The sequence below is a fragment of the Pseudomonas sp. 10S4 genome (genome assembly GCF_034344865.1).
Lineage (GTDB): Bacteria > Pseudomonadota > Gammaproteobacteria > Pseudomonadales > Pseudomonadaceae > Aquipseudomonas.
The window spans coordinates 3,905,312-3,962,056 of record NZ_CP133774.1; the positions used below are offsets into that span (position 1 = coordinate 3,905,312).

General features: G+C 57.9%; 50 protein-coding genes, 1 tRNA gene and 8 pseudogenes (2 of these 59 only partly in view). 32 read left to right on the top strand and 27 right to left on the bottom strand.

Annotated elements, in window-relative coordinates; translation table 11 throughout:
- A protein-coding gene (gene puuE, locus RHM58_RS18260) for an allantoinase PuuE (protein ID WP_163909161.1) crosses the window boundary here: on the bottom strand, window positions 1-358 show its 5' portion. Its footprint begins 569 nt before the window's first position; only the first 358 of its 927 coding nucleotides appear in the window; its start codon is at window positions 356-358; the stop codon falls past the left edge of the window.
- A gap of 407 nt (window positions 359-765) precedes the next feature.
- Between puuE and uraH the strand changes: the two genes are divergently transcribed.
- A complete protein-coding gene (uraH, locus tag RHM58_RS18265) occupies window positions 766-1,119 on the top strand; it encodes a hydroxyisourate hydrolase (RefSeq protein WP_010456673.1) in 354 nt (117 codons plus the stop codon).
- Window positions 1,120-1,302: 183 nt separating this feature from the next.
- Here the strand turns inward: uraH and RHM58_RS18270 are convergent, their stop codons facing one another.
- From RHM58_RS18270 to RHM58_RS18280, 3 genes are all read right to left on the bottom strand, one after another.
- Complete coding sequence (locus tag RHM58_RS18270; protein WP_322267832.1) at window positions 1,303-1,929, bottom strand: LysE family translocator; 627 nt, start codon at window positions 1,927-1,929, stop codon at window positions 1,303-1,305.
- A 64-nt stretch (window positions 1,930-1,993) separates the two neighbouring features.
- Window positions 1,994-3,343, bottom strand: coding sequence for an NCS2 family permease (locus RHM58_RS18275; RefSeq protein WP_201201981.1), 1,350 nt, complete (start codon window positions 3,341-3,343; stop codon window positions 1,994-1,996).
- Window positions 3,344-3,711: 368 nt separating this feature from the next.
- Entirely contained in the window at window positions 3,712-4,167 is a 456-nt protein-coding gene (locus tag RHM58_RS18280) for a MarR family winged helix-turn-helix transcriptional regulator (protein WP_322267833.1), read from the bottom strand.
- 82 nt (window positions 4,168-4,249) lie between these two features.
- On the opposite strand from RHM58_RS18280, the gene RHM58_RS18285 reads away from it, so the two are divergent.
- The gene (locus RHM58_RS18285; RefSeq protein ID WP_322267834.1) at window positions 4,250-5,416 is read left to right on the top strand and encodes a PLP-dependent aminotransferase family protein; all 1,167 of its coding nucleotides are present in this window, start codon (window positions 4,250-4,252) and stop codon (window positions 5,414-5,416) included.
- Between the two features lie 119 nt (window positions 5,417-5,535).
- Here RHM58_RS18285 and RHM58_RS18290 read toward each other — a convergent pair whose 3' ends face one another.
- From RHM58_RS18290 to RHM58_RS18310, 5 genes are all read right to left on the bottom strand, one after another.
- Complete coding sequence (locus RHM58_RS18290) at window positions 5,536-5,907, bottom strand: glutathione S-transferase N-terminal domain-containing protein (protein ID WP_322267835.1); 372 nt, start codon at window positions 5,905-5,907, stop codon at window positions 5,536-5,538.
- A gap of 101 nt (window positions 5,908-6,008) precedes the next feature.
- Entirely contained in the window at window positions 6,009-6,554 is a 546-nt protein-coding gene (gene folE / locus RHM58_RS18295; protein ID WP_003204506.1) for a GTP cyclohydrolase I FolE, read from the bottom strand.
- A gap of 77 nt (window positions 6,555-6,631) precedes the next feature.
- Window positions 6,632-7,189 carry a Smr/MutS family protein gene (locus RHM58_RS18300; protein WP_201194699.1) on the bottom strand — a complete coding sequence of 186 codons (558 nt, stop codon included), beginning with the start codon at window positions 7,187-7,189 and terminating at the stop codon, window positions 6,632-6,634.
- Between the two features lie 85 nt (window positions 7,190-7,274).
- Entirely contained in the window at window positions 7,275-7,595 is a 321-nt protein-coding gene (locus RHM58_RS18305; protein ID WP_201201994.1) for a hypothetical protein, read from the bottom strand.
- Window positions 7,596-7,726: 131 nt separating this feature from the next.
- Window positions 7,727-8,317: a cysteine hydrolase family protein gene (locus tag RHM58_RS18310; protein WP_201194695.1), complete on the bottom strand. Its 591-nt coding sequence runs from the start codon at window positions 8,315-8,317 to the stop codon at window positions 7,727-7,729.
- A 253-nt stretch (window positions 8,318-8,570) separates the two neighbouring features.
- Between RHM58_RS18310 and prmB the strand changes: the two genes are divergently transcribed.
- Entirely contained in the window at window positions 8,571-9,479 is a 909-nt protein-coding gene (gene prmB / locus RHM58_RS18315) for a 50S ribosomal protein L3 N(5)-glutamine methyltransferase (RefSeq protein ID WP_201201995.1), read from the top strand.
- A 100-nt stretch (window positions 9,480-9,579) separates the two neighbouring features.
- Here the strand turns inward: prmB and RHM58_RS18320 are convergent, their stop codons facing one another.
- Together RHM58_RS18320 and RHM58_RS18325 are read right to left on the bottom strand one after the other, a co-directional pair.
- On the bottom strand, window positions 9,580-10,371 hold the full coding sequence (locus tag RHM58_RS18320; RefSeq protein WP_322267836.1) for a hypothetical protein: 792 nt from the start codon (window positions 10,369-10,371) through the stop codon (window positions 9,580-9,582).
- Window positions 10,372-10,521: 150 nt separating this feature from the next.
- Window positions 10,522-11,520, bottom strand: coding sequence for an alpha/beta hydrolase (locus RHM58_RS18325; protein ID WP_201201999.1), 999 nt, complete (start codon window positions 11,518-11,520; stop codon window positions 10,522-10,524).
- A gap of 84 nt (window positions 11,521-11,604) precedes the next feature.
- Between RHM58_RS18325 and aroC the strand changes: the two genes are divergently transcribed.
- The 5 genes and pseudogenes from aroC (at window position 11,605) to mtnC (ending at window position 15,826) form a co-directional block, all read left to right on the top strand.
- Window positions 11,605-12,696, top strand: coding sequence for a chorismate synthase (gene aroC / locus RHM58_RS18330; protein WP_201202001.1), 1,092 nt, complete (start codon window positions 11,605-11,607; stop codon window positions 12,694-12,696).
- Between the two features lie 34 nt (window positions 12,697-12,730).
- Window positions 12,731-13,876 (top strand): MFS transporter, encoded by a 1,146-nt coding sequence (locus RHM58_RS18335; RefSeq protein ID WP_201202002.1) that lies wholly within the window; start codon window positions 12,731-12,733, stop codon window positions 13,874-13,876.
- Window positions 13,873-14,499 carry a methylthioribulose 1-phosphate dehydratase gene (locus RHM58_RS18340; RefSeq protein WP_054048583.1) on the top strand — a complete coding sequence of 209 codons (627 nt, stop codon included), beginning with the start codon at window positions 13,873-13,875 and terminating at the stop codon, window positions 14,497-14,499. The genes RHM58_RS18335 and RHM58_RS18340 overlap by 4 nt, the downstream gene beginning before the upstream one ends.
- A 92-nt stretch (window positions 14,500-14,591) precedes the next feature.
- Window positions 14,592-15,138: pseudogene (locus RHM58_RS18345) on the top strand (1,2-dihydroxy-3-keto-5-methylthiopentene dioxygenase).
- A gap of 4 nt (window positions 15,139-15,142) precedes the next feature.
- On the top strand, window positions 15,143-15,826 hold the full coding sequence (gene mtnC, locus RHM58_RS18350; RefSeq protein ID WP_322267837.1) for an acireductone synthase: 684 nt from the start codon (window positions 15,143-15,145) through the stop codon (window positions 15,824-15,826).
- Window positions 15,827-16,019: 193 nt separating this feature from the next.
- On the opposite strand, the gene RHM58_RS18355 is transcribed toward mtnC, so the two are convergent.
- Complete coding sequence (locus tag RHM58_RS18355) at window positions 16,020-16,298, bottom strand: DUF3509 domain-containing protein (protein ID WP_054048577.1); 279 nt, start codon at window positions 16,296-16,298, stop codon at window positions 16,020-16,022.
- Between the two features lie 343 nt (window positions 16,299-16,641).
- On the opposite strand from RHM58_RS18355, the gene RHM58_RS18360 reads away from it, so the two are divergent.
- From RHM58_RS18360 to RHM58_RS18405, 10 genes and pseudogenes are all read left to right on the top strand, one after another.
- Window positions 16,642-18,468: a long-chain-acyl-CoA synthetase gene (locus RHM58_RS18360; RefSeq protein ID WP_322267838.1), complete on the top strand. Its 1,827-nt coding sequence runs from the start codon at window positions 16,642-16,644 to the stop codon at window positions 18,466-18,468.
- A gap of 96 nt (window positions 18,469-18,564) precedes the next feature.
- Window positions 18,565-19,083: an ankyrin repeat domain-containing protein gene (locus tag RHM58_RS18365; RefSeq protein ID WP_201202010.1), complete on the top strand. Its 519-nt coding sequence runs from the start codon at window positions 18,565-18,567 to the stop codon at window positions 19,081-19,083.
- A 277-nt stretch (window positions 19,084-19,360) separates the two neighbouring features.
- Window positions 19,361-19,891, top strand: a complete 531-nt coding sequence (locus RHM58_RS18370; protein WP_322267839.1) for a hypothetical protein — start codon at window positions 19,361-19,363, stop codon at window positions 19,889-19,891.
- A gap of 71 nt (window positions 19,892-19,962) precedes the next feature.
- Window positions 19,963-20,154, top strand: coding sequence for a PLDc N-terminal domain-containing protein (locus tag RHM58_RS18375; protein ID WP_201196203.1), 192 nt, complete (start codon window positions 19,963-19,965; stop codon window positions 20,152-20,154).
- A gap of 273 nt (window positions 20,155-20,427) precedes the next feature.
- Complete coding sequence (gene speE, locus RHM58_RS18380) at window positions 20,428-21,303, top strand: polyamine aminopropyltransferase (RefSeq protein ID WP_201196204.1); 876 nt, start codon at window positions 20,428-20,430, stop codon at window positions 21,301-21,303.
- Window positions 21,304-21,521: 218 nt separating this feature from the next.
- On the top strand, window positions 21,522-21,755 hold the full coding sequence (locus RHM58_RS18385; RefSeq protein ID WP_201202016.1) for a hypothetical protein: 234 nt from the start codon (window positions 21,522-21,524) through the stop codon (window positions 21,753-21,755).
- Window positions 21,756-21,968: 213 nt separating this feature from the next.
- Window positions 21,969-22,310: a ribonuclease E inhibitor RraB gene (locus RHM58_RS18390; RefSeq protein WP_201255941.1), complete on the top strand. Its 342-nt coding sequence runs from the start codon at window positions 21,969-21,971 to the stop codon at window positions 22,308-22,310.
- 479 nt (window positions 22,311-22,789) lie between these two features.
- Window positions 22,790-24,199, top strand: a complete 1,410-nt coding sequence (locus RHM58_RS18395) for a circularly permuted type 2 ATP-grasp protein (protein ID WP_322267840.1) — start codon at window positions 22,790-22,792, stop codon at window positions 24,197-24,199.
- Between the two features lie 45 nt (window positions 24,200-24,244).
- Window positions 24,245-25,161, top strand: a pseudogene (locus RHM58_RS18400) (alpha-E domain-containing protein).
- Window positions 25,158-25,967 carry a transglutaminase family protein gene (locus RHM58_RS18405; protein WP_201255940.1) on the top strand — a complete coding sequence of 270 codons (810 nt, stop codon included), beginning with the start codon at window positions 25,158-25,160 and terminating at the stop codon, window positions 25,965-25,967. Before RHM58_RS18400 ends, RHM58_RS18405 begins: the two are co-directional and overlap by 4 nt.
- A gap of 170 nt (window positions 25,968-26,137) precedes the next feature.
- On the opposite strand, the gene RHM58_RS18410 is transcribed toward RHM58_RS18405, so the two are convergent.
- Window positions 26,138-26,950: a c-type cytochrome gene (locus RHM58_RS18410; RefSeq protein WP_322267841.1), complete on the bottom strand. Its 813-nt coding sequence runs from the start codon at window positions 26,948-26,950 to the stop codon at window positions 26,138-26,140.
- Window positions 26,951-27,648: 698 nt separating this feature from the next.
- Here RHM58_RS18410 and RHM58_RS18415 point away from each other — a divergent pair.
- The 3 genes and pseudogenes from RHM58_RS18415 (at window position 27,649) to RHM58_RS18425 (ending at window position 31,841) form a co-directional block, all read left to right on the top strand.
- Window positions 27,649-28,853 (top strand): annotated as a pseudogene (locus RHM58_RS18415) (acetyl-CoA C-acetyltransferase).
- A 25-nt stretch (window positions 28,854-28,878) separates the two neighbouring features.
- Window positions 28,879-31,023, top strand: a pseudogene (locus RHM58_RS18420) (3-hydroxyacyl-CoA dehydrogenase NAD-binding domain-containing protein).
- Between the two features lie 95 nt (window positions 31,024-31,118).
- Window positions 31,119-31,841: an amidotransferase gene (locus RHM58_RS18425; RefSeq protein WP_201202033.1), complete on the top strand. Its 723-nt coding sequence runs from the start codon at window positions 31,119-31,121 to the stop codon at window positions 31,839-31,841.
- 96 nt (window positions 31,842-31,937) lie between these two features.
- Here the strand turns inward: RHM58_RS18425 and RHM58_RS18430 are convergent, their stop codons facing one another.
- From RHM58_RS18430 to RHM58_RS18440, 3 genes and pseudogenes are all read right to left on the bottom strand, one after another.
- Window positions 31,938-32,909, bottom strand: coding sequence for a magnesium and cobalt transport protein CorA (locus RHM58_RS18430; RefSeq protein ID WP_201255938.1), 972 nt, complete (start codon window positions 32,907-32,909; stop codon window positions 31,938-31,940).
- A 146-nt stretch (window positions 32,910-33,055) separates the two neighbouring features.
- A complete protein-coding gene (locus RHM58_RS18435; protein WP_322267842.1) occupies window positions 33,056-33,778 on the bottom strand; it encodes a 1-acylglycerol-3-phosphate O-acyltransferase in 723 nt (240 codons plus the stop codon).
- Window positions 33,779-33,991: 213 nt separating this feature from the next.
- Window positions 33,992-34,680: pseudogene (locus RHM58_RS18440) on the bottom strand (crotonase/enoyl-CoA hydratase family protein).
- Window positions 34,681-34,988: 308 nt separating this feature from the next.
- Between RHM58_RS18440 and RHM58_RS18445 the strand changes: the two are divergent.
- Window positions 34,989-35,078 (top strand) — tRNA-Ser (locus tag RHM58_RS18445).
- A gap of 346 nt (window positions 35,079-35,424) precedes the next feature.
- Here RHM58_RS18445 and RHM58_RS18450 read toward each other — a convergent pair.
- Both RHM58_RS18450 and RHM58_RS18455 read right to left on the bottom strand, forming a co-directional pair.
- Window positions 35,425-35,724, bottom strand: a complete 300-nt coding sequence (locus RHM58_RS18450) for a hypothetical protein (RefSeq protein ID WP_322267843.1) — start codon at window positions 35,722-35,724, stop codon at window positions 35,425-35,427.
- Between the two features lie 537 nt (window positions 35,725-36,261).
- The gene (locus RHM58_RS18455; protein ID WP_201255936.1) at window positions 36,262-36,531 is read right to left on the bottom strand and encodes a short-chain dehydrogenase; all 270 of its coding nucleotides are present in this window, start codon (window positions 36,529-36,531) and stop codon (window positions 36,262-36,264) included.
- 262 nt (window positions 36,532-36,793) lie between these two features.
- Here RHM58_RS18455 and RHM58_RS18460 point away from each other — a divergent pair.
- Together RHM58_RS18460 and RHM58_RS18465 are read left to right on the top strand one after the other, a co-directional pair.
- Window positions 36,794-38,101: pseudogene (locus RHM58_RS18460) on the top strand (serine hydrolase domain-containing protein).
- A 25-nt stretch (window positions 38,102-38,126) separates the two neighbouring features.
- A pseudogene (locus RHM58_RS18465) lies at window positions 38,127-38,457 on the top strand (YbjQ family protein).
- 29 nt (window positions 38,458-38,486) lie between these two features.
- Here RHM58_RS18465 and RHM58_RS18470 read toward each other — a convergent pair.
- Window positions 38,487-39,194 (bottom strand): hypothetical protein, encoded by a 708-nt coding sequence (locus RHM58_RS18470; RefSeq protein ID WP_322267844.1) that lies wholly within the window; start codon window positions 39,192-39,194, stop codon window positions 38,487-38,489.
- A gap of 257 nt (window positions 39,195-39,451) precedes the next feature.
- Between RHM58_RS18470 and RHM58_RS18475 the strand changes: the two genes are divergently transcribed.
- The 5 genes from RHM58_RS18475 to RHM58_RS18495 all read left to right on the top strand — a co-directional run bounded on the left by RHM58_RS18475 (window position 39,452) and on the right by RHM58_RS18495 (window position 41,539).
- Entirely contained in the window at window positions 39,452-39,640 is a 189-nt protein-coding gene (locus tag RHM58_RS18475) for a hypothetical protein (protein ID WP_242486290.1), read from the top strand.
- 324 nt (window positions 39,641-39,964) lie between these two features.
- Complete coding sequence (locus RHM58_RS18480; protein WP_201196239.1) at window positions 39,965-40,336, top strand: bacteriocin; 372 nt, start codon at window positions 39,965-39,967, stop codon at window positions 40,334-40,336.
- 154 nt (window positions 40,337-40,490) lie between these two features.
- The gene (locus RHM58_RS18485; protein WP_201255934.1) at window positions 40,491-40,934 is read left to right on the top strand and encodes a hypothetical protein; all 444 of its coding nucleotides are present in this window, start codon (window positions 40,491-40,493) and stop codon (window positions 40,932-40,934) included.
- 127 nt (window positions 40,935-41,061) lie between these two features.
- Window positions 41,062-41,217 (top strand): hypothetical protein, encoded by a 156-nt coding sequence (locus tag RHM58_RS18490; RefSeq protein ID WP_201255933.1) that lies wholly within the window; start codon window positions 41,062-41,064, stop codon window positions 41,215-41,217.
- 97 nt (window positions 41,218-41,314) lie between these two features.
- Window positions 41,315-41,539, top strand: coding sequence for a hypothetical protein (locus RHM58_RS18495; RefSeq protein WP_322267845.1), 225 nt, complete (start codon window positions 41,315-41,317; stop codon window positions 41,537-41,539).
- Between the two features lie 604 nt (window positions 41,540-42,143).
- Here RHM58_RS18495 and RHM58_RS18500 read toward each other — a convergent pair.
- From RHM58_RS18500 to RHM58_RS18510, 3 genes and pseudogenes are all read right to left on the bottom strand, one after another.
- On the bottom strand, window positions 42,144-42,569 hold the full coding sequence (locus tag RHM58_RS18500; RefSeq protein ID WP_322267846.1) for a DUF6896 domain-containing protein: 426 nt from the start codon (window positions 42,567-42,569) through the stop codon (window positions 42,144-42,146).
- Window positions 42,570-43,270: 701 nt separating this feature from the next.
- Window positions 43,271-43,699, bottom strand: a complete 429-nt coding sequence (locus RHM58_RS18505; protein WP_201255928.1) for a hypothetical protein — start codon at window positions 43,697-43,699, stop codon at window positions 43,271-43,273.
- Window positions 43,700-43,701: 2 nt separating this feature from the next.
- Window positions 43,702-48,571 (bottom strand): annotated as a pseudogene (locus RHM58_RS18510) (RHS repeat-associated core domain-containing protein).
- A 249-nt stretch (window positions 48,572-48,820) separates the two neighbouring features.
- Between RHM58_RS18510 and RHM58_RS18515 the strand changes: the two are divergent.
- Window positions 48,821-49,516 (top strand): HAD-IA family hydrolase, encoded by a 696-nt coding sequence (locus tag RHM58_RS18515; protein WP_201255926.1) that lies wholly within the window; start codon window positions 48,821-48,823, stop codon window positions 49,514-49,516.
- 71 nt (window positions 49,517-49,587) lie between these two features.
- On the opposite strand, the gene RHM58_RS18520 is transcribed toward RHM58_RS18515, so the two are convergent.
- Window positions 49,588-50,334 carry a 3-oxoacyl-ACP reductase family protein gene (locus RHM58_RS18520; protein WP_322267847.1) on the bottom strand — a complete coding sequence of 249 codons (747 nt, stop codon included), beginning with the start codon at window positions 50,332-50,334 and terminating at the stop codon, window positions 49,588-49,590.
- A 124-nt stretch (window positions 50,335-50,458) separates the two neighbouring features.
- On the opposite strand from RHM58_RS18520, the gene RHM58_RS18525 reads away from it, so the two are divergent.
- Entirely contained in the window at window positions 50,459-51,382 is a 924-nt protein-coding gene (locus RHM58_RS18525; RefSeq protein WP_201202053.1) for a LysR family transcriptional regulator, read from the top strand.
- A gap of 117 nt (window positions 51,383-51,499) precedes the next feature.
- Here the strand turns inward: RHM58_RS18525 and RHM58_RS18530 are convergent, their stop codons facing one another.
- The 3 genes from RHM58_RS18530 to RHM58_RS18540 form a co-directional block, all read right to left on the bottom strand.
- A complete protein-coding gene (locus RHM58_RS18530) occupies window positions 51,500-52,228 on the bottom strand; it encodes an aspartate/glutamate racemase family protein (RefSeq protein ID WP_201202055.1) in 729 nt (242 codons plus the stop codon).
- A 57-nt stretch (window positions 52,229-52,285) separates the two neighbouring features.
- On the bottom strand, window positions 52,286-53,827 hold the full coding sequence (locus RHM58_RS18535) for an NCS1 family nucleobase:cation symporter-1 (protein WP_201255925.1): 1,542 nt from the start codon (window positions 53,825-53,827) through the stop codon (window positions 52,286-52,288).
- A gap of 577 nt (window positions 53,828-54,404) precedes the next feature.
- The gene (locus tag RHM58_RS18540; protein WP_008027340.1) at window positions 54,405-55,145 is read right to left on the bottom strand and encodes a phosphoadenylyl-sulfate reductase; all 741 of its coding nucleotides are present in this window, start codon (window positions 55,143-55,145) and stop codon (window positions 54,405-54,407) included.
- Between the two features lie 172 nt (window positions 55,146-55,317).
- Here RHM58_RS18540 and thrH point away from each other — a divergent pair, with 172 nt between their 5' ends.
- Entirely contained in the window at window positions 55,318-55,935 is a 618-nt protein-coding gene (gene thrH / locus RHM58_RS18545) for a bifunctional phosphoserine phosphatase/homoserine phosphotransferase ThrH (protein ID WP_201202060.1), read from the top strand.
- Between the two features lie 109 nt (window positions 55,936-56,044).
- Here thrH and pabB read toward each other — a convergent pair whose 3' ends face one another.
- A protein-coding gene (pabB, locus tag RHM58_RS18550; protein WP_322267848.1) for an aminodeoxychorismate synthase component I crosses the window boundary here: on the bottom strand, window positions 56,045-56,745 show its 3' portion. Its footprint extends 637 nt past the window's final position; the window shows 701 of its 1,338 coding nt (coding positions 638-1,338); its start codon lies beyond the right edge, outside the window; the stop codon is at window positions 56,045-56,047.

Here is a 56,745-nt window from a genome sequence, read left to right on the forward strand (position 1 = left end):
CGGCATCGACCATCGCGCGGATCACGTCCGGGTGACGCTGGGCGGCCATCGCTACGGCGAAGATGGTCAGCGGAATGTCGAATTCCTTGAACAGCTTCAGCACCCGCCAGACACCCGCGCGGCTGCCATACTCGTAAAGGGATTCCATGCTCATGTTGCGCGCGCCTTGCAGCGGCTGCGCCGAGACCATTTCCGAGAGGAAGGCTTCGGACTCTTTGTCGCCGTGCAGGATATTGCGCTCGCCACCTTCCTCGTAATTGAGTACGAAGGACAAGGCGATGCGGGCATTGCCCGGCCAGTGTGGGTGCGGAGGGTTACTGCCGTAACCGACCAGGTCGCGTGGGTAGTCAGCGCTCACTGCAGTCTTCCTTCTTATTCGTGGTAGCAATTTGTGTGGCAGCCTGGCGTGGCGTCACAGCGATGGGCTGATTGTATACAACTTTATATTCACTTTGTAAGCCTGATTTTTTGCATTTTTCATTAACTGTCATGAATGGATGCTACTGCAAGAAACCTGCCTGACTGGTCAGCTAATGAATAGGAGGTTCGCTGACTGCATGGTTCGCGGGTAAATCCGCTGCAAATTCGCGGATGGCGGGGGAGGGCGTAAAAATGTCGTTTTTATTGTGTACAATTTTTTTGAAAAGTGTCTTAATCAGTCGCTCGCCGCAGCTTTTCGTGCTCCGAAACGGTGCGGTCTCCTTTTCAACTGACTTCGGGAGGCGCGAGGTCTGACTGCTCTACGCAGCCAGGCGCGCAGAATCAATGGGACGTTTGACTACACACGTTTTGGACGCTGCACACGGTTGCCCGGGCAGCTCGATCAAGGTCGAGTTGTACCGCGTTGAAGGCTCGCAGCTGGAATTGGTCGCCAGCGCGATTACCAACAGCGACGGCCGTGTCGATGCACCGCTGCTGCAAGGCGATGACTACCGTTCCGGGGTCTATCAGGTTCAGTTTCATGCGGGCGATTACTACCGCGCCCGTGGCGTTCAGCTGCCGGAACCCGCGTTCCTGGACGTAGTCGTGCTGCGGTTCGGCATCTCTGCTGAACAGGATCACTACCACGTGCCACTGCTGATTTCGCCCTACAGCTATTCGACCTACAGAGGAAGCTAGACTCCCCCAAGAATCTGCGCAAAAAGCTTCTTTGGTCTTTCGCCCGCTCACACTGCGGGCTTTTTTTGCCTTCAGGAAAGTGGTGTTGCTAAGGACGCCTTCGCGAGCAAGCTCGCTCCCACACTGATCTGTGTCGTTCACAAATCCCCTGTGGGAGCGAGCTTGCTCGCGATGCTTTTGCTCTTAGCGGCTCAACAACGACGCGGCGCCCGCGCCACCGAACAACGCGGCACTAATCCGGTTAAACCAACTCTGGCCCTTGCCACTGCGCAGATACCGCGCCGCGCCATGGGCACCCAGCCCATACGCCAACTTGCACAGCAGATCCAACACCGTCCAGGTTGCAATCATCACCAGCAATTGCGGCAGGAACGGCTGTTCAGCGCTCAAGAACTGCGGCAGGAAAGCGGCGAAAAACAGGATGTCTTTTGGATTACTTGCGCCCAACACAAACGCGCGTCCGAACAGTGCGCGAAAGCGTGGCACAGGTGCGGCCTGGGGCACTTCGGCGCCGTGGGACGGTTGACGCGATTGTTGCCAGCTCTTCCAGGCGAGGTAAAACAGGTACAGCGCGCCAACGATCTTCAGCGCGCTGAACAGCTGTTCCGACGCCAGCAGCAGGGCGCCCAGACCCAGCGCCGACGCACTGAGCAGACAAATCGAGGCAATCACCCCGCCGAGAAACGCCGGGTACGAACGGCGCAACCCGTAGTTCAGGCTGTTGCTGATCATCAGCAAAGACAATGGCCCCGGGATCAGGATTACCACCAGCGCGGCGCCGCTGAACAGCAGCCAGGTTTCCAGACTCATCACTTTCCTCCTAATGTGCAAAAGCCCCACCCGACGGGGTGAGGCTGTTTGAAACTATGACGGCTTACAAGAAAATGAACTTGGCGATGAAGATCGCGCAGAGCACCCACAAGCTGGCGGAAATTTCCTTGTACTTACCGGTACCAGCCTTCAGCACCACGTAAGTGATAAAGCCCAGTGCGATGCCGTCGGCGACCGAGAAGGTCAGCGGCATCATGATCGCGGTAACGATGGCCGGGATGCTGTCGGTCGCTTCATCCCAGTTGATGTGAGCCATACCGCTCATCATCAGCATCGCCACATAAATCAGCGCACCCGCCGTTGCATAAGCCGGAATCATGCCAGCCAGCGGTGCGAAGAACATCGCGGCAATAAATAGCACACCTACGGTCACTGCGGTAAGACCAGTCCGACCACCAGCGGCTACACCCGCGGCACTTTCTACATAGCTTGTTACTGGAGGGACGCCGACCATCGCCCCGAATACGCTGGAGGCGCTGTCAGCTTTCATGGCGCGAGAGAGGTTTTCGATCCGGCCATCAGCGTTGACCAGGCCGGCGCGCTGGGCGACGCCCATCAAGGTACCGGCGGTGTCGAACATGTGCACGAAGAGGAACGCCAGCACCACGCTGATCATGCTGACGTTGAACACGCCGGCGATGTTCATGGCCATCCAGGTCGGTGCCAGGCTCGGCGGGGCGGACATGATTCCGCCGTAATGCACCAGGCCCAGGCCCCAACCGGCGAGGGTCACGGTGATGATGCTGATGAGGATCGCGCCGAAGACTTTGTGGTAGCTGAGCACGGCAATCATCAGGAAGCAGATGGCCGCCAGCAGCGGGCCAGGCTCGCGCAGGGAGCCGAGTTTGATCAGGGTGGCCGGGCTGGCGACGATGATGCCGGCGGTTTTCAGGCCGATGATCCCTAGAAACAGTCCGACCCCGGCGCCCATGGCGTAGCGCAGGCTGACCGGAATGCTGTTGAGCAGCCATTCGCGAATCTTGGAAAACGTCAGAATCATGAACAACACACCGGAGACAAACACCGCGCCGAGGGCGGTTTCCCAGTTGTAGCCCATGGTGCCGACCACGGTGTAGGTGAAGAATGCGTTCAGGCCCATGCCCGGTGCCAGGCCGACCGGCCAGTTGGCGTACAGGCCCATCAACAGGCAACCCAGTGCCGCAGCGATGCAGGTGGCAACGAACGCCGCGCCGTGGTTGATGCCAGCGTCAGCCATGATGTTCGGGTTGACGAAGATGATGTAGGCCATCGTGATGAAGGTTGTCAGACCGGCAATCAGCTCGGTCTTCACCGTGGTGCCATGCAAGCTGAGTTTGAAGATGCGCTCCAGCCAGCCATTACGTAACGGCGGCGAGAGATCCAGCGACGAAGCTTCGGATTTGCGGCTTTCCACAGCGAGTACTCCTCAAGAGTTTTATTTTTATTTCCAGGGCCGGACCCATGAGGGTGGCAGCGGCCCTTTGAGGCACTTGCGAATTTGTTGACCGCTTGGTCAGGAACTCGCACGAAGTGGATTATGCTTTTGTATACAAATAAAGCAAATAATGTTTTCGGTTTTGTCGGCGAAATTATTGGAAGGCGGGATATATGGAAATGAAATGTGATGTCCAGTGAGCTTTTGTGGCGAGGGAGCTTGCTCCCGCTGGGGCGCGCAGCGGCCCCGAAATCAGGCGCCTGGAGCTTTCAGGCTTAACGCAATCATCATTGCCTACGACTGCTGCGCAGCCGAACGGGACGTTTCGACAAGCTCCCTCGCCACAGTCAGGCGTCTGACCGGTCAACCCGGGTCACTTCTCCCAACGCCAGATTCACCGCCAACCACCCATTCACCGCCGTCTCCCCAGCCTCGGCAAATACCCGCTCCAGCAACGTCACCTGCTCACGCCGCAGCGATTGCTCAAACCGCGCGCCATCGTCAGTCAATTCGAGCAGCCGTTTTCGCTTGTCAGTCTCGGACGCCACGCTGTCCACCAAATGCATCTCCACCAACTGACGCAGTGGAATGTTCAACGCCTGTTTGGTCACGCCGAGCAATGCCAGCAACTCCTTCACACTCAGGTTCGGGTAACGGGCGATGAAAAACACGATGCGCTGATGCACCCGGCTCAAGCCGCGACGCTCAAGCATCTCGTCAGCCTTGGCCGTGAAAGCCTGGTAGCCGAAGAAAAACGCTTCCATCGCTTGTTGCTGGGTCGTGGGGTTTTTAAGGTCAAGCATGTTGACGTATCCGCTCAAGCTATCGTAATTTCGGTCAACCAGTTTGACTCATTTCCTTCAGGCCCCGCTACCGGTGACCCCCATGGCTTTTTCCGAACGTGTCTCGCGCCTTAAAAGTTCTTTGATCCGTGAAATCCTTGCCGCCGCCCAGCGTCCGGAAGTGATGTCGTTCGCTGGCGGCTTGCCGGCCGAAGCGATGCTGCCGAAAGTCGAGTGGGCTGACATGCCGCTGTCCATGGGTCAATACGGCATGAGCGAAGGCGAGCCGGCACTGCGTGAAGCACTGGCGGGCGAGGCGAGGGCGCTGGGCGTGCCGTGTGAGGCGAGCCAGGTGTTGGTGGTCAGCGGCTCCCAGCAAACCCTCGATCTGGCGGCCAAGCTCTACATCGACAAAGGCACCGAAATTTTGCTCGAAGCGCCGACTTATCTGGCGGCGTTGCAGATTTTCCAGCTGTTCGGCGCCGACTGCATCACCGTGCCGCAGGAAGCAGACGGTCCGAACCTGGCACAGTTGCGTTCGCGACTGGAGAATCACAAGCCTGCGTTCATTTACCTGATTCCGACCTTCCAGAACCCGTCGGCAGTGCGCTACAGCGAAGCCAAGCGCGATGCCGTGGCCGCGTTGCTGGACGAGTTCGGCGTCACGCTGATCGAAGACGAACCCTACCGCGAACTGACCTTCGACGGCGGCAGCGCAACACCGATCGTCAGTCGCTTGAAAAACGCCAGTTGGATCTACACCGGCACCGTGTCCAAAACCCTGCTGCCGGGCCTGCGGGTCGGCTACTTGATTGCCAGTCCCGACCTGTTCCCGCACTTGCTGAAACTTAAGCAATCGGCGGACTTGCACACCAATCGCGTGGGCCAGTGGCAGGCGCTGCAATGGATTGGCACCGAGAAATTCCAGCAGCACTTGAGCGAGTTGCGGGATTTTTACCGGGTTCGTCGGGATGCGTTTCAGTCGGCGTTGGAAACGCACTTTTCTGATCTGGCGGACTGGAACGTGCCGCAAGGTGGGTTGTTTTTCTGGCTGACGCTCAAGCAACCGCTGGACACCCGGACCTTGCTCAAGGACGCACTGGCGGCGGACGTAGCGTTTATGCCGGGGGAGCCGTTTTTCCCAGACCCGGACAACAACCCCGGTCACCTGCGGTTGAATTTCAGCCACATCGACCCGGCGCGATTGGATGAAGGGCTCAAGCGGTTGGCGACGGTTGTTAGGCAGGCCCAGGCAGCAGAAGCCGCCTGACGACAGAAACAAAAAACCGGCTCAAGGGCCGGTTTATTTTTGTCCGAAATTTGCGGTGCCGGGGAGGGCCTCATCGCGAGCTTGCTCGCGATGGCGTCAGTTCAAACACCCAAAAATCATCAGGACGCTGCAAACCGCTTATCCAGATAATCAATAATCACCTTGGATTCATACATCCAGGTGGTCTGCCCATTCTCTTCAATCCGCAGGCACGGCACTTTGATCTTGCCGCCTTGCTCGAGCAGGGCCTTGCGATCCAGTTCGTTATTCTTCGCATCGCGCAACGCCACTGGCACGTTCAAACGGCGCAGGGTGCGGCGGGTTTTCACGCAGAACGGGCAGGCGTGGAACTGATACAGCGTCAGGTCCTTGGCATCCGCTTCAACCTGAGCCTGAGCGGCGGCGGGGCGCTGCTTTTTGCCCGGACGGGTGATGAAGTCGATGAAGATGATCAGTTGGCCAAGGCCGACACGAAGCGCTTTAACGAACACGGTAGAAGCCTCACAAGGGCAAACAGAAGGCGCGCAGCTTACCTGATTTTTCACAGGCGAAAAAAACCGGCGATGAGTGCCGGTTTTCTTCGTGCTGCGAGTTACTTGATCAGGCTGAGAAACTCGCTGCGAGTGGCAGCGTTTTCGCGGAACTCACCGAGCATCACCGAAGTGATCATCGACGAATTCTGCTTCTCCACACCGCGCATCATCATGCACATGTGCTTGGCCTCAATCACCACCGCAACGCCCAGGGCGCCGGTGACTTGCTGGACCGCATCGGCGATCTGGCGGCTGAGGTTTTCCTGGATCTGCAGGCGGCGGGCGTACATATCGACGATCCGCGCGACTTTCGACAACCCCAATACCTTGCCGCTCGGGATATAGGCGACGTGGGCCTTGCCGATGAACGGCAGCAGGTGGTGTTCGCACAACGAGTAGAGCTCGATGTCCTTGACCAGCACCATTTCGCTGTTGTCGGAGCTGAACAAGGCACCATTGGTGACTTCTTCCAGTGTCTGTTCATAACCGCGGCAAAGGTACTGCATGGCTTTGGCGGCACGCTTTGGCGTGTCGAGCAGGCCCTCGCGGGACACGTCCTCGCCCAATTGGCCGAGAATCGCGGTGTAATTCTGTTCCAGGGACATGAAACTACCTGTGGGATTTTTCGCAAAGGTCAAGGGTACGGTGGCGGACACGGCGCTGCAAGCGTGGCGCGACAGCTTTACTCGTCGCGGCCTTCCATCATGGTGCGTTTGAGCATCACATACACCGCGCCGGCACCACCGTGTTTCGGTTGGCACGAGGTGAAGCCGAGTACTTGGGAATGCTGGCGCAGCCAGGTGTTGACGTGGCTTTTGATCATCGGCCGCTTGCCGTCCAGGCGCACAGCTTTGCCGTGAGTGACGCGTACGCAGCGGATTTCGAATTTGGTGGCTTCGGCGAGAAAGGCCCAAAGGGTTTCCCGAGCCTTTTCCACGTTCATGCCGTGCAGGTCGAGGCTGCCTTCGAACGGGATCTGGCCAATCTTGAGTTTGCGTATCTGGCTTTCCTGAACGCCGTCGCGCGCCCACATCAACTCGTCTTCCGGGCCGACATCGATGACGAACTGATCCGACAGCCCATCAACGGTGGTGGCATCGGTGCGCACGGTGGCGGCCTGACGCAGCTTGGCGATTTGCGCGCGGTCGCTTTTGGGTTTGCCGGTTTCGGCGCGATCGTGCTTGATCGGCTTGATGCCTTGGGTCGCACTTTTAAACAGGGAAAAATCGTCGTCTTGCATGTCAGCCTCCGCGAAGGCCGCCAGTTTACCCAAGTCGAGGCGCCATCCATAACAATTGGGCCCGTCAGATCGACGGGCCGTTGATTCAGTCGTGTTTTTTCATCAGGTGCGGGGACAAATTCAGCTCCCGCGACTGGCGCGAACGGCGCCGGCAGCGACGCCAGAGCCACACGCCGATGTACAGCACGAACAGGCCAATCGCCAGAATCACAGCCGCACCGACGCGGTTGGTATTCAATTCGCCCATGGCGGGCGCGTGGCCGAACAGGCTGGCGGCACCAGCCATGGCGAGCAGCACACCGCCCATCGCCAGCAGGGCGGCAATTGCTGCGCCGAATCTATAACGCCAGTTGCTTCGGCTTTTGGGCCGCAGGCGGCGTGCGTCAAAACCATCGGATAACTTCATTCCGACCTTCCTCAATGGGTATCGGCCCTTCGACCGGGAGTTGTCCGGGATGTTCCTGAGGCTAAGACAATTGCAGAAAATGAGATGCTTTTGCGGATGAGCGGCGGCATTAGCCGCTCATCTGGAGTCGATCAGATCAGATCGTGGGTCAGGGCGAGGGTGGCGAAGTTGTCCGCCATGATCGCCATTTCGGTCTGCTGAACGTGCTCGGCGCTGAGTACACCGCCCTTGTAAGGCAGGTCGCGGGTGGCACAGGCGTCTTCGACCAGAGTGCAGCGAAAGCCCAGGTTCTTGGCGGCGCGCACGGTGGTGCTGACGCTGGAATGGCTCATGAACCCGCAGACGATCAAGTCCAGGGAGCCGAGTTCTTGCAGACGATCGTACAGCGTGGTGCCGTGGAACGCGCTCGGCAGCAACTTGCCGATGATGGTTTCGTCGGCGTGTGGCTCCAGCCCCGGGATGAACTCACCGCGCTCGCCCTGTGGATCGAACAGCCCGCCGACGGTGCCGAGGTGACGCACGTGCACAATCGGCCGACCGGCTGCACGGGCAGCGGCCACGATTTGCTTGATGTTCGCGACGGCAGCATCCATGCCGCTCAGGGCCAACGGGCCGCTGAGGTATTCTTTCTGAGCATCGATGATGATGAGGGTCGCCTGGCTCAGTTTGGCCGCCGGATAACCGCGACCGCTGAGTTGAAACATCGTTTGTGGAACGGACATTCTGGGGCTCCTTGGAGTGGGGCTTTTGCGACATTGTCCTCTGGCTGAGCGGTTCTGTGAATCGCTACCATCGTAGGCACCGTCTTTGCTGGCTTGCAGCCTTGTCAAGATGCTCGTTTTGTTCAATAGCCAACCGAAAAAATGGATAAGTCCTACATCTGATCCGGTGTTTTTCCTGCGTCGTCGGGAAGCGTTTTGGCTGTTAGAATCGCCAGTCGTTTTTCTGCCAGTCGTTTTATTTGGAGTTGCCCCCGTGATCACTTCCCGACTTCGTACCCTGCGTGACCATATCCGTTGGGCCGTCAGCCGCTTCCATGGGGAGGATCTGTTTTTCGGCCATGGGACCGACAACGCCTGGGACGAAGCCCGTCAACTGGTGCTGGGTGCGCTGCACCTGCCGTGGGAAATTGCCGACAGCTATCTGGACTGCAATCTGGAAGACGATGAGCTGGTCAATCTGCAACGCTTGCTCAAGCGTCGTATCGAAGAACGCATTCCTACTGCGTACTTGTTGGGCGAGGCCTGGTTCTGCGGCATGTCGTTCATCGTCGATGAGCGGGTGCTGATCCCGCGTTCACCGATTGGCGAGCTGATCGAAAAGCGCTTCGCTCCGTGGCTGGGCACCGACCCGGCGCGGATTCTTGACCTGTGCACCGGTTCCGGTTGCATCGGTATCGCCTGTGCCTACGAATTCCAGAACGCCGAAGTGGTGCTGGCCGACCTGTCGTTCGAAGCGCTGGAAGTGGCCAACCAGAACATCGAGCGCCATGGCGTCGATGAGCGGGTGTACACGGTTCAGGGCGATGGCTTTGATGGCTTGCCGGGGCAACGTTTCGACCTGATCGTGTCGAACCCGCCCTACGTCGATGCGGAAGATTTCGCGGACATGCCGGACGAATACCAGCACGAACCGGAATTGGGCCTGGCCTGCGGTGACGACGGTTTGAACCTGGTACGCCGGATGCTCGCCGAAGCGGCGAATCACCTGACCGAGAAGGGCTTGCTGATTGTCGAAGTGGGCAACAGCCAGGTTCACGTCGAAGCGCTGTACCCGGAAGTCGACTTCGCCTGGCTTGATTTCGAGCGCGGTGGGCATGGGGTGTTCATGTTGACGGCGGAGCAGTGCCGCGATCATCAAGCGGTGTTTGCTTCTCGCGTCTGACATAAGAAAGCCTTCGCGAGCAAGCCCGCTCCCACATTGGAATGCATTCTCCTGTGGGAGCGGGCTTGCTCGCGAATAGCCGCGCCTCGGTCTTGAATCTTTACCGGTGCGTCGCAATCCAGATCAACAACCCCGCCTGAAACACCGCAAACGCCACCAGGCAACTGATGGTAAATCGCAGCCCGGCATCTTCGCGCTTGTACTTGGTAACTTTTTCTTCGTGTTTCTTGAGCTTCACTTCCTGCTCGGCCAGGTTCTGCTCGGCCTGCTGAAGCATCTGCGCAGCTTCGAGAATTTCCACCTGCTGCAGCTTTTCGGTATTCCAGTCGGTCAGCAAATCGCTGACCTGCACCTCTTTGACGCTGCCCTTCAAATGCTGGGCGTCGGCGTAAACCACGTCAAAACCATGCACCCGCAAAAAGTGATCGCGGCGCAGGCGCGTGTCTTCGTTCAACGCATCCTTGTTGTTCAGGTCGCTGCCGTCGACGGTGTAGCCGGGCCAGCGTTTTTTCGCCCAGGAAATGCCTTGAGCCGCCAGGTAACGGCCGATGCCACGGTTCATCGGTTCGATCTGCAAGCCGCTGGCCGGTCCGAAATGCACGCGTTTGGTCTCGTGATCGACCCAGACGTCCAGATGATTCTGTTCCTTGCGCACCCGCTGGCCTGGCAGCGAGATGGTCATGCGCATCAGGCTGTGTTCCTTGCTGTTGCGCTCGGCGTAACCGAACTCGACAAAGCGCAGTGGCCGGCCACCCGTATTGCGGTCGGTCTGCAACGGCGCCAGGCGGAGCATCTTGTGGTGCTCGACGTGGACGTCCGCCCACGGCAGCTCGACCACTGGAGGTGCGTCTTTTTCAGCGGTGGTGTCGGGTGAAGTCTGGGTATCAGTCATAACGGCGAGATCCTGTCCAAGCGCTTGCCGCCAGTCATAGCGCTGGCGACAAAGGCTTATCGGCCGTTTTTTTGAAGACTAGAGGGTTAGGGAGCGTTCTCTCCTGGTTTTCGCGGCGTGAAAACTAGTTGAGAACGCCCCTGACAGCGCTCAACTGGTGCGAAGTCCGTCAATAAACTCGATGATTCGCGTGCCCAGTTCCGCTGCCAGGGGCAAATTAGGGTCCTTGTAGGACGCCAATTGCCGTTTCACGTCGTTCGGCACAATGCGCATCACGTGGTTCATGCCTTCGATCACCGCCAGTGTGGCGTCGGGTTTGGCGGCTTTCAGTGCCTTGGCATCGCCGACACCGACTTGAATGTCGTGGCTGCCCTGGACAATCAGCGCCGGCATTTTCAAGCGAGCGAAGGCGGCCGATGGATCCTGGCGAAACAGCGAAATCAGATACGGCTGCACACTCGGACGGAAAATCACCTCCAACTGTGGAGGCACATTATCGTCGGTGTGCCCGGCCTTGAGGCTGTCGAGCAGCTCATTGCTGCGCTGCATCAGCGGTGGCGGCAGGCGATTGCTCAATTGCTGGCGCAACACCTCATCGACCGGGCGGGCGCTGCCGGACAGGGAAATCACCCCCGCCGCATCAGCACTCGGCGCTGCCAACGTAGCAATCAACGCACCTTCGCTGTGGCCGAGCAAAATCAACTGGCCAAAGCGCGGGTCGGATTTGAGCTTGCGGCTCCAGGCTTCGGCGTCAGCCACGTAGGCTTCCACCGACAAATTGCGTTCGTCCGGCGTGGCGGCCAGGCTCGCCGCCACGCCACGTTTGTCGAAGCGCACGCTGGCGATGTTGTGTTTGGCCAGCACCCAGGCCAGCCGCTTAAGGCTGTCGTTGCGCCCGCCGTCGGGGTTATTTCCGTCACGATCCGTAGGGCCGGAGCCAGAAATGATCAGGACAACCGGTACCGGCGTGTCGGATTTTGGCAGCAACAGCGAGCCGAAAAGCTCGCCGGTGCCGGTATCCAAAGTGATTGGGCGTTGCAGGACAGTGGCCTGGACAAAGCCGGTAAACAGGGTAAGGCTCAAGGCTAGAACTCGCAGCATCATCACGCCATCATGAACAAGATGCCGGTTGGACTCGCAGGCACCCATAAGGTTCGAGGATGAACTACTTGGGTAGCCTGCGTATACTGGCGCGCATTACGTATTCAGGTTCGATTTCACGGAGCGTCCCGCATGTCCGGCAATACCTACGGCAAGCTGTTCACTGTCACCACCGCTGGCGAAAGCCATGGTCCGGCGTTGGTCGCCATTGTCGACGGCTGCCCGCCGGGTCTGGAGATCTCCCTGGAAGATCTGCAGCGTGACCTTGACCGCCGCAAACCCGGCACCAGCCGCCACACCACTCAGCGCCAGGAAGCCGACGAAGTCGAAATCCTCAGCGGCGTGTTTGAAGGCCGCACCACCGGTTGCGCCATTGGCCTGTTGATCCGCAACACCGACCAGAAGTCCAAGGACTACTCGGCGATCAAGGATCTGTTCCGTCCGGCCCATGCCGACTACACCTACCACCACAAATACGGCGAACGCGATTACCGCGGCGGCGGTCGCAGTTCGGCGCGGGAAACCGCCATGCGCGTGGCCGCCGGGGCGATTGCCAAGAAGTACCTGGCTAGCCAGGGCATCGTCATTCGTGGCTACATGAGCCAGCTCGGGCCGATTGAAATCCCGTTCAAGACCTGGGATTCGGTGGAAGAAAACGCATTCTTCAGCCCTGATCCGGACAAGGTGCCGGAACTGGAAGCCTATATGGACCAGTTGCGCCGCGACCAGGATTCGGTCGGCGCGAAGATCACCGTTGTGGCCGAAGGCGTGATGCCTGGCCTCGGCGAGCCGATTTTCGACCGCCTCGACGCCGAACTGGCCCACGCGCTGATGAGCATCAACGCAGTCAAAGGCGTGGAAATCGGCGCCGGTTTCGCCAGCGTCGCCCAGCGCGGCACCGAACACCGCGATGAAATGACCCCGCAAGGGTTCCTCAGCAACAACGCCGGCGGCATTCTCGGCGGGATTTCGTCGGGTCAGCCAATCGTTGCGCATTTGGCGCTGAAACCGACGTCGAGCATCACCACGCCGGGCCGTTCCATCGATATCCATGGCAACCCGGTGGAAGTTGTCACCAAGGGCCGCCACGACCCATGCGTCGGCATCCGTGCCACGCCGATTGCCGAAGCGATGATGGCCATCGTGCTGATGGATCACCTGCTGCGTCATCGTGGGCAGAACGCCGACGTACGCGTGAGCACTCCGGTGTTGGGTCAGCTTTAATGGCTGACCTTACAACTGCCGGGTTCTGACGAGGTTGGCGGCGCTCCCGTACTGGCGGCTTTCCAGTTTCTATCTGTTCTATTTCGCCTTGCTCGGATCGACAGCGCCGTTTCTGGCGCTGTACTTCGATCACCTGGGCTTTTCCAGCGCGCGCATCGGCGAGCTGGTGGCGATCCCGATGCTGATGCGCTGCGTGGCGCCGAACATCTGGGGCTGGCTTGGTGACTACACCGGCCGACGCCTGGCCATCGTGCGCTTCGGAGCGGTCTGCACATTACTGTCGTTCTCGCTGATCTTCGTCAGCAAGACCTACGCCTGGCTGGCGATGGTCATGGCGTTGCACGCGTTCTTCTGGCACGCGGTGCTGCCGCAGTTCGAAGTCATTACCCTGGCGCACTTGAAGGGACAGACGTCGCGTTACAGTCAGATCCGCTTGTGGGGTTCCATCGGTTTCATCATCACCGTGGTCGCGCTCGGGCGGGTGTTCGAATGGCTGAGCCTGGACGTCTATCCGGTCGCGCTGGTGCTGATCATGGCCGGGATCATCGTCAGCAGCTTGTGGGTGCCGAATGCGCAACCGGTCCAGAGCGAACGGGCGACGGGGGAGGGCTTCCTCAAGCAATTGCGCAGCCCCGGGGTGTTGGCGTTTTACGGTTGCGTTGCGCTGATGCAGATGAGTCACGGCCCGTATTACACCTTTTTGACCCTGCACCTCGAACGCCTCGGTTACAGCCGGGGTGTGATCGGCATGCTCTGGGCGGTGGGCGTGGTCGCCGAAGTCTTGATGTTCCTGGCCATGAGCAAAATCCTCGCGCGCTTCTCGGTGCGTCGGGTGCTGATGGCGAGTTTTCTACTGGCGGCCTTGCGTTGGTTGCTGCTAGGTTCGTTTGCTGAATTCCTGTGGGTGCTGCTGTTCGCGCAAGTGTTGCACGCGGCCACCTTCGGCAGCTTTCACGCGTCTGCCATCCAGTTCGTGCAACGTAGTTTCGGTGCGCGTCAGCAAGGCCAGGGCCAGGCGCTGTACGCCGCACTGGCCGGCACCGGCGGCGCACTCGGCGCGTTGTATTCCGGCTACAGCTGGAATGCCCTCGGCCCCACATTGACCTTTAGTATCGCCAGCCTCGCAGCCTTCGCGGCTGCCGTTATCATTGCTACACGTATGCAAGAGGACCGGCCATGAGCCTTACCCGTGAACACCTCGCCCAGGAAATCATCGACGCCGGGCGTTTTCTGTATGGTCGCGGCTGGTCGCCGGCCACCAGCAGCAATTATTCGACGCGCCTGTCGCCGACCGAAGCGCTGCTGACGGTCTCCGGCAAGCACAAAGGCCAATTGGGTCTCGATGATGTGCTGGCCACCGACTTGTCCGGCAACAGCCTGGAGCCGGGCAAAAAGCCGTCCGCCGAAACCCTGCTGCACACCCAACTCTACAGCTGGCGCCCCGAGATCGGCGCGGTTCTGCACACCCATTCGGTGAACGCCACAGTGCTGTCGCGCCTGACGCCGCAGGACTTCATCGAATTCGAAGACTACGAACTGCAAAAAGCCTTTAGCGGCGTCTCGACCCACGAGTCCCGAGTGCGAGTGCCGATTTTCGACAACGATCAGGACATTGCGCGCCTGGCCGCCAAGGTTCAGCCTTGGCTGGACGCCCACCCCGATTGCGTCGGCTACCTGATTCGCGGCCACGGCCTCTACACCTGGGGCGCGCGCATGAGTGACGCGTTGCGGCAGATCGAGGCCTTTGAATTTTTGTTCGAGTGCGAGTTGAAGACCCGCAGCGTCATGAACCGCCAAGGCTGACTTCACCAGAAGTAGCCCATTGCCTGATGAAACGCCTCGCCCGACCGGTCTGAAAGAACCGGACGGTGAGGCCGATACCGAGGAATTGCCCCATGAGCAGCCTGTCCGTTTATCACATCTCCAGCCCGGAAATACCGAACAAGGTCCTGACCCACTTCGAAGACATCGCCTCGACCCTGGCCGAGCAGGGCGTGCGCTTCGACCGCTGGCAAGCCACGGCGAAAATCCAGCCCGGCGCCAGCCAGGAAGAAGTGATTGCTGCTTACCAAGAGCAAATCGACAAGCTGATGACCGAACGCGGTTACATCACTGTCGACGTGATCAGCCTGAACAGTGATCACCCGCAAAAAGCCGAACTGCGGGCCAAGTTCCTCGATGAACACCGCCATGGCGAAGACGAAGTGCGATTTTTCGTCGCCGGCCGTGGGCTGTTTACCTTGCACATCGACGATTACGTCTACGCCGTGCTCTGCGAGAAAAACGACCTGATTTCGGTGCCGGCCGGTACGCCGCACTGGTTCGACATGGGCGAGCATCCGCATTTTGTTGCGATTCGCCTGTTCAACAACCCGGAAGGCTGGGTCGCCAACTTCACCGGCGAAGACATCGCGCAATCGCTTCCCGCGTCTTGAGGACTGAGCCGATGCCGATCAAAGCAATTCTCACCGACATCGAAGGCACCACCAGCGCGGTGAGTTTTGTGTTCGACGTGTTGTTTCCTTACGCCGCCAAGCACCTGCCGGATTTTGTTCGTCAGCACGCCGCCCGGGCGGATGTCGCTGAGCAACTGAACGCCGTGCGTCGGGACAGCAATGAACCTGAGGCGGATGTCGAGCGCGTCATACAGATCCTGCTGGCTTGGATCGCCGAAGACCGCAAGGCCACGCCGCTCAAGGCGTTGCAAGGGATGGTCTGGGAGCAGGGTTATCAGGCCGGGCAGTTGAAGGGCCATGTTTACCCGGACGCCGTTGAAGCGCTTAAGCGCTGGCATCAGAACGGTTATCAACTGTTTGTTTATTCCTCGGGCTCGATCCAGGCGCAGAAACTGATCTTCGGCTGCTCGGAGGCGGGGGATTTGTCGCAGTTGTTCAGCGGATATTTCGACACGACGTCGGGGCCGAAGCGCGAAGTGCAGTCCTACGAGCGTATTACCCAGGCGATTGGGCTGGAGGCTTCGCAGATTCTGTTCCTGTCCGACATCGTCGAAGAACTGGACGCAGCACGCTCGGCGGGCGTTGCGACTTGCGGACTGGCCCGAGAGGGCGGCGAGTTGGCGGGGCATGTGACGGTCGACAGCTTTGCGCGGATTGATCCTGCCACGTTCTAACCGTCAACACAGAAATCTGTGGGGGCGAGCTTGCTCGCGATGGCGTCCTGTCAGTCAATACTCATGTCGACTGATACGCTGCTATCGCGAGCAAGCTCGCTCCCACAGGTATTCACAGTGCCTATGCGATCCCAGAAACAACTCAGGCCGTGAAGCTAAAGCTCTCACGGCCTGTTTGTTTACAGCGCGCTATTTACGCCGAGTGATAGGTCGGCAGCGCAAACCGTTGCTGGCTCTGCAGCATGGAGATCTGTGGCAGTTCGCTGGCCTGTTCGGCGAGGTCACGGCGAATGGCGCTGATCACCCACGAAAGTTGATCGCCAGCATGCAGTTGCTGGTAAGAAATCGAGCGTTTAAAGACTTTGCCTTCGGTGCTGCGCAGTGTCAGCAGGATGCCGCCGTCAGGTCGTGCCTGGGTGGTCACGTCGAAGTTGGAGAATAGCGAGGTAAATTTTTCTTGGATCAGGCTCATGTCTATCGGCTCCGTTAGCGCTTGATTGGCAAGCATGGAGAGGTAGTTGCAGTGATTGTGCCAGTATCTATTTTTTAAATAATCGTTATAAATCAAAAGCTTGAAAATAAAGCTGTTTTTTGATTTCGTGCAATCTGCATGAATGGCCATCGTGCATCCTGCATTTTGCGTGGTCGCACGGGATTCGATTGAACGAATGGCGCGGCCAGGGATCATGTTTTCGCAGGTATCGACTGCGGATACAAAACATTGCAAAAACCGCGTGTACAGCTCCAGAACCGCTGACGTATTTTCGGGCTCAATCAACGCCGCCCGACAATAAGAAGATCGAACGGGAGCTACCATGAGCGACACGATTACCTGGGGCATGATGCTCCGCAAATTGCCGACCATCGCCAAAGCCATTCCCCGCGTGGTGAAGGGCATGAAGGTCGCCAACGTCAAGGACCCGACCCAACCGTGTGGCCTCGGCTGGAGCTTCGAGCAAGCAACGTTGCGCAATCCCGACGGCCTCGCGTTGCTGCAAGACGAAGTGGCGCTGACTTATACGCAGGTCAATCAGTGGGCCAATCGGATTGCCCACCACCTGATCGCTCAAGGGATCGGCAAGGGCGATGTGGTGGCGATCTTTATCGAGAACCGCCCGGAGTTGCTGGTCACGATCCTGGCCGTGGCCAAGGTCGGGGCGATCAGCGCATTGCTCAACACCTTGCAGACCCGCGATACCCTGGTCCATAGCCTGAACCTGGTAGCGCCGGTGGCGATTATTGTCGGCGAGGAGCTGGTACCGGCGTTTTCAGCGGTTCGCGAGCGGGTTTCCATCGCGCAGACACGCACCTGGTTTGTGGCCGACTGCGATACCTACCGCCAATCGGGCATTTCGCCCGATGGCTTCATCAATCTGATGACGGCCAGCGTCGACGCCCCGGACGGTAACCCTGCCAGCAGCCAGCAGGTGTTTTTCGACGATGCCTGCTTCTATATCTACACCTCCGGCACCACCGGGCTGCCCAAGGCGGGCGTCTTCAAGCATGGTCGCTGGATGCGCAGTTCCGCCAGTTTCGGGCTGATCGCCCTGAATATGCGCCCCGACGACGTCGTCTATTGCACCTTGCCGCTTTACCACGCCACCGGGCTTTGCGTGTGCTGGGGCTCGGCCATCAGCGGCGCCTCGGGGTTCGCCATTCGCCGCAAGTTCAGCGCCAGCCAGTTCTGGGGCGACGTGCGTAAGTACCGGGCGACTACCCTCGGTTACGTTGGCGAGTTGTGCCGCTACCTGGTGGATCAACCGCAGTGCGCCGACGACAACCAGCACGGCGTGACCAAGATGATCGGCAACGGCCTGCGTCCCGGCGCATGGCGTGAGTTCAAGACGCGATTCGCGGTGGAGCATATCTGCGAACTGTACGCCGCCAGTGACGGCAATATTGGCTTCACCAACATCCTCAACTTCGACAACACCATCGGTTTTTCCCTGATGTCCTGGGAGCTGGTGGCGTATGACCACGACAGCGGCGCGCCGATTCGCAATGCCAAGGGTTTGATGAGCAAAGTCGCCAAGGGCGGGCAAGGCTTGTTGCTGGCGAAAATCGACGACAAGGCGCCACTGGACGGCTACACCGATCCGCAGAAAACCGAGAAAGTGGTGCTCCACGACGTGTTCGAAAAGGGGGATCGCTACTTCAATACCGGTGACTTGCTGCGCAACATCGGTTTCGGTCACGCCCAGTTTGTCGATCGCTTGGGTGACACCTACCGCTGGAAGGGCGAGAACGTCTCGACCACGGAAGTGGAGAACATGCTGCTGCAACACCCGAACATTGCCGAGGCGGTGGCCTATGGCGTGGAGGTCCGCAATACCAACGGCCGAGCCGGGATGGCGGCGATTACCCCGGCCGAGTCCCTGGCAACCCTGGACTTCGCTGAGTTGCTGGCCTTCGCGCGTCAGCAGATGCCCGCGTATGCGGTGCCTCTATTTCTGCGGGTGAAGGTGAAGATGGAGACCACCGGGACCTTCAAATACCAGAAGACCCGACTCAAGGACGAAGCCTTCGACCCCGGTAAAACCGGCGATGACCCGATCTACGCCTGGCTGCCGGGCACCCAGACGTACGTGCAAGTCACCGAGCAGGTGCTGGCGGATATTCACGCGGGCAAGTACCGCTATTGAATCTGGCTATGGCCGTTCATGAGAAAAAAGGAGTGACAGGCGCCGGAGCGCTCGGGAAACTGTCGGCTTTGCGAATAACCGATGATGGAGTCCCTAATGTCTGACCAAAGCCGCCAGATGACACCCGAAGAAGCTGCTGAATTTGCCGAACAGGTGTTCAACAAAGCGCGCGAGGGCGATGCGGCCATGATGGCGGCGCTGCTGACCAAAGGCCTGCCGCCGAACCTGCGCAACCACAAGGGCGACACCTTGCTGATGCTCGCCGCGTACCACGGTCACGTGGAAACGGTGAAAGTGCTGCTGGAACACAAGGCCGACCCGGAAATTCGCAACGACAACGGCCAGAGCCCGATTGCCGGCGCCGCCTTCAAGGGCGACCTGGCAGTGGTCACGGCGTTGGTCGAAGGCGGGGCGCAGGTGGAAGGTTCGTCGTTCGACGGCCGCACGGCGCTGATGATGGCGGCGATGTTCAACCGCGTTGAAATCGTCGACTACCTGATCAGCAAAGGCGCCGACCCCAAAGCCAAGGACGCCAACGGCGTGTCTGCGCTGGATGCGGCCAAGACCATGGGCGCGGCGGATACCCTGGCGCAACTCGAAAAACTGCTCGGCTGATCCGACGCGTTCTCTGTGACAACGGGGTTTTTGTGGCGAGGGGGCTTGCCCCGTTCGGCTGCGCAGCAGTCGTAAACCCGGCGAATGCGGTTTCCCTGACGAATCGCGTCGCCTGATTTGAGGGCCGCTACGCGCCCCAACGGGAGCAAGCTCCCTCGCCACAGGTTTTGTGTCAGGCTTCACTGAGGCATCTAGGTCTTGGACCACAGGTCCGCATTTCATTCTGAATGCGCTATCCTTCGCGCCCTAAAATTTCCCTCGCTACAGGATCCATCCCATGAAAACCGCACTCGTCGAACTCATCAGCAAAATCAGCTCCGGGTGCATGGGCGATGACGAAATCCTGAAAATCGCTGATGAAGCGGCCCAGGCGTACGCCGATCCTGAAGCTTTTCTGACAGCCAATCCGGACATCAACTTCGACGACACCTTCCCGATGCCGCTGGGCGAATGGGTGGTGGTCGGCAGTCTGCCAGAAACTGTGCTGTTCCAGGCCGACACCTACATGGACCTGTTCGCCCAGATCGTCGACTCGTTCGGCCCCGGCGTTGACTTCAACATCAAGCCCAAGCAACTGGCCAAGACTGAAGCGCTGACCGCGCTCAACCGCATTCAGGTGCAGATGAGCAGCATGAACAAGGAAAACGGCGGCTATACGCTGATGAACTTCAGCCAGTTGCTCGACGATGAACTGCAAGTGGTGCTGGTCTATGGCAACGACGTGCCGCGGGTACTCGAACTGTGCGCCCAAGTCGGCATCGCCGCCGCGCCGTCCCTGGAAGCGCTGAAAGTGGCGATCCACGTTTGATGCAATAAAACGGAACCCTCGCAAGGGGCGGCTATCCTAAGACTGCATGCCACTATCTTGGGAGCGACACCATGGGTTCCACGTTTAATAGTTTGGTAGCTCTGATTATTTTCGCCCTGGACATCTGGGCAATCATCAACGTGCTGAAAAGTGGCGCCGAAACAGGGATGAAAATCATCTGGGTGCTGCTGATCCTGCTGCTGCCGGTGCTGGGCCTGATCATCTGGGCTATCGCCGGGCCACGAGGCAACGTGCGGATCTGACAGGTGAATCCTATTTACCTGTAGGAACACCGAACCTGTGGGAGCGGGCTTGCTCGCGAAAGCGGCTTATCATCCAACATCAATGTTGACTGACACTCCGCCTTCGCGAGCAAGCCCGCTCCCACATGGGATTGCGGCAAGTCATCAAGTGACGTTCGACCTGTCATGTTCCGCAACGTAGAATGCGCGCCTTTCCCGGGCAATCGAGCCTCTCGATTGGCCATCATGGGCGGGTAACCGTCCGTTGCCACCGCATTCATCGGAGCACTTCCCATGACCACCACCAAAACCAGCGAATACCTGGAAACCCTCTACGAAGGCTACGGCCAGCGTTTTCGCATGGAAAAACTGCTGCACGAAGTGCGCACCGAACACCAACACCTGGTGATCTTCGAAAACCCGCGCATGGGCCGGGTGATGGCGCTGGACGGTGTGATCCAAACCACCGAAGCCGACGAATTCATCTACCACGAAATGCTCACCCACGTGCCGATCCTCGCCCATGGCAGTGCCAAGCGCGTGTTGATCATCGGCGGTGGCGACGGCGGCATGCTGCGTGAAGTGTCCAAACACCGCAGCGTCGAGCACATCACCATGGTCGAGATCGACGGCACCGTGGTCGACATGTGCAAAGAGTTCCTGCCGAACCACTCCAAAGGTGCGTACGACGATCCACGCCTGAACCTGGTCATCGACGACGGCATGCGTTTCGTCGCCACCACCACCGAAAAGTTCGACGTGATCATTTCCGACTCCACCGACCCGATCGGTCCGGGCGAAGTGCTGTTCTCGGAAAACTTCTACCAGGCTTGCCACCGCTGCCTGAACGACGGCGGCATCCTGGTCACCCAGAACGGCACGCCGTTCATGCAACTCGGTGAAGTACAGACCACCGCCGGGCGCCTGCGCAGCCTGTTCCCGGACTGGCACTTCTACCAAGCGGCCATTCCGACCTACATCGGCGGCGCGATGACGTTCGCTTGGGGCGCGACCAATACCGCCTATCGCAAATTGTCCCGCGAAATCCTGCAACAGCGCTTCGCCGGCAGCGGCATCATCACCCGCTACTACAACCCGGAAATCCACATCGGCGCGTTCGCCATGCCGCAGTACGTGCTGCAAGCGATCAATAAGCCAAGCAACGACTAAAAGTTATCCACAACCCCTTGTGGGAGCGGGCTTGCTCGCGAAAGCGGCGTATCAGTCAATATTGAAGTCGGCTGACACACCGCATTCGCGAGCAAGCCCGCTCCCACAGGTAATGTGTTTTATTCAGGCTTGCGCGGTGTAATCCGTTTGAACGATCAGTCAGTGCAAACGTCCAGATAGATGTAAGCCCATTTGCGGGTTTGATCGAGGAGGCACTGATGCAAAAGTGGAAAATCACTTTCGTGGATGATCACGGCGTAACTGTCGATGAAGTCTTTGAGTGCGACGAGTGCCCGGATAACGAGCATGCCGCCAAACTCATCAAGGCCCGGCTCCTGCCTGTCGCTGCTGAACTGGATCTGAATGATCTGGAAGGGCGCACTGCTGATGCGAGCGTCAAAGAGCTCAAGCTCCAGAACAGCATTCAAATCCTCGGCATTACTCCCGTCTGATCCCTCTCCTGTCACATTCACAACCAGACCTTGGCAGCGGCTCTGACTTAGGGCTACTCTGCAAGCGAGATCAGCGAACGGATCGCTAAGGTCTGGTCTTGTCAGCTACATGCTTGTATCCCAATGGCAACTTGCTTGTCGTATCGCCTTCATCATTCGGTTGCGGGCGCCGGGAGTACGGAAAGTCTATCCATCAGTTCAGGAGGACGTTTCATGAGCACAGCCTATCAAGAAGACATCAGCAGCAGCGTGCTGCGCCGCATGAAAGAAGGCGGTTTCGACTTTTCACGATTCCATCCCATCGAGTTCTACGCCATTTTTCCGGACGAGGAGCGGGCGCGCAGGGCGGCAGGTTATTTCTGTGGTGAATCATTGAATGCCCAGATCAGCGTGCGCGACGACGGCGCGTGGCATCTGGAACTGAGCAAAGTGATGTACGCCACCTACGACGGCATTGGCGACTTTGAGCAGGACTTCGAGGCGGTGGTCGAGCCTTTGGGCGGGATTATCGAAGGATGGGGCGTCAAACAGGAGGTACGAGGGCTACTCGCATAACACTATGAACAGCGACAACACTCAGCAACGGCTGACCTTTGGGTTGGCCGTTTTCGTTTCCGGGTTTGTGAAGATCAAGATCAAAAGATCGCAGCCTTCGGCAGCTCCTACAGGAGAACGCATTCCAATGTAGGAGCTGCCGAAGGCTGCGATCTTTTGACTTTGCTTTATTTCACGACATTTCAGCCAGGCAAAAAAAGCCGCCTAAACAGGCGGCTAAAGGGAAGTTCGAGAGGTTTTGCAACGAATGCGCGGATTATCCGCATCGACGCCCGAGCAGTGAAATCAACTCTGACTATGCTGTTGATAGGCGACAACATTGCTTCGCAATGAAGCGGGGGCGATCAGGTTGGGGCGTTTGCCGCACAGGATTGGTGCGGTGGGATTGGGGCGATTATCCAACTGATTGATATCAAAGCGTTTATGCCGATGGCACGGGCCTTGCGAAGCCTAGATGTCCGGGTGACAAGGAGTACGGCATGATCCGCACCTATTTTGATGAGATGTACGATGCCGGCGGCCTGGTCCGCCCACATTACCGGGAGTTTGCCCGTTGGCTGGCCGAAACGCCTGACGAGCTTTTGGCACAACGGCGACGCGAGGCCGATCTGTTGTTTCATCGTGCCGGGATTACGTTCACGCTCTACGGTGATGAGCAGGGGACAGAGCGCCTGATTCCCTTCGACACCATTCCCCGCAGTATCCCCGCCAGCGAATGGCGGATCGTCGAACGTGGCTGCATCCAGCGGGTCAAGGCGTTGAACATGTTCCTCGCCGACCTCTACCACGAGCAGCGCATCATCAAGGCCGGCATCATTCCGGCCGAGCAAGTGCTGGCCAACGAGCAATACCAGTTGGCGATGCAAGGGCTGGATCTGCACCGGGATATCTATTCCCACATCTCCGGCGTCGACTTGGTGCGCGATGGCGACGGCACGTACTACGTGCTCGAAGACAATCTTCGTACACCGAGCGGCGTGAGCTACATGCTCGAAGACCGCAAGATGATGATGCGACTGTTCCCCGAGTTGTTCGCGGCGCAACGCATTGCCCCCATCGACCACTATCCGAACCTGTTGCTCGACACCCTGAAAAGCTCCAGCCCGATCGATAACCCGAGCGTGGTGGTGTTGACGCCGGGTCGGTTCAACAGCGCGTTTTTCGAGCATGCGTTTCTCGCTCGGGAAATGGGCGTTGAACTGGTGGAAGGCGCGGATCTGTTCGTGCGCGAGGACAAAGTCTTCATGCGCACCACCGACGGGCCGAAAGCCGTCGACGTGATCTACCGGCGCCTCGACGATGCGTTCCTCGATCCGCTGGCGTTCAACCCGGACTCGATGCTTGGCGTGCCGGGGCTGCTGTCGTCCTATCGCTCGGGCAACGTGGTGCTGGCGAATGCCATCGGCACCGGGGTGGCGGATGACAAGTCGGTGTATCCATTTGTCACGGACATGATCCGTTTCTACCTGGATGAAGAGCCGATCCTGAAGAACGTTCCGACGTTCCAGTGTCGCAACCCTTCAGAACTTTCCCACGTACTGGCCAATCTTCCAGATCTGGTGGTCAAGGAAACCCAAGGCTCCGGCGGTTACGGAATGCTGGTAGGGCCGGCGGCAACGGCGGCGGAAATCGAATTGTTCCGCGCGCGGATCAAAGCCAAGCCCCACGCGTATATCGCTCAGCCGACGTTGTCGCTGTCGACCTGTCCGACCTTTGTCGAAAACGGCATAGCTCCACGCCACATCGACCTGCGTCCGTTTGTATTGTCTGGCCGCGAAACCCGGGTTGTGCCCGGCGGTTTGACCCGTGTTGCCCTGCGCGAAGGCTCCCTGGTGGTGAATTCCTCCCAGGGTGGCGGAACCAAGGACACCTGGGTGGTCGAGGATTGAAGGAAGCCTGCCATGTTAAGTAGAACTGCCTCGGATTTGTATTGGATGTCGCGTTATCTGGAGCGGGCGGAAAACCTCGCACGGATGCTCGACATCAGCTATTCGCTGTCGCTGATGCCGCAGGACGGCCGCGGTGACGGTTTGCACGAACTCGCCATGCCGTTGCTGATCACCGGAACACTGGACGATTACCTGGAGCGCCACGGCGAGTTGCATGCCGAACGGCTGCTGCATTTTTCGCCCTGGACGCGGCCAACCCGGCGAGCATCTACAGCTGCCTTGGTTCGGCGCGGGCCAGTGCTCATGCGGTGCGTGGGCGAATTACCGCCGACATGTGGGAAAACATCAACGCTACCTGGCTGGAAATTCGCGGGATCGCCGAACAGGGCTTGAGTCGCTACGGCATGAGCCGTTTCTGCGAGTGGATCAAGGAGCGTTCACACCTGTTTCGTGGAGCGTCCTACGGCACGATCATGCGTAACGATGCGTTTCGCTTCATTCGTCTGGGCACGTTTATCGAAAGGGCCGACAACACGTTGCGCCTGCTTGACGCCCGTTACGAAATGGCCGGCGATCAGGCCGAAGCGGTCAGCGACGGCACGGCTCACGCGTATTACCAATGGAGTGCGTTGTTGCGGGCGTTGTCGTCGTTCGAGGCTTACACCGAGATCTACCGCGACGCACCCGGTGCCCGGCATGTCGCTGAATTGCTGCTGTTGCGCGCCGATGTTCCACGTTCCTTGCGCGCCTGCACCGAAGAAATCGACCAGATCCTCGCCCAGTTGCCGGGGGCCAACGGCCGTCCTGCGCAACGCCTGGCGGCGGAAATGGACGCGCGCCTGCGCTACACCGGCATCACCGAAATTCTCGACGAAGGCCTGCACGCCTGGCTGACCGAGTTCATCCCGCTGGTGCGCCAGTTGGGCAACGCCATTCACAGTTCTTACCTGGAGGCTGCATGAGACTTTCCATTAGCCACGAGACCACCTATCACTACGAAGATCAGGTGCGGGCGAGCATCCAGTACCTGCGACTGACACCCCACGACAGCGAGCGCCAGCACGTGCTCAGCTGGCAGCTCGACCTGCCGCGCCCAGTACGCGCGCAACTCGATCCGTTCGGCAACATCCTGCACGTGCTGACCATGGACGAGCCCCATGAGGCGATCATCATTGGCGCCCGTGGCCAGGTCGATATCGACGAACTGCGCGAAGCCGAGCATGAGAGCCAGTCGGCGCTGCCGTTCCTGCGTTTCACCCGGCTGACCGAAGCCGACCAGGCCCTGCGTGCGTTTGCTGAAAAGGAATGCAAAAAGCGCCGGGATCGCACGGCGCTGATCGACTTGATGCATGGCCTGAACCAGCACATGACCTACACGCCGGGTTCCACCGAAGTCGACACCAGCGCCGCCCAGGCCTTCGCCGGACGTTCCGGTGTCTGCCAGGACCACACCCACGCGTTTCTCGCCTGCGCTCGCAGCCTGGGCATTCCTGCGCGTTATGTGTCGGGGTATTTGTACAGCGAGAACAGTGAGCACCTGGCCAGTCACGCGTGGGCCGAGGCTTGGCTTGATGATGCTTGGTATAGCTTTGACGTGACCAATCAACTGGCTCGGCCGGAGCGCCATTTGAAACTGGCGGTGGGCCTGGATTACCTGGACGCCTGCCCGGTACGCGGGATGCGCCGGGGCGGTGGTTGCGAGCAGATGCATGCCAAGGTGTTTGTCTCGCCGACGCCTGCGCCGGTGATCTCAGTCCAACAGCAGTAACCCTATTCCTTTGGGATAAGGGGATTAACTGTGGCGAGGGAGCTTGCTCCCGCTCGGCTGCGCAGCAGTCGCAAATTCGGCGAATGCGGTTTTCTGATGGACCGCATCGCCTGATTTGAGGGCCGCTTCGCGCCCCAGCGGGAGCAAGCTCCCTCGCCACAGGTTTTTTGTTACTTGGCAGGAACCTGTTTGCGCCCCGCCATATGCCTCAAATACCCCACCAGCAAATCCAGATCCCCCGCCGGCAATACCTGCTCTGAAAACGCTGGCATCTTCGCCTGCGGCCACTGACGCAAACTCTGCGGATCACGAATGTAGCGCTTGAGGAAATCCGCGCCGAAGTACTCGGTCGGGTTGTACGGGATATTCAGGTCCGGTCCGAACTGCGCATCCCCCGCGCCATTGAGCCGATGACACGCCAGGCAATTCTTCTGAAATAACGCGAACCCCTGATTCACCGGATCATCCGTCTTCAACGCCGGATCCGGCAGTAGGGCAGGGAAACGCTCGGCCACCGGCGCCATGCGCTTGATACTGGCGACTTCAAACGGCCATTGCTCGGGGCTGATGTTGCCCGCCTGCGGATGAGTCCACACCAGATAAAACGGTCCGGCGCTGTGCTTGCCCTCGGACAGCGGCGGCCACGGCTTGGCCGGGTCTTCAATCGCCAACCAGGCTTGCGCCCCTTCTTTATTCAGCAGCGGGGCCGCTGACAGTTCGGCCGCAAAACCGTCCAATGCCACCGCTTGCAGATGGTCGTCAGGCTTGATACCCGTCAACAACGCCGCCAACGGCACCGCGCGATAGCTCATGTCCCGTTTATAGGAAACGTCATTGCTGATGGTGATGGTCTGAACCTGAGGATGCTTGAGCAACTCCTCGGTCTGCCAGATGCGACTGCTCGCGCCCAGCTCAAGGTTCAGCTGTGCGGCGTAGAGGGGCGTGCCGAACAGCAAGGCCCCGAACAAAATAAGTGCTTTCAAGTGATCGCCATCCCTGTCGTGGAAAGTGCCGTAAAGGTTGGCACACCCACGCTGGCCCGGGTAGCGAGCCAGTCACATTTTTAATGAGGCGATAGCAAACCTTGGCGCCGTTTTTTACCAACCGACTAGCCGATCACCTTGGTCAGGTTCGGCAAAATCAACAACAGCGTAGTGGCGAATAGGATGAGTCCGGCTTGACGTACTTTCGAATGTTTAAACATGGCTGACCGCCTTTTTTGTTATTTCCTGATGCCTGCCTGCATATCTCCATGACGGCAAAGCGATGCACTTCCTGTGGAACGAGCGCCTCGGCAAAACCCGACGACAACTTCGTACATCTTCACCTTAGAGCCCGCGTCACACTTGGTTTAGATCCATTTCGTATGGTGTAAGCGTTAAAAGCGCTTAAAAAGGCATGAGGCTTATTGCCAGCTTCTTGGGCGCCCGTTTGCTAGACAGCTTCGTCACCTGAATCGGTTAATCCGATAGCTGGCTACCGTCCGTCTGAGCGTGACCGTCAACGTCGGTGAGCACTGCGGTCATTGAATCCGTGGCTGCTCGGCTTAAGGTGATAGTTCATTCAAGATCAAGAGATCGCAGCCTTCGGCAGCTCCTACAAAAATGCCGCAATCCCCTGTAGGAGCTGCCGAAGGCTGCGATCTTTTGATGTTACTCACACCATCAGGTTCGAGGACCACATGACCGAAGCTTTGATTTTCGACGCGTTACGCACGCCCCGTGGCAAAGGCAAGGCCGATGGCGCGTTGCACAGCGTCAAACCGGTGAACCTGGTGGCCGGGTTGCTGACAGCGTTGCAGCAACGCACGTCGCTCGATACCAGTCAGGTCGATGACGTGGTACTCGGCTGCGTTACGCCCATCGGCGATCAAGGCTCCGACATCGCCAAAACGGCGACCCAGGTCGCCGATTGGGACGTCAGCGTGGCCGGTGTGCAAATCAACCGCTTCTGCGCTTCGGGATTGGAGGCGGTGAACCTCGGCGCGATGAAAGTCCGTTCCGGCTTCGAGGACCTGGTGGTGGTCGGCGGCGTCGAGTCGATGTCTCGGGTGCCGATGGGCAGCGACGGCGGCGCCTGGGCGCTGGACCCGGAAACCAACCTGCACAGCCACTTCACCCCCAAGGCGTGGGCGCCGACCTGATCGCCACGATGGAAGGCTTCAGCCGTCAGGACGTCGATGCCTACGCGCTGCATTCCCAGCAAAAAGCCGCGCGGGCCAGGGCGGACGGTTCGTTCAACAAGTCGCTGGTGCCGGTGCAGGACCAGAACGGCATCATCTTGCTCGATCACGATGAATTCATCCGCGCCGAATCGACAATGGAAGGTTTGGGCAAGCTCAAGCCGAGCTTCGAGATGATGGGGCAAATGGGCTTCGACGCCACTGCGCTGCGGGTCTACAGCCACGTGGAGCGAATCAACCACGTTCACACGCCGGGCAACAGCTCCGGGATCGTCGACGGTGCGGCGCTGATGTTGATCGGTTCCGAAGCCAAGGGGCGGGCGCTGGGCTTGCAGCCACGGGCGCGGATCGTCGCCACGGCGGTCACCAGTACCGACCCGACCATCATGCTCACCGGCCCGGCGCCGGCCACTCGCAAAGCCTTGGCCAAGGCCGGGTTGCGGGTCGAAGACATCGATCTGTTTGAGGTCAACGAAGCCTTTGCCTCGGTGGTGCTGAAGTTCATCAAGGACATGGCGATTGACCCGGACAAGGTCAACGTCAACGGCGGCTCGATCGCCATGGGGCACCCGTTGGGCGCCACCGGGTGCGCGATCCTCGGCACCCTGCTCGATGAACTGGAAACCCGGCGCCTGCGCTATGGCCTCGCGACGCTGTGTGTCGGCGGCGGCATGGGCATTGCCACCATCATCGAACGCCTCTGAGCCCTGACTTCAAGGAAAAAGTGACATGACCGAAGCCATTCGTTACGAAAAAGGTCAGGACCCAGATCGTCGTCCTGACCATCGACATGCCGGGCCAGAGCGCCAACACCATGAACGCGGTGTACCGCGAAGCCATGGCCGCCCGCGTCGCCCAATTGGTTGCCGAAAAGGACAGCATCGCCGGCGTCATCATCACCTCGGCCAAGAAGACTTTCTTTGCCGGTGGCGATCTCAATGAACTGATCAAGGTCGGCAAACCCGAAGCCAAAGCCTTCTACGACATGGTGCTCACGCTGAAAGGGCAACTGCGCACCCTGGAAACCCTTGGCAAACCGGTGGTCGCCGCGATCAACGGTGCGGCGCTGGGCGGCGGTTGGGAAATCTGCCTGGCTTGCCATCACCGCGTGGCGCTGGACAACCCGTCGGTGCAACTCGGCTTGCCGGAAGTCACCCTCGGTTTGTTGCCGGGCGGCGGCGGGGTGGTGCGCATGGTCCGCATGCTGGGCCTGGAAAAAGCCTTGCCGTACTTGCTTGAAGGTAAGAAGGTCCGGCCGCAACAGGCGTTGCTGGCGGGTTTGATCGATGAGCTGGCGGCGGATCACGATGAACTGCTGGCCAAGGCGCGGGCGAGGATTCTGGCCAACCCGAGCGTTGTGCAGCGTTGGGACGTGAAGGGTTATCAGATCCCCGGTGGCACGCCGTCGAACCCGAAAGTCGCGCAGATGCTGGCCATCGCGCCGTCGATCCTGCGCACTAAAACCCAGGGCACGATGCCGGCGCCGGAGAAAATCCTTTGCGCGGCGGTGGAGGGTGCCCAGGTGGATTTCGACACGGCGCACCTTATTGAAACCCGTTACTTCACGGAGTTGACCACCGGCCAGGTGTCGAAGAACCTGATTGGTACGTTCTGGTTTCAGCTCAATGAGATCAATGCCGGTGGTTCGCGGCCGCAGGGGTTTGCGCCTTACGTGACTCATCGCGTGGGTGTGCTCGGCGCGGGGATGATGGGCGCAGGCATCGCCTTTGTCAGCGCCTCGGCTGGTATCGACGTGGTGCTCAAGGACATTAATCTTGCGGCAGCAGAGAAGGGCAAGGCGCACTCGGCGGCGTTGCTGGACAAGAAAGTTTCCCGTGGCCAACTGAGCGCTGAGCAGCGAGACGCCGTGCTGGCGCGGATTCAGCCCACGGAAAGCGATGCCGATCTGGCCGGTTGCGACCTGATCATCGAGGCCGTGTTCGAAGATCGCGAACTGAAAGCCAAGGTCTCGTCAGCAGCACAAAAGTCGTTGGCCCGGACGCGGTGATCGCCTCCAACACCTCGACCCTGCCGATCAGCGGCCTGGCCACTGCAGTGCCGGACCAGACGAAGTTCATCGGTCTGCATTTCTTCAGCCCCGTGGAAAAAATGCCCCTGGTGGAAATCATCAAAGGCGCGAACACCAGCGACGAAACCCTGGCCCGTGGTTTCGATTTCGTCCTGCAAATCAAGAAAACCCCGATTGTGGTCAACGACAGTCGTGGCTTCTTCACGTCGCGGGTGTTTGGCACCTTCACCAATGAAGGCATCGCCATGCTCGGCGAAGGCGTGAGCGCGCCGATGATCGAGACCGAAGCGCGCAAGGCCGGGATGCCGGTCGGACCTCTGGCGATCTCCGACGAAGTTTCCCTCAGCCTCATGAGCCATATCCGCCAGCAAACGGCCAAAGACCTGCAAGCAGAAGGGAAACCGCTGATTGAGCACCCGGCCTTTGCCGTGATTGACTTGCTGCTCAACGAATACAAACGTCCGGGCAAGGCCGCTGGAGGTGGTTTCTACGATTACCCGGCCGGAGGGCAGAAACATCTTTGGCCTCAGCTGAAAAACCGTTTCGAGAAGGCCGACGGGCAGATTTCGCCGAAGGATGTACGTGATCGCCTGCTGTTCGTGCAAGCCATCGAAACCGTGCGCTGCGTGGAGGAGGGCGTGCTGACCTCGACGGCGGACGCCAACGTTGGCTCGATCTTCGGCATCGGCTTCGCGGCCTGGACCGGCGGCGCGCTGCAATTCATCAACCAATATGGCGTGAAAGATTTTGTCGCACGCGCCCAGTATCTGGCCGAGCAATATGGCGAGCGCTTCGCTCCACCGGCGCTGCTGCTGGACAAAGCGGCCAAAGGGGAGGCGTTCTAAGGGACCAGTGACGCATTCCGGGGCTTGCCTTGCCACCGTGTTTCAAGGCAGGCTCTGGGGTGTGCATTATTCCCATCACGTGTCAGGTATTTTTTATGTCGTTACGCATCTGCATTCTGGAAACCGACATCCTGCGTCCAGAACTGGTCGATCAATATCAGGGTTACGGGCAGATGTTCCAGCGCCTGTTTTCGCAGCAACCCATCGCTGCCGAGTTCACCGTCTACAACGTGATGCAGGGCGACTACCCCAGCGATGAGCTGACCTTCGACGCCTACCTGGTCACCGGCAGCAAGGCTGATTCCTTCGGCACCGACCCGTGGATTGAAACCCTCAAGACTTACTTGCTGACTCGCTATGAGCGCGGCGACAAACTGCTGGGCGTGTGCTTCGGCCATCAACTGCTGGCGCTGCTGCTCGGCGGCAAGAGCGAGCGAGCGAGCCAGGGGTGGGGCGTTGGCATCCATAACTACAAACTCGCCGCGAAGGCGCCGTGGATGAGCCCGGTGATGGAAGAACTGACACTGCTGATCAGCCACCAGGATCAAGTCACGGTGCTGCCGGAAAACGCCACGGTGATTGCCTCGAGCGATTTCTGCCCGTTTGCCGCGTATCACATCAACGATCAGGTGCTGTGCTTCCAGGGGCATCCGGAGTTCATTCACGACTACTCACGGGCGTTGCTGGAGATTCGCCAGCAGCATTTGGGTGAGCAGGTTTATTCCAAGGGTGTGGCGAGCCTTGAGCATGCGCATCATGGCGCTACGGTTGCGGAGTGGATGATGCGGTTTGTGGCGCATAAGCCTGAGACGGTTTGAGGCTAAAAGCTTCGCGGGCAAGCCTCGCTCCTACGGATCACGCTGACCAGTAGGAGCGAGGCTTGCCCGCGAATCGCACAGACGACTCGGTCTTGACTACAACCACCCGGACTTCTTGAAACTCGCCCACAAAGCCACGCAACCCACGGTGATGAAACTCAGCACCGCGAAATACCCGTAATGCCAACTCAATTCCGGCATGTTCTGAAAGTTCATCCCATAAATCCCGGCCACCGCCGTCGGAAACGCCAGAATTGCTGCCCACGCCGCAAACTTGCGCTGCACCACGCTTTGGCGTGCAGCCTCCAGCAACACCCCGACCTCAATCGTCTGGCTGGCGATATCCGCCAGGGTCGTCAGGTCTTCCATCTGCCGCGTGACGTGGATCTGCACATCACGGAAGTACGGCCGCATGTTCTTGTCGATAAACGGGAAGCTCAGCTTCTGCAGCTCTTCACCGATCTCCACCATTGGCGCCGCATATCGGCGCAAGCGCAGCACGTCGCGGCGCAGGCTGTGGAGATTCTGGATGTCACGCTCATTCAGCGCGCTGCACAGCACGTTGCGCTCCAGCTCATCGATCTCGGCGTGAATCGCTTCGCCCACCGGCTGGTAGTTTTCGATGACGAAGTCGAGGATGGCATAGAGTACGAAATCTTCCCCGTGCTCCAACAACAACGGACGCGCCTCACAGCGTTGGCGGACATGGGCGTAGGACGCCGAATGACCGTTGCGCGCGGTGATGATGTAACCCTTGCCGGCAAAGATGTGAGTCTCGATGAACTCCAGTTTGCCTTCATGGCGGATCGGCGAGTACGTGACAATAAACAGTGCATCACCGAAGGTTTCCAGCTTCGGTCGGCTGTGTTTTTCCAGGGCATCTTCGATGGCCAGTTCATGCAGGTTGAACTGGCGTTGCAGGTTGGTCAGCTCCTCGGCGTTGGGCTCTTCGAGGCCAATCCAGACAAAGTGTCCGGTCTTGGCCGCCCAGGCGGCGCCTTCGTCGAGAGTGATATTGGTGATTTTTTTACCGGCGCTGTAAACCGCAGCAGCAACAACTCTACCCATGATGGTGGTTCACTTCTTATTAGCAGATGGCAGTGGCAGGCAGCGATCAGCTTAGCCTTGTCTGCTGCTTGAGAGTCAGTGAAATCTTAAGAGTTCGCTGGCACGAGGTCGCAGGCAAAAGAAAACCCGCACAGGGCGGGTTTCGTTTAAGCGGCTTGCAGTTGTCGATCCATCGAGGCGATGCATTCGCGCATCTGTTCTCGGCATTGGGCGATCAGCAGAGGCATGTCGTCCATGCTTAACCCTGCGGTCGGAATCGCCGGCAGCGAACGAATCAGAATTTTCCCACTGCTCCAGCGGTTCAATCGCATGTGTTTGACGTAACTGCTGACACACACCGGTACGATCGGCACCCCGGCCGCAATCGCCATCTGGAACGCGCCTTTCTTGAACGGCAGCAACTCTTCGCCGAGGTTACGCGTGCCTTCCGGGAACACCCAGATCGAGGTGTCTTCATGCTGCAAGGTGTGCGTGGTGGTCAGCATCGACTGGCGCGCCTTGTGCGCATTGCCGCGGTCGATCAACACATTACCCGCCAGCCAGAACAACTGACCGAACAGCGGCACCCACTTCAGGCTCTTCTTGCCGATGCACACGGTGCGGTGGGGCACGACGTTGCCGAACACAAACAGATCATAGTTGGACTGGTGATTGGCGATGATCACGCAGCTCTCGGGTTTGTCCATCAACGGCCCGACATCGGTCTTCACCCGCAGACGCAAAATACACATCGCCGGCCAGGCATACAGGCGCGCGCATAAACGGCTGTTGTCCGGGTTGAACGGTCGGCACAGACCGAGGATCACCCCCGCCACACCGGCCAGAATAAAGTGCAGGCCCATCAATGACATACGAAACACAAACAGCATTTACAGGCCCCACCGGGACAAAAGGTGGCGCAGTGTACGGATGTGCACTGTTTTCGGCAATTGCCGCTATAGAGGCGGGAGATAGGCGATGTTTAAGCGCATGTTTCCGACTTGAGTGTCAGACACGGCCTAGAGCGGTTGCAGGCTTTTCAACAGAGCACGTACGAAAAGCCCGACACGAGGGCCGGGCTTTTCGTTGTAGCGGGCCGGAGCTTAGCCCAAGTGTTCCTGATCCTGGATGATCGCGTTGTCCAGCGTCTCCAGCAGCGCTTGGCGCACTTTCAGCTTGGTGTTCTTGTGCGCGGTCATGTTGATCTTCTTCAACTGACGCGCCGCGGCCAGTGCTGCACCTTGCAGCTCCTCGGCCGAGACCACCACATCGAGGAACCCGGCCGCAATCGCGCTCTGCGGATTAAACATCTCGCCATTGATCACCGAACGATGCAGCGCCGCGTTGCTCAGGCGATCACGCGCCAGTTCGATCCCGGCGTGGTGCATGGTCATACCGATCTGCACTTCATTCAGACCAATGCTGAACGGACCGTCGACACCAATGCGGTAATCCGCCGACAACAACAGGAATGCACCCTTGGCCACCGCATGCCCAGGGCACGCCACGATCACCGGGAACGGGTGCGACAACAAGCGGCGGGCCAGTGTCGAACCAGCCGTCACCAGCGCCACGGCTTCTTTAGGCCCGGCCGTCATCACCTTCAAGTCATAACCGCCCGACAGAATCCCCGGCGTACCGGTAATGATCACCACCGCACGATCAGTCACCGCCTGATCCAGCGCAGCATTAAACGCCGCAATCACGTCCGGGAAATGGCGTTTACCTTGCCATTGCTCAACGTCAGGGTCGCGATACCGTCTTCGAGGTTGTAGGAAACTAACTCACTCATGACGCTATTCCTTGTATGAAAGTTGAGGCAGACGTTACCCACCGCCGTAGGCCAGGTAAAGCGCCGTGACTGACCCGCCAGTCACCCTTTTCCCGTCGGACAAGCGTAGCCGGCCGCACTGGCCGTGCATTCCCCTCTATATAGAAGAGGGCACGACGCCGGAGATTGGCAGGTTTGCCATGGCCCGGAACCCGCCGGAACGACTAAATCGCTAAGCGCATGAAAATTCTGAAAAAAATATTTGCCATCGGAAAAGCTTTCGACTACATTAGCGCGCCTCGACAGACAGAACTTGTTTGAAGAGATACGGTGAAGTGTCCGAGTGGCTTAAGGAGCACGCCTGGAAAGTGTGTATACAAGAAATTGTATCGAGAGTTCGAATCTCTCCTTCACCGCCACATTAAGTAAACACAAACCCCTGATTTTCCTAGAGAAAGTCGGGGGTTTGTGGTTTTTGGCGTCTGGAAAAAAGCGATGTGGGACCAATACGGAACCACGGAAGGTTTTCTGGCTTAGAAAGGAGGCCCACGCTTTCGACCGCGTTGCTAGACTGCCGGCGAACGAGCCGGAGCCGATTCAGACGCGGATGACTCAGTTGAATAATTGGATAAGAGAGGAAGTTTTACGGCTCAAACCTTATGAGCTTAATACAATAGCTAGCAGCATCTGAACTGATCCAAGCCGCCGTTGTTGGCGGCTTTGTCGGTAGATTTCCTGCATGATTGCCGGGAGTCAATACGGGTTTTACTGTTGGCCGTTCTTTAGATCAATTAGCTTTTCACCAGCAGAGCTTGAGGTTGAGGGAAGCTCTGATAGTTCCACATAAGCCCCATTTTTCCCATAGGTCAAGTATTTGCTTGAACTTTCATTGCCTGTGTTCTCAAAGATGACTTGAGCACCTTGTGCGGAAATGCTTACCCAGCGAGGGCGGTTTCTTTCCGCGAAATCGATCCGTTCTATTTTTCCGTCCCCTGAGTTGAAATAGAACAGGACCCCTTGCAGGAAGTTCGAAGTGAATTCACCTGAAATCACAAGCACGTTCATATTTTTTCCGTCGGAAACGCACTGCCATTGAATTCCGCTTCCTCGAGACTCATTTGAACCGTTATAGATGAATTTTGTTTGTTGGGCATAACGGACTTTATAGACAAAAGAGTCTTCAATCGGAGAAAAGCGTAGCAATGAAATTGTATTTTTCTGTCCCGCTAATTCACAGGTGATAGGGGGCTTAGCTGAGCTGCGAATGTCGAAATACTAAAAAATGCTAGTCCAAATCCGAGTATAAAATTTTTCATTTGACCATATCCCTCAAAAGTTGCATTGAGTTGGGAGCGACACGAAGCTTGTCCGCACATCCTTTGATCTTGCGGTAGTAAACACCGTTCTGACTGCCACGATAATCTTTGTAAGCTTCAACAACCGGCTCTGACTCACCCTTGTGGATATGTCGCTGTATAAGGATTTCAGTTGAGTTACCCTCTCAGGTCGTTCCCGGGTAAAAGGCTATAGAGCTAGTAAGGTTGTTGCGCAGTAAGCGTCTGAGTTAAATAAAATGGGCGACCAAGTGGTCGCCCATTTTTATCACCCCGGCATCTTATCCAGCCGACGCCCAATCACATCCAGCACATCGCACCCATCCCTCAAAGGAATAGAGCAAAGCAGCGCGAAGTCGCTGAGGATGACTGAGTCGCTGATGATTTCACCACGCATTGCGAGGTTTTCCAGGACTTGGGTGACGGCTCTGATTCGATAGCCAGCAGCGTCTAGCAGGATATGCAAAGGTTTGGTGGTATCGACGAACAGGGTGGGTTGATCGTCGGCGTTGCTGGTGAGGGCCATGTATTGATTCATGAGTGAAGCTCCATTTGATTTGGAAAAGTTCCTTCAAATGTCATCAGGTCGCCAAACCTGGCCGCCGTTGAGCGACGTTCAAACTATAAGTGTCCGCGGCCAAAAGCAGCAATACACAACCAAGCTGATGCTTCCGAACGTTTTGTAGGACTCGGCCCCAATACCAGTACGAACTTTTCAATCCCCCCGAAAAACCTGGCTTTGAGACGAATCCCATCCCGCCTGTTATAGACCGCCAATCCCCTCGAACGGAATCGACACTATGGCTTTCCACCGCATAGCGCTGCTGATGTGCTTCATGTCATCACTCGCCACCGCTGCCAGCACCACAACTTTTCCCGACGCTGCCGCCAGTGACCCCGCCAAGCTCGGCTGGATGATCGGTTCACCACCACCCGCTGATCGCACCGTTCGTTTCGAAGACGGCAGCTACTTCCAGTTCCCGGCCATGCGCTGGAGCGTCTCGAACTTCCGCCAACTGATGCCGACGACCAACGTCTCACGCGGGCTTGGCGCGCCGGTGCCCTTGGAATCGTCGCTGCGCAAAGATATCGATGCCGTCAGTTTCACCCCGCTCGGCGCAAAGACGCCGATGACTTGGGACCAATCCCTCGCGGCCACTTACACCGACGGCATCGTGGTGATGCACAAGGGCAAGATTGTCTACGAACGCTACTTCGGCGTACTGACGCCGGAAGGCCAGCATGCGGCGATGTCGGTGACGAAGTCGGTGGTCGGTACGCTCGGGGCGATGCTGGTGGCGGAAGGTCGGATCGATGCGAACAAGCCTGTCGCCGATTACGTCCCTGAGCTGGCGACTTCGGCATTTGGCAGCGCCACGGTGCGTCAGGTGCTCGACATGACCACAGGCCTCAAATACAGCGAAGACTACGCAGACCCGAATGCCGAGGTCTGGTCCCACGCCAAGGCTGGCAGTCCGCTGCCCAAGCCAAAGGACTACACAGGTCCGCGAACTTACTACGAGTTTTTACAGACGGTTCAACTGCAAGGCGAGCATGGCAGCGCGTTCAGCTACAAAACCGTCAACACCGACGTACTGGGTTGGATCATCGCCCGGGCCAGCGGTCGCAACGTCGCGTAGTTGTTATCGGAGCGGATCTGGAGCCGTTTGGGCGCCGAGCAGGATGCTTATTTCACCGTGGACTCCATCGGTACGCCATTTGCCGGCGGCGGTTGAACATGGGGCTGCGGGACCTGGCCCGGTTTGGCGAGATGTTGCGCAATGACGGCAAATTCAACGACCAGCAGATCGTACCGAAAGCGGTGGTGGACGACATTCGTCGCGGTGGCGATAAACAGGCTTTCGCCAAAGCAGGCTATGAGTTGTTGAAGGGCTGGAGCTATCGGTCGATGTGGTGGGTGACGAACAAGGAGGGCGGGGCGTTCATGGCGCGCGGGGTGCATGGGCAACGGATCTATGTCGACCCGAAGGCCGAGATGGTGATCGTGCGGTATGTCGTCGCATCCGGTGGCCAGTAACTCGGCTAACGATCCGGTGACGTTACCGGCGTTCGAGGCGTTGGCTGAGCATTTGTCAAAGTTGCCTTGAGTACATTTATGAAGAAGGAAACCCAATGATCACCACCACAACCCACACCATCGAAGGCCGCCAAATCACCGCCTACCTGGACATTGTCAGCGCCGAGTCGGTGCAGGGCGTCAACGTTATCCGCGACATGTTCGCCGGGATGCGGGATTTTTTGGGGGCGCTCTCAGACGCTGGAGCGAGCATTGAAAGAGGCGCGTATTCAGGCGACCGACGAGATCAAGGAGCGCGCTCAGGCGTTGCAGGCAGATGCGGTGGTGGGGCTCGATTTCGAGACCAGCATGCCGGCGGGCAAGGGCGGGATGGTGGTGGTGTTTGTGACCGGGACGGCGGTCAAGTTGAGGTGCCTCGGCCCGTGACGCTTTGCACACGGGCCCTGCCGGTCTAATCAGAAGGGGTGCGGAGCGCGTTCGCCTTTGGTCATCACCTGTTGGGCGAAGAAGTTGCCCATGTTGCTCTTGCCCGACTTTTGATACGTATACATCTGGCCGAGATCGACGGTTTTTTCAAAGTTGTTCATGTTCAGCACGAAGCCGCCAGTGCCCTGGTATTCCTTGTCTTCCTTCACATAGTCGAATGAGCTTTGTGCAAATTCGTTGGCGGCGTCTTTCAAGGAGTCGGAGCGGTTCATGTAGTCGGTGAGGCGTGCAAGGTCGTCGGCGTTTATTGAGCCAGAGAGTGAGGTGGCCTTTAGATTGCCTTGTGGATCAACGGTGAAGCCGAAGTCCTGTTCTTCAAGCGCCGGATCGATGTTTTTCAGATCGTCCAGAAACTGCATGTAGTTCGTCTTGAGGCTGTCATTGGCTGCAATCAGTCGACTTTCAGCCGCCGGAAAGTTTGCGGTCGGCGAGGTACTGCCGATCCAGGTGATGACAGCATCTATGACCTGCCCGGGCTCTGTTGGTTGAGACGGCGACGGGTTGCTGGGGTGGTAAATGACCCCATCCGAGTCCGGGTTGGCTTCACGCCATTTTCTGGCTGCCTCTTTCATGGCCTCGGTGGTCGCGGTAGGCGGGGTCGCGGTGAGGACTTTGTCGGATATCGTCAGATCTTTAGATGACGGGACAATGGTGGAGGTCGATAGATTGATATTCACGGCTCTTTCCTTGAGATTTTTCAAATGACAACAGTGCAGCGGCGTTGAATTGAAATTCTTGATAGGGGAAGGGGGCTGGAAACCAGCTAATAAGTAATAAAATGTTTCAGCTTCGACACAAAGCCATTCGTCGGCCTTTGGGTCATGTGAATCACAAGTCCAGTAATGACCGGCTAGTCTCACAAGCCTTGGTGGTCGATATTTTTCAGGCAAAAAGGGCTTGCCGGTATTGACCCTGTTTTGAAAGGGGCGAAGAAATGGCTGATCCGTATATCGAAGACGACGGGGCTGAGTTTCCAATCAACAATTGTGTGCAGTGTGGCCAGACCGAGTACGTGGCTGGCTTTGGCGAGGATCAGGTCGAGACGGACAAGATCAAATCGACGGCCCCTCGAGGGCCGAAATCGAAATTTCTGCCCAAAGTCGCAGCGCCTTCCAGGAAGTAATCGCTGACAAAACAAACCCCGCGCAATCGAGCGGGGTTTTTCATTTTTGGCGGTCAGGTTTCTGGGAAATGTCCTACATACGAATCGCGCTTTTCTTTCACAATCTTTTCACAACGCCCTACGTAGTCTCAGCTCATCCGTTAGAAAGCAATACTCCAGCCCGTCTCCCCAGCGGGCTTTTTTTGCCTGCGATAAAACCTTTTCCATAAACGTGGTCCAACCGACGCCCACAGCGATGTCGAGCTCATTTGTGTCTGGACTTTGCCATCTCTAAAGCATTCAATCTCGGCCCTTTCGTTCTCCCCCTTTTTTGAGGTTTTCGTCATGCGTTTAACACTGCCCGCCCTGGTTCTGGGGCTTCTGGTTACTCAAGGTGCGATGGCTGCCGGTCAAGGTACTGCCGCGCTCGGTGGTGGTCTGGGTGGCGCGCTGGGTAATGTGGTCGGTCAGAAAATGGGCGGCAGCACCGGCGCAGCGATTGGTGCTGGCGTAGCGGGCGCAGCAGGCAGTGCCATCGCGGCACCGAAAGGCAGCCGTACCAAAGCAGCCATTGGCGGTGGCGTCGGCGCGGCTGGCGGTTCGGTTATCGGCAACAGTCTGGGCGGCAAGACCGGTGCAACCATCGGCGCTGGCCTGGGCGGCGCAGCGGGCGGCGCGGTAGGTACCAACCTGTCGAAAGGTCACAAGCGTCACTGATCCTGATTGGTCAGCGCAAAAAGCCCGGCTTGATGCCGGGCTTTTTCGTTTGTGAACGAATCTCCCCGCATGAGCCTCCAATCTCATATAACCGGGCGCACCTTTCATTTGAATGCGCTCTATTCCCGAGTTCGGAAATTTTGAGGTTCATATCATGCGTTTGACATTGTCTACGTTGGTTTTTGGACTTCTGGTCGCTCAGGGCGCAATGGCTGCCGGCGATGGCACCGCGGCGGTCGGCGGTGGTCTGGGTGGCGCGCTGGGTAATGTGGTCGGCCAGCAAATGGGCGGCAGCACCGGTGCAGCCATCGGCGCAGGAGTCGGCGGCGCGGCGGGCGGTGCCGTCGGCGCACGCAAGGGCAGTCGCACAGAAGCGGCGGTGGGCGGTGGTGTCGGGGCGGCGGGCGGCTCGGTGGTCGGCCATAGTCTGGGCGGCTCCACCGGTTCGACAATTGGCGCAGGCCTGGGTGGCGCGGCGGGTGGCGCGGTCGGTAACAATTTGGGTAGCGACGGCCGCAGTTCTCATTCCGGCGGCCGCGATAAACACAACAACAGGTACAAGCACGACAACAGGTACAAGCACCACAAAGGTCACTGATTCGATATCGTGACAGCAGAAACCCGGCCAAGCGCCGGGTTTTTCGTATCTGTGGGTAGGGCGCTGGAACGTTTGGTTGTAGGACGCCTCGAACTTCATACACTCCCTGAACTATGTGAGGCGTGCCATGACGCTTGAAACCGAAGACGACTCAGACGAACTCAACGATCCGGGTAATGAAGACCCAGGTTCGTTGATGGACGATGCGACGGTACCGCTTAACGATGCCGATGATGCCGGAGACGTGGGTAATACCGAGAATGAAGAGGAAGACGAAGATTGATCACGTGCCGACCGATCGTCTCTCGGACCGAACGCTTGGATAGCCACTTCCTCGAACTATCAAGGGCCTGCTTTTCAGGCCCTTCGAGAGGTGCTTTATGAACGCAGACCCGAAAGTCGCCGACGTCGACGAAACGCCTGAATATCCGCTGCCTTCTCCTACTGACTCGCTGAGTCGTGACCAGCGTCCGCCAGACGATGAGGATGACGCGGGAGTGGAGCAGGTTGCGGAGGATGATGTGAAGCAGGGTGATGGTGATGTTGAGGCGAGTCCTGATGATCCGGATATTGCGGGGGAGGATGGGTCGGGGGAGCCGAGTTGAAGGCATATAGGGGTTGAACCGCTCGACCCCTAGCACCCCATGCTAGTGCGCTAACGAAGCGAGCCAGCGCCTATTGAATTCTCGTTGTTGCTCAATGTCGTTTGTGATGTCTGTATCCTCATAGTCGAAGATGTTGACGATATCTTCCTGTTCGGCGGGTTTTCCCATGCTGACTTCATACGCTACTACTCCACCAGCCATCTGAGAACTCATGCGCGAGGGGTGGACGTTAAGCTTAGCGCCTTTACATAGAAATTTTATATCCGGAAAGTCAGCCCTCAACATCCCTAGACAAACATAAAGATCAGAAGCTGCATATGTTTTTTTAAGCCGCTCTGCATTGTGAAAGTTAGCACGAGTTTTTGTCGGTCACATTCGATCTTGGCTGTCTCAGTGAGTTTGTCTTTATTTATAGATATTTCTATTTCTATTGTCTTCAAAGCTGTTTTCCGTACATGTTTTGGTTGTGGAATAACCATTGTAATGTAAATAGATCTGTCCCGTTTTGGATGCGCTTAACTTACACCGCGTACTCTTTGACTTTTCACGGCTTTCCATTGGTGACGGTTGAGCCATTTTTATAGCGGTTTAGCCGGGATTTTTATTAAACAAATCTGTTCCCTTTAACTACATAAAGCCCATCTGATGGCGATATTTTTTCAAGCTTGCCCATCTCAATATATTCTTCGAAATCGGATTTTATCACTTGCATGTCAGTGTGTTTTTCGTATTGGTGCGGTAGCTCGCACGCAAGCAAATATAGTCGCCAAACATCAAAGCCGTCAGTTCTTCCGTTCGGGCCATAGTCGAAATCTATGCATGCTTCTGGTAGATAAACAGCACAGCCAACGCCATGTAACTCATATGTTATGTTGTCAATAATTGTTCCGCACCGTTCTATTTTTTTTGTGTGCCAGAGCCTCAAAATGCATCGTGTACCAAATTTTTCCTGGAGTAATACAGCGGCCTTTTCTACTTTCGAAAGGAAATCGACGATTAGCTTTTCGAGGAGTTCATTTTTGTAGCTCATCTTCTCCGATGCTCCAGTCTGTCGTGCCAAACGTTATTCGCGGATTCTAAAATCTCATCGAGATTGTTCAGGTTTCCTTCGTGTTCCTTAATGTCGGTCACAAACTTTATTATCACGCTAATGTAAATAAATCTGTCCCCCAATTGGGCGCAAGGTTCCAATTATTCATTCTTCCGAAATATCTGATGCAACCCAGCGTAAAAAGAAGTCTCTCTGCACCTCGGGATCATTCGTCAGGTTGTTTTCCTCGTAGTCAAAAATATTTACGATGTCGCTTCTAATGCATATTTTCCAAGCGTGAGTTCATATGCTTTAACTCCCAGGAGACATCTGTGAAGACATACTGGAAGGGTGGACGTTTACTTTTGCGCCCTTACATAGAAATGTTACGTCGCAATGTTCCTTTCTGATGTGACCAAGGCATTCGTAGAAATCATCCCCCGAATAAGTTTTACTGTGTCCACCCTCCAAAGTGAAGTTGATCGTCAGCATTTCAGTGTTGCAGAGAAGTTTGGCAACTTGGCGTCTGCCGTCTTTGATAATAATAAGCTCTACGCTGAGCATGCCTTATTTCCTAGTTGGATTAAAAATACTATGGCCAGAGGCGCGTCCTATAGCTCCAGCTAACTGTTGGTCTGAGAATGTAATCTATTTTATAATCTCTTGTAATTGCTACTTCTATTTAAATAGGTCTGCCTTCATTAGTCCTGCAATTTGTTTTTGGGGTTTGATGGTGTTGTGATTGTTAAAGAATCAATCCATGCTTTGTAGAAGGTTTGTTGATCCTCTATGTTATTAGTTATGTTGTTGTCTTCATAATCAAAAATTCGCACGATGTTCTCTTCTTCGCTGGGTTTTCCGAACTCGAGTTCGTAGGCGACCAAACCGCTGGACATTTGAGACGACATCCGAGAAGGGTGGACGTTTAATTTAGCGCCTTTACATAGAAATTTTGTCTCAGGATAGTCTGCTCTCAACATTCCAAAACATAAGTAAAGGTCGGCTGCCGAATATTCCCTTTGCAAGCCGCTGGGCATTGTGATGGCTAGTGTTCGTTTCTTTCTGTCACATTTGACTATAGCGGTCTCGATTAGGCCATGAGTGCTTAGTGATATTTCTATATTTATCATGATCACTTCCTGTACGGGTTTGGTATCGAGTAGCCCTTATAGCTACCATCAGCGTGGACGGGTGTAACACCGACGATGTCGTGGTTTTGTATTCCTCCTAGGAATGCTATTTCTATTTCACGCCTATGGGGTGACATTAGGCCGAGCTCTTTATTGACATCGATACCTTTAATGTTTTTTAGTACATAAACATATCCATCGGCAAGTCCGTAGCCCGTCGCGAATTTTTTTGCCTCCTTTTCTGAAATCGAAGTACTGACAAAGTGACTCGGAGGGCTTCGATTATCCAAAGCATGCAAGTAGAGATCTTTACTATCTCCCAAGGGTTCAAAACCAGCCTCAAAGATTTCCCAAGGTTCACGGTCATCACCGCGGTATAAGTAATAGTTTTCTTGTTTGGGGCTGGGTGTCCCGGGCTCTCCATGGGCAACTCCCACTACATCAGCCGGATCCCTCTCCCCAACCCCCGGCCTCTTACACCCACCCCCACCCGGACAATCACTCAACCCCAACGGATCAACCCACCCCGTCGGATTCAGCCCATACCGATACCCGTTCAGCCCACCCGCCAACTTCAGCGGATCCTGCGTCAGATACCGCCCAACGTCCGGGTTGTAGTACCGATGCCGGTTGTAATGCAGCCCTGTCTCCGCGTCGAAATACTGACCCTGAAACCGCAATGGCTGATCCAGCACCTGATCGGTGTCGCGGTTGAGGCGGGTCAGTCGGCCATGGGCGGTGTACTGCGCCGCCCAGACTATGTCGCCGCTGTAGTCGGTCAGTTCCTGCGGCGTTCCGAGATGGTCGAGTTGGTAGTAGAACGGGTAGGCCTGGCGCGGGCCTTTGCCATCGAGCATGGCCAATGGACGGAAGGTGCCAGGCTCATATACATAGCTGCGGTAATGCTCGCGACTGCTTTCAGCGACAACCTGATCGCCCTGCCAAAAGAATTCGGTGGTTTTACCGTCGACGGTTTTGCTGATGCGACGGCCAAAGGCGTCGTAGCGATAACTCACACAACGACCATCCGGCGGCGTGACGCCGATCAGGCGGTGCTGACAGTCATATCGATACTCTGTAACTAACTTCTGCCCAGTGCCGCGGCGTTCACGAATCAGGTTGCCGAAGGGGTCATAGTCGTAATGTCGATCACCCTGCATGAGCAGTCGATTACCCAAAACCTGTGCCGGACCCGGGCGATCCTGCATCAGAAGATTGCCTGCCGGGTCGTGGGCGAAGCCTTCAGGCAGGTGATCGCGGGAGTGTCGGACGCGGATCAGCCGGTCGAGCGCGTCGTACTGGTAGCTGCGTTGGCCATGGCGGGTGTCGGCAATGTGGTCGAGATTGCCGTTGGCGCTGTAGGCATAATCGCGACGGTAGAGCGGTTGTCGCTGTTGGCTTACGGAGTGGGCTTTGAGGCGACCCTGGTCGTCGTATTGGTAGTCGCTGAGCAACAGGCCCTGTTGGCGATGTTGCTCGCGGCCGACGGAGAACGTGTGCGACGTCAGCCTGGTGCCATTGAGGTCGATGGCCGTGAGTGCGCCGCCCTTGGCGTGGTGGTAATCGAGTTTGCTGTTGTCCGGCAGGCGAATGTGGTTGAGCCGGCCGCAAGCGTCGTAGCCATAGCGCAGCGTGCCCCAGCCCTGGTGCTCGGTGATGAGGCGGTCTTGCTGGTCGTAGGCAAATTCCAGCGGATGTTCATGACTGTCATCAACGCTGACCAGGCGACCGAGGCTGTCGTAGCGATACTCGACCTTGAGGCCATCGGGCAGGGTCTTGATCAGCAACCGCCCAACCGAATCGCGCTGGTAACCGGTGACGAGTTGCGAGCCGTCATCGCCGAACTCGGTTTTTTCCAGCAGGTGCCCGTTAAGGTCGTAGGCATACGCGGTGCGCCGGCCATCGAAACCGGTTTCTTGCCGGATCAAACCGTTGGGCGTGTAGTCCAGCTGATAGTGTTCGCCGGATTCGTTTTCGATCTCGGTCAGAAGAAGCTGCGCGTTGTCGTAGCGATACTTCAGTTGCGTGCCGTCAGGGTTTATCCGGCGGCTGACCAGGTGCAAGTCGTCGGCATACTCGTAACGGGTGATGTGGCCGAGTTCGTCACGTTCGGCGCTGATCTTGCCGTAGGCGTTGTAGCTAAACGTGCGCGTAGCACCGCAAGCCTGGGTGCTCTGAATCAGGCGTCCGACGGCGTCCCATTGGTAGTGAGTCAGGGTGCCGTGTTCGTCCTGCCGCGTCGTCTGCCGCCCCAGCACATCGTAGGAAAACAGTCGCCGACCACCGTTCGGCAACGTCTCTTCGATCAGTTGCCCCAAGTCATTCCAGGCGAACAGGTGCCGGCTGATGTCCGGATAACGGATCGACAGCAATCGACCCTGAGCATCGTAGTAATAGTGGCTGACCTGCCCATCAGGATCGGTCGCCTCGGTCACGTCACCCTGGGCATTGCGCTGATACTTCCATACCGCGTTGCCGCGAAATCGCGCATAGAGGAAACCGTTGCGGTACTCGTAAGACGTCGGCTCGCCTTCGGGTGGAATCAGCGCAATCAGCCGTCCGACCTCGTCGTATCGATAGCGGGTTATCGCCCCGAGCGGACTTTGCTCGGTGACCAACCGGCCCTGGTCGTCATAGGCCTTGAGATGTTTGCCACCCTCCGGTTCAACCCGGCGCACCAGCCGCGCCTGACCGTCATGGACGTAGGCTTCTTCGCTGCCGTCGGCGTTTTTCACCACGACGCCGCCCTGGTCATCCCAGGTATAAGCCGTGTCCATCTGCGAAAAAGACGCCCAATGTCGGACACACCGTGCAGCCTTGCCGGACTTTTCCCACTCCCAGAAGAAACTCGCCCCACCGGCCAATTGCCGCTGCAGGATCACGTGCTGATCGTCGTAGTCATACCGTTCGCTTTCGCCAGCGGCATTGGTCGTTTCGATCAGGCGATGACGGGCGTCATAGTGGTAGGCAAACCAGCGTCTGCTCTGTACGCCATGCGTGACCCTGCGCATCCGCCGGATGAAATATCTGATACTCGATGGCGATGAGGTGTCGACGCTCGTAACACAACAGCAGCGAGCGCCCGGCACCGTTGTCGAGGCGTTGAATTCGCTCCTGATGATCGCGGATGATGCGTAGCCGGTTTCCGTAAGCGTCGCTGATCGTCGTCAGGCGCCCGTTATGAAAGTGGTAGAACCTGGACGTTGCGCCGGCCAATGCGACGATCAGTTCTTGCGGCGCATCCCCCAGATAAATCGCTGCCCGCGACAGGCTGTTGTGGATCGCCGGGCGCTCGACACTCGGCAGCGGAAACTTCGTACGACGGTTTTCATGGTCGATCCAGATGACGCTATCGCCATCGATTTCCAGGCGGTGGGCAAGGGAATGGCTCCAACCCCAGCCCAGCCCACAGTCGAGTTCCACCGCACTGGTGCGATACAGCCGGGTGAACTCAAATGTCAGCAAACCGTCGAGGGCACCATCGGTCAGGGTCAGCAGTTCTTCACCGGTGACCATCGACACCGGACAGCCATTGGTGCAAGTCAATGGCCCGCAATCGGCACTGTCGCCGTTGGGGTTTTTCGCCTGGTCCGGCGCATCGTTGCGAGGTTCGTGTCGGACCATTCGGGTTTGCGCGTCGGTCTTGTCGCGCGCGACAGCTGCCGGATTCTTCACCACTAGAACCGGCGCTTGACCGCTGCGAATCTCCAGCGGCAACGTCGGCGTCGGATTCAACGGCGCATGGCGGGCGTTGACTGCCAAGGGTTTGAACGCGCCGGCGTGGGCGGTCAGCCTGGATTGCGCAGTCAACTCGCTCAGGCGCAAGGTGGCGGCCGCCAGCCATTGCCGTGCGCGTGGGGATTTGATTTTGTCGAGCGCTTTGGTGCTTAAACCCAGCGTCGTGCCTAATGTGCCGGTCACGCTTGTCAGTAGGAAAGCGATCAGCAAGTCTGTGCGAATTTCCGCCACCACCTCGGCGGCGAATTGCGGCGGCAGCATCCTCAGCCAACTGGTAAACGCGGCGAGGTGAATGAACAGTAGCGGCTCATCGCTCAGCACCAGCAAGCCATTGGCGATGGCCTCTGCAGAGGCATTGAGCAGCGCGTCCAGCTCGGCTTGAGTCAAGTACTCCAGCAGCTTCTCGCTGTTGGCTTGCAGATCGGCGAGCAGGGCGTAGACCTGCTTCACGTCATCCCATACGCCCTGCAACAAATTGCCCACACCTCGCCAGTCCGCCTCTTGCAGCAGGCCGTAGCGATCCAGGAACCCGGCGCTGGAAAACTCGGCCCACAACGGCTCGAACTCGCTGATCCACTCATTGCGCAGCCAGCCTTCGAGCTCGTCGATCAAGCCTTGATAAGAGGCGTAGAGCACTTTGACGTGCTCGGCCGAAACATCGGGAAAGAAGGTGATGCGATAACGCTGGCCCCGCGAGCAGTCGGATACTTCGAGAATGCCGCTCGGGCCGATGGTCTTGTGGATGGGTTCACCGAATGTCAGCGCACCTTTGCGGTCCGCGATCACTGGTTCGAGCATTACCGGCGTGTTGCCGATCGGCACGAAACGCGCGGCCTCGAACATATGCACCAGGGTCAACGGACCCTCGGCCGGGCATTGGGTGACGACCGAACTGACAGGCGTGGTGGAATTCAGCGGTGCACTGAGGCGAACGTCGTTACCCACCTTGAACACCTGCTCGACATCCAGGGCCCAGCCGGTCCAGAAGTTTTCCGCCCAGCGTTCGTAATCGTTAAGGCAGAAGCGAAACTCGCCGAGCAACGCCTCGACGTTTGGCTGATCGGGATTCATGGCGGCGACCACCAGCAGGCCGATGGTGTTGTTCAGGGCCAGCAGTCCTTTGGGGTCGAACATTCGCAGTCACTCGCGCGCATCAATTGGGAACGCGAGACTTTGCGGTGGATCAATCCGGAAAGAAGTCAGGAAAGGAGGTGTTTGCTGTAGGGATAATCGCTAAATCATGGATGCAGGTTTTTTCATCCGCAGGGCATTGCCCGTTGCCCTAAGCCAGCCGCGCTCGTTATGCTGCTGAACCCTTTAATCGATCCGAGTACTGGCCGTACCTGAGCCGCCTGGGATGTCATTAAAAACGGATCAGATGCGATGAATGCACCACTGAAAGCGTTCGGCCCGATCAAGGCCGTGATTTTCGACATGGATGGCTTGCTGCTGGACACCGAGGGCATCTACACCGAGGTCACCTCCATGATCGCCGAGCGTTATGGCCGGACCTTCGACTGGAGCATCAAACAGAACATCATCGGCCGTGGCGCGGGTGACCTTGCGCGCTACGTGGTCGAGGCGCTGGACCTGCCGATCACCGCCGAAGAGTTTCTGGTGATCCGTGAACCCCTGATGCGCGAGCGTTTCCCCTCGGCACTGGCGATGCCGGGCGCCGAGGAATTGGTTCGGCACTTGAAGGCTAACAACATTCCGATTGCGGTGGGCACCAGCTCTTCTCGCCAGTCGTTTGGCCAGAAAACCACGCTGCACCGCGACTGGTTTGCGCTGTTCGACTTCATTGTTACCGCTGATGACCCGGAAGTTGGTGCGGCCAAACCGGCGCCGGATATTTTCCTGACGGCGGCACGGCGCCTGGGTGTCGCTCCCGAGGACTGCCTGGTGTTCGAAGATTCGCCGTTTGGCGTCACGGCGGCAAAAGCGGCGGGGATGACCGCAATTGCGATCCCGGATGCGGCCATGGCCGATGAAAAGTACGCACACGCTGATGGCATTCTTCGTACGTTGAAGGCCTTCAAACCGGGCGAGTGCGGCTTGCCAGTGCTTGAGTGGGCCTAAACGCGGCGCATAAAAAAACGCCGGCGACCTGATGAAGGTTGCCGGCGTTTTTGTTTCAGCGATTTAGATCATCAAGCGCCAAAGCCGCCGTCGATCGTCAGGCTGGCACCGGTGATGTAACCGGCTTCCGGGCCGACCAGATAAGCGACGAAACTGGCGATTTCTTCGGCTTTACCGTAACGACCCACGGACATCAACGGGATCAGGCTCTCGGCGAAGTCACCGTCGGCCGGGTTCATGTCGGTGTCGACCGGGCCCGGTTGTACGTTGTTGATGGTGATGCCCCGTGGGCCGAGGTCGCGGGACAGGCCTTTGGTCAGGCCGATCAGTGCTGATTTACTCATCGCGTACGGGCCGCCACCGGCGAAGGGCATGCGGTCGGCGTTGGTGCTGCCGATGTTGATGATGCGACCGCCTTCGGTCATGTGCTTGGCTGCGGCCTGGGTGGCGACGAATACGCTGCGCACGTTGATGGCCAGGGTTTTATCGAAGTCTTCGAGTTTGAAATCTTCCAGCGGTCCGACAGCCAGCACGCCAGCGTTGTTGACCAGTATGTCCAGGCGGCCAAAGGCTTCGACGGTAGCGGTCACGGCGCTACGAATGGCTTCGGCGTCGGCGCTGTCGGCCTTGATGGCGAGGGCTTTGCCGCCGTTGCCGGTGATGCTGTTTTGCAATTCTTCAGCCTTGGCGGCGGAGCTGACGTAAGTAAAGGCGACTGCCGCGCCTTCAGCGGCCAGGCGTTTGACGATGGCGGCGCCGATACCGCGGGATCCGCCTTGAATCAGAGCTACTTTACCGCTGAGGTGTTGAGTGGTCATGCCGATCTCCAGAAAATTCAAGGCGGGCTGCCTTGTTGTTGGAGTCGAGTATCGGCCTCGCATTACCCTCTGTGTAGGCCTTAATTGTATAGTCTGTGTAAACCAGTTGTTTATAGTGGTGCTTATGGAAACCTTCAACTGTATCGAATGCTTCGTACGCAGCGCCGAAGTCGGCAGCTTCGCCGAAGCCGCGCGGCGCCTGAGCCTGACCCCGGCAGCGGTAGGTAAAAGTGTTGCCAAACTTGAGGCGCGATTGGGTGTGCGGCTGTTTCAGCGCAGTACCCGGAGCCTGACGTTGACCGAGGCTGGTCAGTTGTTTTTGGGCGAAGTCAGCGCCAGCCTGAACACCATTCAAAACGCCGTGGCCAACCTCGCCAGCGCCGAAGGGCGACCGGCCGGTACGCTGAAAGTCAGCATGGGCACGGTGTTCGGGCGTTTGTATGTCGTGCCGTTGCTGGGGGAGTTTCTGCGGCGCTATCCGGCGATCAATCCGGACTGGCATTTCGACAATCGTCAGGTTGACCTGATCGCTCAGGGGTTTGATGCGGCGATTGGCGGCGGATTCGAGCTGCCCCAGGGCGTGGTGGCGCGCAAGCTGACCCCGGCTCATCGAGTGTTGGTGGCGTCGGCCGAATATCTGGCAGGGCGCGAGGCGATTGTCGAACCTGATGACCTCAAACTGTGCGACGGGATTCTCATCCGCTCACCGCAAACCGGTCGCGTGCGCTCCTGGCAACTGACCAGTCGCACCCAGCAACACAGTCCATTGGTGCTCAAGGCACGGATGACCATGAGCGATTCGGAAGCAGCGTGTGCCAGCGCCGCCCAGGGTTTGGGCATCGCGCTGGTGAGTATGCCGTTTGCCGTGGGCTATCTGCAGGCCGGGACGTTGCAGCGGGTATTGCCGGATTGGTACGTCGATGATGGCAACATTTCGATCTATTACGCGGAACACAAACTGCTGCCGGGCAAGACCCGGGCGTTTGTGGATTTCATCATTGAGCAGTTTGCGGAGCAGGGGCTGGGGGAGCGGTTTAGTGCGCTTTGAGCCAGGCTTAAGACCGAGTTGTGGCCTTCGCGGGCAAGCCTCGCTCCTACAGAGGATTTGTATACGACGCAGATCCAATGTGGGAGCGGGCTTGCTCGCGAAGAACGATAACTCGGTCTACCTGCCAAACCGCCCCGGCCAACCAATAATCGTCTTCGGCCGCGGTGTTGCATAAGTCCGCACTTTCGACGTCGACAACCCCAACCGCACCAACGACTCAGCAATGGTCACCGCCGCCGTCACGCCATCCACCACCGGCACGCCGGTGCGCTGGCGGATTTGCTCATCCAGCCCGGCCATGCCGCCGCAGCCCAGGCAAATGACTTCGGCTTTATCCTCCAGCACCGCCAATTCCGCCTGGCGAACAATCGCCTCCAGCGCGCGTTGCGGATCGGACTCCAGTTCCAGAACCGCCAATCCACTGGCCCGCACCGACGCGCAACGGTCCCACAGCCCCGACAACTTGAGGCGATCCTCGATCAACGGCACAGTGCGATCCAGTGTAGTGACCACCGAGTAAGCATGGCCGAGGAACATCGCGGTGCTGGCGCCGGCATCAGTGATGTCGACGACGGGCACATTGAGCAATTCCTGCAAGCCTTCGCGACCGTGTTCGCCGTAGCCAGCCTGAATCACTGCGTCGAACGGCTGGTCGTAGGACATGACCCGGTCCATCACCGCGATGGCGGCCAGGTAGCTTTCGAAATTACCTTCGATGGAATCGGCACCGAAATGTGGCGTCAGGCCGATGATTTCGGTGCCGGGCGCGGCCACGGACTGGGCCTGGCGGGCGATGGCCTGGGTGATGGATTCGGTGGTGTTGACGTTGACCACGAGAATTCGCATGGAAAGTCCTTATAGCGGGGTGGTTCTGCGGCCCGACACTGCCGGGCCGCGATGGGATTAATGGCTGACGTTATCGACCGCGATGGCTTCACCGCTGACGTCGGCGTAATAAGGCTGCCGCTTGGCGATGATCAGGTAGAGCATCCCTGCAATCCCGGCGCCAATCAGCCAGGAGAACGGCGATACCAAGTGGAAACCCGGCATCAGCGCCAGGACGATGGCGATCAACGCTGCAGGAATAAACGCCGCCACGGCGCGCAGATTGACGCCTCGGCTGTAGTAATAAGCGCCGTTGGGGTCTTCGCTGTACAACTGCGGCACGTTGACCTGACCTTTTCGTACAAGCCAGTAGTCGACCATGATCACCCCGTACAACGGGCCGAGCAGAGCGCCGAGGCCGGACAGGAAATACACGATCACTAACGGGCTGTTGTAGAGGTTCCACGGCAGGATCAACACGGCGATGGTTGCGCTGATCAGCCCGGCGCGGCGGAAGGTCAGGTATTTCGGCGCCAGGTTACTGAGCACGAAGGCCGGGGCGACGAAGTTGGCCATGATGTTCACCGCCACGGTGACGATCAGGAACGCCAGGCAACCGAGCACCAGGAAGAAGGTGTTGGGGATCGAGGCGATGATTTCCGTTGGGCTTTCGATGATCCGGCCGTTGATCTGAAATTGCGCGCCGCAGAGCAGGACGGTGATGCTGGCGAACACCAGAATATTGACCGGCAGGCCCCAGAAATTTCCGACCTTGATGGTTTTGCGGCATGGTGAAGAGCGGGCGAAGTCGCAGAAGTTGAGGATCAGCGTGCCGTAGATCGACAGCCACAGCGCACCGCCGGCAAAGATATTGCGCCACATCTCGCCACCGGTCAGCGGTTCGCGAATCGACCAGGCGATGGTCGCGTTGGCCTGGAAGTACATCCACCCGGCGAGGGAGGCGACGGTCAGCAGAATCACCGGCCCGGCAAACGCCTCGTAGCGCCGTACCATCTCCATGCCGTACGCCAGAATCCCCAGTTGCACGAACCAGATCGCCACGAAACACACCCAGCCCAAGGTCGACAGGCCGAGGATCGAGTTGTGGTCGTAATCGGCGAAACCGGGATGCACCGCTGTCAGTAATACCCGAAAGACCACCGACGCGAGGTACGTCTGAATTCCGAACCAGGCGATGGCGATAATGGCGCGAATCAGTGCAGGAATTTGCGCCCCGTGAATGCCGAAACTGATGCGGCTGATGACCGGAAATGGCACACCGGTTTTCTGGCCCATGTAGCCGGAGAGGTTCATGAAGCTATACACCAGCGCCGCGCCGATCCCCAACGACAGCAAGATCTGCCAACCGCCCAGCCCCAAGGCATACAGGCCGATGGCGAACGAATAGTTGGCGATGTTGTGCACATCATTTGTCCACAGGGCAAAGATGCTGTAACGACCCCAGCGCCGGCCTTCAGCCTTGGTGGGTGCCAGGTCTTTGTTATGCAAACGGGGGCTGAGCACCACCGGGGCCTGAAGTGTTTGATCGTGAAGGTTGTGGGCAGGTTGAGAGGAGGGCAGATCCAGCGCGATGTTGTTATTGGATAGGCTAGTACGCATTCCGGCAGGCTCCTGATGCTCGAAGGCCGCGATGACTGTGCATGAGCGTGGGCTCGACAAATCTTCGTCGCGGGTGGCGAGCATCACTGGTTACGGGGCATCTGCAGCCTGTACGGGATAGGGCGCTTCAGGCTTGCGGATCTAAAGTGTGTGTATGTTTTGATTGTGATTGTATACAAAATATAAGTGCGCTAAAGCCAGATCTATGCCAGCTCAAGATCTATGAAGTTCTTCTGTAATTTCGTTTTGTTATTGATTGAAGATAAGTAACTGAAAATCAGGCGATATAAATTGACCGTTTGAACAGGTATTTATTTTCTTACGGGATTCGTTAGAAAGATCGACTGAGGAAGTCAGGAAAGGAGGATGTAACTTTTCGGGGCGAAGGAACTAAAAGTGCACACATAAATGGCACTTATGGTGACATTCGTGTGTACACATTAATTTGAAGTAGACATCGAACCTGTGGGAGCGGGCTTGCTCGCGAAGGGGCCGGCACATTCAGCATCATTGTTGAATGTCAGACCGCTTTCGCGAGCAAGCCCGCTCCCACATTTGGATCTCACTAGACTGATGGTTAAGCCTTGGATTTACTGATGATATTCCCCGCATGCAACCCGCATTCTTTCTGCGTCGCTTCTTCCCACCACCAGCGACCTTCACGTTCATGCTGGTTCGGCAGCACCGGGCGCGTGCAAGGCTCGCAGCCGATGCTGATGAACCCACGCTCATGCAGGCTGTTGTACGGCAGCTCCAGCATGCGGATGTAACCCCAGATTTCTTCGCTGGTCATTTGCGCCAACGGGTTGAACTTGTACAGGGTGCGCTCGGGCGTGGAGAACGCGGTGTCTATCTCCAGCACCGCGACGGCGCTGCGGGTGCCCGGGCTCTGGTCCCGGCGCTGGCCGGTGGCCCAAGCGGTGACGCCGGACAGTTTGCGACGCAGCGGTTCGATCTTGCGGATGCCGCAGCATTCGCCATGGCCGTCCTTATAGAAGCTGAACAGGCCTTTTTCCTTCACGAACGGTTCAAGTTTCGTGTAGTCCGGCGACACCAGTTCGATGTCGATCTTATAGTGCTCGCGCACTTGATCGATGAAACGGTAGGTCTCGGGGTGCAAGCGCCCGGTATCGAGGCTGAACACTTTGACGTTCTTGTTCAGCTTCCAGGCCATGTCCACCAGCACCACGTCTTCGGCGCCGCTGAAAGATATCCACAGATCATCGCCAAACTCGGCGAACGCGAGCTTCAGGATGTCCTGCGCGGATTTGTTGGCATAGGTCGTGGCGAGTTCCACGACGTCGAACGTTGGGCTCATCAGGGCGGCTTCCTACAGGTCAGTGGCGCTTGGCGCTCTATATGGACCAGATGGTACCAAAATCCTACAGCCGCTGGCGCCCCTCTGCGTTGCGCAGGCTGGCCCGAGTCGCTAGAGTTCGGCAATCTTTTTGCTCGCTCGACTCAATAATCAATACAAATGGGAGTGTCTTGTGGAAATTGCCTGTCTGGATCTTGAAGGTGTGCTGGTCCCGGAAATCTGGATCGCCTTCGCCGAAAAAACCGGAATCGAATCCCTCCGGGCCACCACCCGGGACATTCCCGATTACGACGTGCTGATGAAGCAGCGCCTGCGAATCCTCGACGAGCATGGCCTGAAGCTCTCCGACATCCAGGAAGTGATCGCCACGCTGCAGCCGCTGGACGGCGCCATCGAGTTCGTCAACTGGCTGCGCGAGCGCTTCCAGGTGGTGATTCTGTCGGACACGTTCTACGAGTTTTCCCAGCCGCTGATGCGTCAACTGGGCTTCCCGACCTTGCTTTGCCATCGTCTGATTACCGACGATGCCGGGCGGGTGACGAGCTATCAGTTGCGTCAGAAAGATCCCAAGCGTCAGTCGGTATTGGCTTTCAAGAGTCTTTACTACCGGGTGATCGCGGCGGGTGATTCCTACAATGACACCACGATGCTGGGCGAGGCGGATGCCGGGATTCTGTTCCATGCGCCGGACAATGTGATTCGCGAGTTCCCGCAGTTCCCGGCGGTGCATACCTTTGCGGAGTTGAAGCAGGAATTCATCAAGGCCTCGAATCGGGCGTTGAGTTTGTAAACACAACATTGTGGCGAGGGAGCTTGCTCCCGTTCGGCTGCGAAGCAGTCGCGAGGATTTTGGGGGCGCTTCGCACCCCAGCGGGAGCAAGCTCCCTCGCCACAAAAAGCTAAAGGTTTTGCAGGGTATCGAGCAACACCTTCACCTTGGTTATCGATTCCTGATACTCAGCCTGCCACTCCGAATCAGCAACAATCCCGCCGCCGCCCCAGCAACACACCTGCCCACCCTTGACCAGCAAACTGCGAATGGCGATGGAGCTGTCCATCTCGCCGCGCACGTCCAGGTAAACCAACGAACCGCAGTACAACCCACGCCGGGTCGGCTCCAGTTCATCAATGATCTGCATCGCGCGGATTTTCGGCGCGCCGGTAATCGAACCGCCGGGGAAGCTGCCGGCGATCAGGTCCAATGCGTCCTTGTCTTGCGCCAGTTCACCGGTAACGCTGCTCACCAGGTGATGCACGTTCGGATAGCTTTCCAGGCTGAACAACTCCGGCACCCGCACCGAACCGATGCGACAGGTGCGACCGAGGTCGTTGCGCATCAGGTCGACGATCATCAGGTTCTCGGCGCGTTCCTTGGGACTGGCCAAGAGTTCGGCGGCGTTTGCGGCGTCTTCGGCAGGTGTCAGACCGCGAGGGCGGGTGCCTTTGATCGGGCGGGTTTCCACCTGACGCTCACTGACTTTGACGAAACGCTCCGGTGACAGGCTCAGCACCGCACCGCCGTCAGGCAGGCTCTGGAAACCGGAAAACGGCGTCGGGCAGGCCGCCCGCAGCGCGCAATACGCGGTCCATGGGTCACCCT

Coding starts and splice junctions, on each gene's coding strand:
- uraH (WP_010456673.1), top strand. CDS start 766: ATGGGACGTTTGACTACACACGTTTTGGACGCTGCACACGGTTGCCCG.
- RHM58_RS18270 (WP_322267832.1), bottom strand. CDS start 1,929: ATGAGTCTGGAAACCTGGCTGCTGTTCAGCGGCGCCGCGCTGGTGGTA.
- RHM58_RS18280 (WP_322267833.1), bottom strand. CDS start 4,167: ATGCTTGACCTTAAAAACCCCACGACCCAGCAACAAGCGATGGAAGCG.
- RHM58_RS18285 (WP_322267834.1), top strand. CDS start 4,250: ATGGCTTTTTCCGAACGTGTCTCGCGCCTTAAAAGTTCTTTGATCCGT.
- folE (WP_003204506.1), bottom strand. CDS start 6,554: ATGTCCCTGGAACAGAATTACACCGCGATTCTCGGCCAATTGGGCGAG.
- RHM58_RS18300 (WP_201194699.1), bottom strand. CDS start 7,189: ATGCAAGACGACGATTTTTCCCTGTTTAAAAGTGCGACCCAAGGCATC.
- RHM58_RS18305 (WP_201201994.1), bottom strand. CDS start 7,595: ATGAAGTTATCCGATGGTTTTGACGCACGCCGCCTGCGGCCCAAAAGC.
- RHM58_RS18310 (WP_201194695.1), bottom strand. CDS start 8,317: ATGTCCGTTCCACAAACGATGTTTCAACTCAGCGGTCGCGGTTATCCG.
- RHM58_RS18320 (WP_322267836.1), bottom strand. CDS start 10,371: ATGACTGATACCCAGACTTCACCCGACACCACCGCTGAAAAAGACGCA.
- RHM58_RS18325 (WP_201201999.1), bottom strand. CDS start 11,520: ATGGGTGCCTGCGAGTCCAACCGGCATCTTGTTCATGATGGCGTGATG.
- aroC (WP_201202001.1), top strand. CDS start 11,605: ATGTCCGGCAATACCTACGGCAAGCTGTTCACTGTCACCACCGCTGGC.
- RHM58_RS18340 (WP_054048583.1), top strand. CDS start 13,873: ATGAGCCTTACCCGTGAACACCTCGCCCAGGAAATCATCGACGCCGGG.
- mtnC (WP_322267837.1), top strand. CDS start 15,143: ATGCCGATCAAAGCAATTCTCACCGACATCGAAGGCACCACCAGCGCG.
- RHM58_RS18355 (WP_054048577.1), bottom strand. CDS start 16,298: ATGAGCCTGATCCAAGAAAAATTTACCTCGCTATTCTCCAACTTCGAC.
- RHM58_RS18360 (WP_322267838.1), top strand. CDS start 16,642: ATGAGCGACACGATTACCTGGGGCATGATGCTCCGCAAATTGCCGACC.
- RHM58_RS18365 (WP_201202010.1), top strand. CDS start 18,565: ATGTCTGACCAAAGCCGCCAGATGACACCCGAAGAAGCTGCTGAATTT.
- RHM58_RS18370 (WP_322267839.1), top strand. CDS start 19,361: ATGAAAACCGCACTCGTCGAACTCATCAGCAAAATCAGCTCCGGGTGC.
- RHM58_RS18375 (WP_201196203.1), top strand. CDS start 19,963: ATGGGTTCCACGTTTAATAGTTTGGTAGCTCTGATTATTTTCGCCCTG.
- speE (WP_201196204.1), top strand. CDS start 20,428: ATGACCACCACCAAAACCAGCGAATACCTGGAAACCCTCTACGAAGGC.
- RHM58_RS18385 (WP_201202016.1), top strand. CDS start 21,522: ATGCAAAAGTGGAAAATCACTTTCGTGGATGATCACGGCGTAACTGTC.
- RHM58_RS18390 (WP_201255941.1), top strand. CDS start 21,969: ATGAGCACAGCCTATCAAGAAGACATCAGCAGCAGCGTGCTGCGCCGC.
- RHM58_RS18395 (WP_322267840.1), top strand. CDS start 22,790: ATGATCCGCACCTATTTTGATGAGATGTACGATGCCGGCGGCCTGGTC.
- RHM58_RS18405 (WP_201255940.1), top strand. CDS start 25,158: ATGAGACTTTCCATTAGCCACGAGACCACCTATCACTACGAAGATCAG.
- RHM58_RS18425 (WP_201202033.1), top strand. CDS start 31,119: ATGTCGTTACGCATCTGCATTCTGGAAACCGACATCCTGCGTCCAGAA.
- RHM58_RS18430 (WP_201255938.1), bottom strand. CDS start 32,909: ATGGGTAGAGTTGTTGCTGCTGCGGTTTACAGCGCCGGTAAAAAAATC.
- RHM58_RS18435 (WP_322267842.1), bottom strand. CDS start 33,778: ATGCTGTTTGTGTTTCGTATGTCATTGATGGGCCTGCACTTTATTCTG.
- RHM58_RS18450 (WP_322267843.1), bottom strand. CDS start 35,724: ATGAACGTGCTTGTGATTTCAGGTGAATTCACTTCGAACTTCCTGCAA.
- RHM58_RS18455 (WP_201255936.1), bottom strand. CDS start 36,531: ATGAATCAATACATGGCCCTCACCAGCAACGCCGACGATCAACCCACC.
- RHM58_RS18475 (WP_242486290.1), top strand. CDS start 39,452: ATGGCTGATCCGTATATCGAAGACGACGGGGCTGAGTTTCCAATCAAC.
- RHM58_RS18480 (WP_201196239.1), top strand. CDS start 39,965: ATGCGTTTAACACTGCCCGCCCTGGTTCTGGGGCTTCTGGTTACTCAA.
- RHM58_RS18485 (WP_201255934.1), top strand. CDS start 40,491: ATGCGTTTGACATTGTCTACGTTGGTTTTTGGACTTCTGGTCGCTCAG.
- RHM58_RS18490 (WP_201255933.1), top strand. CDS start 41,062: ATGACGCTTGAAACCGAAGACGACTCAGACGAACTCAACGATCCGGGT.
- RHM58_RS18495 (WP_322267845.1), top strand. CDS start 41,315: ATGAACGCAGACCCGAAAGTCGCCGACGTCGACGAAACGCCTGAATAT.
- RHM58_RS18500 (WP_322267846.1), bottom strand. CDS start 42,569: ATGAGCTACAAAAATGAACTCCTCGAAAAGCTAATCGTCGATTTCCTT.
- RHM58_RS18505 (WP_201255928.1), bottom strand. CDS start 43,699: ATGATAAATATAGAAATATCACTAAGCACTCATGGCCTAATCGAGACC.
- RHM58_RS18515 (WP_201255926.1), top strand. CDS start 48,821: ATGAATGCACCACTGAAAGCGTTCGGCCCGATCAAGGCCGTGATTTTC.
- RHM58_RS18520 (WP_322267847.1), bottom strand. CDS start 50,334: ATGACCACTCAACACCTCAGCGGTAAAGTAGCTCTGATTCAAGGCGGA.
- RHM58_RS18525 (WP_201202053.1), top strand. CDS start 50,459: ATGGAAACCTTCAACTGTATCGAATGCTTCGTACGCAGCGCCGAAGTC.
- RHM58_RS18530 (WP_201202055.1), bottom strand. CDS start 52,228: ATGCGAATTCTCGTGGTCAACGTCAACACCACCGAATCCATCACCCAG.
- RHM58_RS18535 (WP_201255925.1), bottom strand. CDS start 53,827: ATGCGTACTAGCCTATCCAATAACAACATCGCGCTGGATCTGCCCTCC.
- RHM58_RS18540 (WP_008027340.1), bottom strand. CDS start 55,145: ATGAGCCCAACGTTCGACGTCGTGGAACTCGCCACGACCTATGCCAAC.